Origin of the sequence: Roseovarius spongiae (genome assembly GCF_003651245.1) — a bacterium.
Lineage (GTDB): Bacteria > Pseudomonadota > Alphaproteobacteria > Rhodobacterales > Rhodobacteraceae > Roseovarius > Roseovarius spongiae.
In genome coordinates this window covers 221,248-276,779 of record NZ_RAPE01000002.1, presented here as the reverse complement: position 1 = coordinate 276,779, position 55,532 = coordinate 221,248, and the positions used below count along the sequence as shown (strand labels likewise).

At 68.7% G+C, this 55,532-nt stretch carries 54 protein-coding genes and 1 tRNA gene (2 of these 55 only partly in view); 15 read left to right on the top strand and 40 right to left on the bottom strand.

The window, feature by feature from the left end; genetic code table 11:
• From D6850_RS08095 to D6850_RS08030, 14 genes are all read right to left on the bottom strand, one after another.
• Window positions 1–1,231, bottom strand: partial view of a UDP-N-acetylmuramoyl-L-alanyl-D-glutamate--2,6-diaminopimelate ligase gene (locus D6850_RS08095; RefSeq protein WP_121165686.1) — the 5' portion only. 257 nt of this gene lie to the left of the window's left edge; 1,231 of the gene's 1,488 nt are visible here — the first part of the coding sequence; it begins with the start codon at window positions 1,229–1,231; its stop codon lies beyond the left edge, outside the window.
• Between the two features lie 116 nt (window positions 1,232–1,347).
• A complete protein-coding gene (locus tag D6850_RS08090; protein WP_121165684.1) occupies window positions 1,348–3,138 on the bottom strand; it encodes a peptidoglycan D,D-transpeptidase FtsI family protein in 1,791 nt (596 codons plus the stop codon).
• On the bottom strand, window positions 3,138–3,488 hold the full coding sequence (gene ftsL / locus D6850_RS08085; protein ID WP_206019230.1) for a cell division protein FtsL: 351 nt from the start codon (window positions 3,486–3,488) through the stop codon (window positions 3,138–3,140). Before ftsL ends, D6850_RS08090 begins: the two co-directional genes overlap by 1 nt.
• Complete coding sequence (gene rsmH / locus D6850_RS08080; protein WP_121165680.1) at window positions 3,488–4,477, bottom strand: 16S rRNA (cytosine(1402)-N(4))-methyltransferase RsmH; 990 nt, start codon at window positions 4,475–4,477, stop codon at window positions 3,488–3,490. The genes ftsL and rsmH overlap by 1 nt, the downstream gene beginning before the upstream one ends.
• 3 nt (window positions 4,478–4,480) lie before the next feature.
• Window positions 4,481–4,984 (bottom strand): division/cell wall cluster transcriptional repressor MraZ, encoded by a 504-nt coding sequence (gene mraZ, locus D6850_RS08075; protein ID WP_121165678.1) that lies wholly within the window; start codon window positions 4,982–4,984, stop codon window positions 4,481–4,483.
• A gap of 727 nt (window positions 4,985–5,711) precedes the next feature.
• On the bottom strand, window positions 5,712–6,701 hold the full coding sequence (gene acuI / locus D6850_RS08070) for an acryloyl-CoA reductase (RefSeq protein WP_121165676.1): 990 nt from the start codon (window positions 6,699–6,701) through the stop codon (window positions 5,712–5,714).
• A gap of 50 nt (window positions 6,702–6,751) precedes the next feature.
• The gene (locus D6850_RS08065; RefSeq protein WP_166434014.1) at window positions 6,752–7,858 is read right to left on the bottom strand and encodes a dimethylsulfoniopropionate demethylase; all 1,107 of its coding nucleotides are present in this window, start codon (window positions 7,856–7,858) and stop codon (window positions 6,752–6,754) included.
• A complete protein-coding gene (locus D6850_RS08060; protein ID WP_245964133.1) occupies window positions 7,855–8,370 on the bottom strand; it encodes a DinB family protein in 516 nt (171 codons plus the stop codon). The genes D6850_RS08065 and D6850_RS08060 overlap by 4 nt, the downstream gene beginning before the upstream one ends.
• On the bottom strand, window positions 8,367–9,002 hold the full coding sequence (locus tag D6850_RS08055; protein WP_121165672.1) for a DUF1326 domain-containing protein: 636 nt from the start codon (window positions 9,000–9,002) through the stop codon (window positions 8,367–8,369). Before D6850_RS08055 ends, D6850_RS08060 begins: the two co-directional genes overlap by 4 nt.
• 3 nt (window positions 9,003–9,005) lie before the next feature.
• On the bottom strand, window positions 9,006–9,806 hold the full coding sequence (locus tag D6850_RS08050; protein ID WP_121165670.1) for a DUF2182 domain-containing protein: 801 nt from the start codon (window positions 9,804–9,806) through the stop codon (window positions 9,006–9,008).
• A gap of 194 nt (window positions 9,807–10,000) precedes the next feature.
• The gene (locus D6850_RS08045) at window positions 10,001–10,249 is read right to left on the bottom strand and encodes a DUF2842 domain-containing protein (RefSeq protein ID WP_121165668.1); all 249 of its coding nucleotides are present in this window, start codon (window positions 10,247–10,249) and stop codon (window positions 10,001–10,003) included.
• Window positions 10,249–11,544, bottom strand: coding sequence for an adenylosuccinate synthase (locus D6850_RS08040; protein WP_121165666.1), 1,296 nt, complete (start codon window positions 11,542–11,544; stop codon window positions 10,249–10,251). The genes D6850_RS08045 and D6850_RS08040 overlap by 1 nt, the downstream gene beginning before the upstream one ends.
• Before the next feature lie 92 nt (window positions 11,545–11,636).
• Complete coding sequence (locus tag D6850_RS08035; RefSeq protein ID WP_121165664.1) at window positions 11,637–12,374, bottom strand: transporter substrate-binding domain-containing protein; 738 nt, start codon at window positions 12,372–12,374, stop codon at window positions 11,637–11,639.
• 29 nt (window positions 12,375–12,403) lie between these two features.
• The gene (locus D6850_RS08030) at window positions 12,404–13,351 is read right to left on the bottom strand and encodes an arginase family protein (RefSeq protein ID WP_166434021.1); all 948 of its coding nucleotides are present in this window, start codon (window positions 13,349–13,351) and stop codon (window positions 12,404–12,406) included.
• A gap of 217 nt (window positions 13,352–13,568) precedes the next feature.
• Here D6850_RS08030 and secG point away from each other — a divergent pair, with 217 nt between their 5' ends.
• Window positions 13,569–13,940, top strand: coding sequence for a preprotein translocase subunit SecG (gene secG / locus D6850_RS08025; RefSeq protein ID WP_121165660.1), 372 nt, complete (start codon window positions 13,569–13,571; stop codon window positions 13,938–13,940).
• A 171-nt stretch (window positions 13,941–14,111) separates the two neighbouring features.
• The gene (locus D6850_RS08020) at window positions 14,112–15,755 is read left to right on the top strand and encodes a CTP synthase (RefSeq protein ID WP_121165658.1); all 1,644 of its coding nucleotides are present in this window, start codon (window positions 14,112–14,114) and stop codon (window positions 15,753–15,755) included.
• A gap of 70 nt (window positions 15,756–15,825) precedes the next feature.
• Here D6850_RS08020 and recN read toward each other — a convergent pair whose 3' ends face one another.
• The 13 genes from recN to ftsW all read right to left on the bottom strand — a co-directional run bounded on the left by recN (window position 15,826) and on the right by ftsW (window position 29,956).
• The gene (gene recN / locus D6850_RS08015) at window positions 15,826–17,472 is read right to left on the bottom strand and encodes a DNA repair protein RecN (RefSeq protein ID WP_121165656.1); all 1,647 of its coding nucleotides are present in this window, start codon (window positions 17,470–17,472) and stop codon (window positions 15,826–15,828) included.
• A 41-nt stretch (window positions 17,473–17,513) separates the two neighbouring features.
• Window positions 17,514–18,377, bottom strand: coding sequence for an outer membrane protein assembly factor BamD (locus D6850_RS08010; protein ID WP_121165654.1), 864 nt, complete (start codon window positions 18,375–18,377; stop codon window positions 17,514–17,516).
• Window positions 18,378–18,522: 145 nt separating this feature from the next.
• Window positions 18,523–19,443: a UDP-3-O-acyl-N-acetylglucosamine deacetylase gene (gene lpxC / locus D6850_RS08005; protein WP_121166845.1), complete on the bottom strand. Its 921-nt coding sequence runs from the start codon at window positions 19,441–19,443 to the stop codon at window positions 18,523–18,525.
• A gap of 257 nt (window positions 19,444–19,700) precedes the next feature.
• Window positions 19,701–21,362 (bottom strand): cell division protein FtsZ, encoded by a 1,662-nt coding sequence (ftsZ, locus tag D6850_RS08000; protein WP_121165652.1) that lies wholly within the window; start codon window positions 21,360–21,362, stop codon window positions 19,701–19,703.
• Between the two features lie 173 nt (window positions 21,363–21,535).
• The gene (ftsA, locus tag D6850_RS07995) at window positions 21,536–22,870 is read right to left on the bottom strand and encodes a cell division protein FtsA (RefSeq protein ID WP_121165650.1); all 1,335 of its coding nucleotides are present in this window, start codon (window positions 22,868–22,870) and stop codon (window positions 21,536–21,538) included.
• A complete protein-coding gene (locus tag D6850_RS07990) occupies window positions 22,863–23,741 on the bottom strand; it encodes a cell division protein FtsQ/DivIB (protein ID WP_121165647.1) in 879 nt (292 codons plus the stop codon). The genes ftsA and D6850_RS07990 overlap by 8 nt, the downstream gene beginning before the upstream one ends.
• The gene (locus D6850_RS07985) at window positions 23,729–24,649 is read right to left on the bottom strand and encodes a D-alanine--D-alanine ligase (RefSeq protein WP_121165645.1); all 921 of its coding nucleotides are present in this window, start codon (window positions 24,647–24,649) and stop codon (window positions 23,729–23,731) included. Before D6850_RS07985 ends, D6850_RS07990 begins: the two co-directional genes overlap by 13 nt.
• A 58-nt stretch (window positions 24,650–24,707) precedes the next feature.
• Window positions 24,708–25,649 (bottom strand): UDP-N-acetylmuramate dehydrogenase, encoded by a 942-nt coding sequence (murB, locus tag D6850_RS07980; protein WP_121166843.1) that lies wholly within the window; start codon window positions 25,647–25,649, stop codon window positions 24,708–24,710.
• A 100-nt stretch (window positions 25,650–25,749) separates the two neighbouring features.
• On the bottom strand, window positions 25,750–26,034 hold the full coding sequence (locus D6850_RS07975; protein WP_121165643.1) for a hypothetical protein: 285 nt from the start codon (window positions 26,032–26,034) through the stop codon (window positions 25,750–25,752).
• Complete coding sequence (locus D6850_RS07970) at window positions 26,031–26,288, bottom strand: DUF2484 family protein (protein WP_121165641.1); 258 nt, start codon at window positions 26,286–26,288, stop codon at window positions 26,031–26,033. Before D6850_RS07970 ends, D6850_RS07975 begins: the two co-directional genes overlap by 4 nt.
• A 4-nt stretch (window positions 26,289–26,292) precedes the next feature.
• Entirely contained in the window at window positions 26,293–27,690 is a 1,398-nt protein-coding gene (gene murC / locus D6850_RS07965) for a UDP-N-acetylmuramate--L-alanine ligase (protein WP_121165639.1), read from the bottom strand.
• Complete coding sequence (gene murG, locus D6850_RS07960) at window positions 27,687–28,793, bottom strand: undecaprenyldiphospho-muramoylpentapeptide beta-N-acetylglucosaminyltransferase (protein ID WP_121165636.1); 1,107 nt, start codon at window positions 28,791–28,793, stop codon at window positions 27,687–27,689. The genes murC and murG overlap by 4 nt, the downstream gene beginning before the upstream one ends.
• Entirely contained in the window at window positions 28,790–29,956 is a 1,167-nt protein-coding gene (ftsW, locus tag D6850_RS07955; protein ID WP_121165634.1) for a putative lipid II flippase FtsW, read from the bottom strand. The genes murG and ftsW overlap by 4 nt, the downstream gene beginning before the upstream one ends.
• A 194-nt stretch (window positions 29,957–30,150) precedes the next feature.
• Here ftsW and D6850_RS07950 point away from each other — a divergent pair, with 194 nt between their 5' ends.
• Entirely contained in the window at window positions 30,151–31,338 is a 1,188-nt protein-coding gene (locus D6850_RS07950; protein WP_121165632.1) for a BaiN/RdsA family NAD(P)/FAD-dependent oxidoreductase, read from the top strand.
• 70 nt (window positions 31,339–31,408) lie between these two features.
• Here D6850_RS07950 and map read toward each other — a convergent pair whose 3' ends face one another.
• Complete coding sequence (gene map / locus D6850_RS07945; protein WP_121165630.1) at window positions 31,409–32,221, bottom strand: type I methionyl aminopeptidase; 813 nt, start codon at window positions 32,219–32,221, stop codon at window positions 31,409–31,411.
• A gap of 83 nt (window positions 32,222–32,304) precedes the next feature.
• Window positions 32,305–33,006, bottom strand: a complete 702-nt coding sequence (gene sfsA / locus D6850_RS07940; protein ID WP_121165628.1) for a DNA/RNA nuclease SfsA — start codon at window positions 33,004–33,006, stop codon at window positions 32,305–32,307.
• Between the two features lie 47 nt (window positions 33,007–33,053).
• On the opposite strand from sfsA, the gene D6850_RS07935 reads away from it, so the two are divergent.
• The 4 genes from D6850_RS07935 to D6850_RS07920 are packed head-to-tail and all read left to right on the top strand — an operon-like array spanning window position 33,054 to window position 36,061.
• On the top strand, window positions 33,054–33,773 hold the full coding sequence (locus D6850_RS07935; protein ID WP_121165626.1) for a competence/damage-inducible protein A: 720 nt from the start codon (window positions 33,054–33,056) through the stop codon (window positions 33,771–33,773).
• The gene (locus D6850_RS07930; protein WP_121165624.1) at window positions 33,770–34,507 is read left to right on the top strand and encodes a GNAT family N-acetyltransferase; all 738 of its coding nucleotides are present in this window, start codon (window positions 33,770–33,772) and stop codon (window positions 34,505–34,507) included. The genes D6850_RS07935 and D6850_RS07930 overlap by 4 nt, the downstream gene beginning before the upstream one ends.
• Window positions 34,504–35,079 (top strand): peroxidase-related enzyme, encoded by a 576-nt coding sequence (locus D6850_RS07925; protein WP_121165622.1) that lies wholly within the window; start codon window positions 34,504–34,506, stop codon window positions 35,077–35,079. Before D6850_RS07930 ends, D6850_RS07925 begins: the two co-directional genes overlap by 4 nt.
• Window positions 35,066–36,061 (top strand): OmpA family protein, encoded by a 996-nt coding sequence (locus D6850_RS07920; RefSeq protein ID WP_245964132.1) that lies wholly within the window; start codon window positions 35,066–35,068, stop codon window positions 36,059–36,061. The genes D6850_RS07925 and D6850_RS07920 overlap by 14 nt, the downstream gene beginning before the upstream one ends.
• An 18-nt stretch (window positions 36,062–36,079) precedes the next feature.
• Here D6850_RS07920 and D6850_RS07915 read toward each other — a convergent pair whose 3' ends face one another.
• Complete coding sequence (locus D6850_RS07915) at window positions 36,080–36,808, bottom strand: SH3 domain-containing protein (protein WP_147438876.1); 729 nt, start codon at window positions 36,806–36,808, stop codon at window positions 36,080–36,082.
• 174 nt (window positions 36,809–36,982) lie between these two features.
• Here D6850_RS07915 and D6850_RS07910 point away from each other — a divergent pair, with 174 nt between their 5' ends.
• The 8 genes from D6850_RS07910 to D6850_RS07875 all read left to right on the top strand — a co-directional run bounded on the left by D6850_RS07910 (window position 36,983) and on the right by D6850_RS07875 (window position 47,462).
• Window positions 36,983–38,524 carry a phospholipase D family protein gene (locus D6850_RS07910; RefSeq protein WP_121165615.1) on the top strand — a complete coding sequence of 514 codons (1,542 nt, stop codon included), beginning with the start codon at window positions 36,983–36,985 and terminating at the stop codon, window positions 38,522–38,524.
• Window positions 38,512–39,216, top strand: coding sequence for an endonuclease/exonuclease/phosphatase family protein (locus D6850_RS07905; RefSeq protein WP_121165613.1), 705 nt, complete (start codon window positions 38,512–38,514; stop codon window positions 39,214–39,216). The genes D6850_RS07910 and D6850_RS07905 overlap by 13 nt, the downstream gene beginning before the upstream one ends.
• 79 nt (window positions 39,217–39,295) lie before the next feature.
• A complete protein-coding gene (locus D6850_RS07900; RefSeq protein ID WP_121166841.1) occupies window positions 39,296–40,600 on the top strand; it encodes a phenylacetate--CoA ligase family protein in 1,305 nt (434 codons plus the stop codon).
• Complete coding sequence (locus D6850_RS07895) at window positions 40,597–41,361, top strand: enoyl-CoA hydratase/isomerase family protein (protein ID WP_121165611.1); 765 nt, start codon at window positions 40,597–40,599, stop codon at window positions 41,359–41,361. The genes D6850_RS07900 and D6850_RS07895 overlap by 4 nt, the downstream gene beginning before the upstream one ends.
• 91 nt (window positions 41,362–41,452) lie before the next feature.
• Window positions 41,453–42,130 carry an SOS response-associated peptidase gene (locus tag D6850_RS07890; protein ID WP_121165609.1) on the top strand — a complete coding sequence of 226 codons (678 nt, stop codon included), beginning with the start codon at window positions 41,453–41,455 and terminating at the stop codon, window positions 42,128–42,130.
• The gene (locus D6850_RS07885) at window positions 42,120–42,698 is read left to right on the top strand and encodes an ImuA family protein (RefSeq protein ID WP_121165607.1); all 579 of its coding nucleotides are present in this window, start codon (window positions 42,120–42,122) and stop codon (window positions 42,696–42,698) included. The genes D6850_RS07890 and D6850_RS07885 overlap by 11 nt, the downstream gene beginning before the upstream one ends.
• Window positions 42,625–44,124: a Y-family DNA polymerase gene (locus tag D6850_RS07880; protein ID WP_121165605.1), complete on the top strand. Its 1,500-nt coding sequence runs from the start codon at window positions 42,625–42,627 to the stop codon at window positions 44,122–44,124. The genes D6850_RS07885 and D6850_RS07880 overlap by 74 nt, the downstream gene beginning before the upstream one ends.
• On the top strand, window positions 44,121–47,462 hold the full coding sequence (locus D6850_RS07875) for an error-prone DNA polymerase (protein WP_121165602.1): 3,342 nt from the start codon (window positions 44,121–44,123) through the stop codon (window positions 47,460–47,462). The genes D6850_RS07880 and D6850_RS07875 overlap by 4 nt, the downstream gene beginning before the upstream one ends.
• A 153-nt stretch (window positions 47,463–47,615) precedes the next feature.
• On the opposite strand, the gene D6850_RS07870 is transcribed toward D6850_RS07875, so the two are convergent.
• The 10 genes from D6850_RS07870 to D6850_RS07825 all read right to left on the bottom strand — a co-directional run.
• Window positions 47,616–47,690: transfer RNA gene (locus D6850_RS07870), tRNA-Phe, on the bottom strand.
• Between the two features lie 79 nt (window positions 47,691–47,769).
• Window positions 47,770–47,964, bottom strand: coding sequence for a DNA gyrase inhibitor YacG (locus D6850_RS07865; RefSeq protein WP_121165600.1), 195 nt, complete (start codon window positions 47,962–47,964; stop codon window positions 47,770–47,772).
• Window positions 47,961–48,980 (bottom strand): ribonuclease E/G, encoded by a 1,020-nt coding sequence (locus tag D6850_RS07860; protein ID WP_121165598.1) that lies wholly within the window; start codon window positions 48,978–48,980, stop codon window positions 47,961–47,963. The genes D6850_RS07865 and D6850_RS07860 overlap by 4 nt, the downstream gene beginning before the upstream one ends.
• Window positions 48,977–49,579, bottom strand: coding sequence for a Maf family protein (locus D6850_RS07855; protein WP_121166839.1), 603 nt, complete (start codon window positions 49,577–49,579; stop codon window positions 48,977–48,979). Before D6850_RS07855 ends, D6850_RS07860 begins: the two co-directional genes overlap by 4 nt.
• 94 nt (window positions 49,580–49,673) lie before the next feature.
• A complete protein-coding gene (gene infA / locus D6850_RS07850; RefSeq protein ID WP_108691992.1) occupies window positions 49,674–49,892 on the bottom strand; it encodes a translation initiation factor IF-1 in 219 nt (72 codons plus the stop codon).
• 114 nt (window positions 49,893–50,006) lie between these two features.
• The gene (locus D6850_RS07845; protein WP_121165596.1) at window positions 50,007–50,891 is read right to left on the bottom strand and encodes a carbon-nitrogen hydrolase family protein; all 885 of its coding nucleotides are present in this window, start codon (window positions 50,889–50,891) and stop codon (window positions 50,007–50,009) included.
• Window positions 50,892–50,954: 63 nt separating this feature from the next.
• The gene (locus D6850_RS07840) at window positions 50,955–52,751 is read right to left on the bottom strand and encodes an ABC transporter transmembrane domain-containing protein (RefSeq protein ID WP_121166837.1); all 1,797 of its coding nucleotides are present in this window, start codon (window positions 52,749–52,751) and stop codon (window positions 50,955–50,957) included.
• A gap of 98 nt (window positions 52,752–52,849) precedes the next feature.
• Window positions 52,850–54,007: an endolytic transglycosylase MltG gene (mltG, locus tag D6850_RS07835; RefSeq protein ID WP_121165594.1), complete on the bottom strand. Its 1,158-nt coding sequence runs from the start codon at window positions 54,005–54,007 to the stop codon at window positions 52,850–52,852.
• Window positions 54,007–55,266 (bottom strand): beta-ketoacyl-ACP synthase II, encoded by a 1,260-nt coding sequence (gene fabF, locus D6850_RS07830; protein ID WP_121165593.1) that lies wholly within the window; start codon window positions 55,264–55,266, stop codon window positions 54,007–54,009. Before fabF ends, mltG begins: the two co-directional genes overlap by 1 nt.
• A 117-nt stretch (window positions 55,267–55,383) precedes the next feature.
• On the bottom strand, window positions 55,384–55,532 hold the 3' portion of the coding sequence (locus D6850_RS07825) for a 1-(5-phosphoribosyl)-5-[(5-phosphoribosylamino)methylideneamino] imidazole-4-carboxamide isomerase (RefSeq protein WP_121165591.1). It continues 595 nt past the right edge of the window; only the last 149 of its 744 coding nucleotides appear in the window; the start codon falls outside the window, past its right edge; it ends in the stop codon at window positions 55,384–55,386.

The following is a 55,532-nucleotide window of genomic DNA, read 5'->3' as shown; positions in this document are numbered from 1 at the left end:
TGACGATGACGAGGTCGGCGTTCTCCGCCGCCGCGCGCCCCATCAAGGGACGCTTGGCCGTGTCGCGATCCCCGCCCGCGCCGACGATGGCGATGAGCCGGCCCATGACATGCGGGCGCAGCGCGCGAATCGCGGTTTCGACCGCGCCCGGCGTGTGGGCGTAGTCGACGAACACCGCCGCCCCGTTGCCGCGCGTCGCCGCAAGCTCCATGCGCCCGCGCACCGTGCGCATCTGCGGCAGCGCCTCGAACACGCGCTCGGGCGCCGCGCCCGCGCCGATCGCCAGCCCGGCGGCGAGCAGCACGTTCTCGCCCTGGAAGCCGCCGATAAGCGGCAGCGCCACCTGGTGATGCTGCCCGGTCCAGCTAAATCGCATGGTCTGGCCCGTCGCCTCGAAGCGCTGCGCGGACAGGTGCAGATCGGCGTTCTCGTCGCGGCCCGCGGTGATCACGTCCTGGCCGCGGTCATGGGCGATCGCCGCCATTTCGACGCCGCGCGGATCGTCGATGTTGATGACCGCCACGCCGTCCTCGGGCAGCACCCGGTCGAACAGGCCGGCCTTGGCGTCGAAATACTCCTGGAACGTCTCGTGGTAGTCGAGGTGATCCTGCGTGAAGTTGCTGAACGCCGCCGCCGCGAGGCGCACCCCGTCCAGCCGCCGCTGCGCCAGCCCGTGCGAGGACGCCTCCATCGCCGCATGGGTGACGCCGGCCTGCGCCGCTTCGGCCAGCACGCGGTGCAGCGTGATCGGCTCGGGCGTGGTGTGGGCCAGCGGAGCGGTGAAGTCGCCCTCCACCCCGGTCGTGCCGAGGTTGATCGCCGGATGGCCGAGTTCGGCCCAGATCTGGCGGGTGAAGCTCGCCACCGAGGTCTTGCCGTTGGTCCCGGTCACGGCGACCATCACCTCGGGCTGCGCGCCGAACCAGAGCGCGGCGGCGTAGGCGAGCGTCTGGCGCGGATCCTGCGCCACGATCAGCGCCGCGTCGGCATGGGCCAGTTCCTCGGCCGCGATGCGCGCGCCGCGCGTGTCGGTCAGGATCGCCGCCGCGCCCATGCGCAGCGCATACTGGATGTATTCCCCGCCATGCACGCGCGTGCCGGGAAGCGCGGCGAACAGCGCGCCCTCGCGCACCTCGCGGCTGTCCACGGCAAGGCCGGTGACGCGCGCCTGCGCGCCTCCCTGCGCCGTCAGGCCCAGTTCTCCCAGTGTCTTGACCTGCTCAGCCGTCATGCCCGGCCATCCCGCCCGTTGTCATCTGTCGCGCCTGTCCGCGCCGTGAGCCGTCCCGGCCCGCGCACGCGCCGGATGCGGGCGCTTTTGCGCGGAATCGCCGGCGCGCGCAACGCTCAATCGTCCTGGTTCGATGTCAGCGTTATATCAGCCAGCGCAGCGGGTTCAATCTCGGGGCGCAGCCCGAGAAGGGGGGCGACGCGGGTGATGATCTCGGCGGCCACGGGAACGGCCGTCCAGCCGGCGGTGCGGCGCGGCTTGTCGCCCGAGGTCTCGACCGGCTCATCCAACGTGACGACGAGGACATATGCCGGGTCGTGCGCCGGGAACATCGACGCGAAGGTCGCGATCACCTTGTCCTCGTAATAGCCGCCGCGCGGTTTCGGCTTGTCCGCCGTGCCGGTCTTGCCGCCGACGTCGTAGCCCGGCACCTCGCCGAGGCTGGCGGTGCCGCTGGACACCACGCGGCGCAGCATGCGGCGCGCGGCGGCGGCGGTCTGCTCGGACATCACGCGCGGGCCGGCCTGCGCGCCCCGGCGCAGCAGGGTCGGCTCGACCAGGCGCCCGCCATTGGCGATGGCGGCATAGCCCGCGGCGAGGTGCAGCGGGCTCGTGGACAGCCCGTGACCATAGGAAATCGTCACCGTCGAGAGATCGGTCCAGCGTTTCGGCAACAGCGGCTGGCCGCCCGCCGCCTCGATGATCTCGAGCGGGGTCGGCTCGAAAAAGCCGAGCGATTTCAGGAATTCCTGCTGCCGCTTCGGCCCGATCTGAAGCGCGATCCGCCCGGTGCCGCGGTTCGAGCTCTTGACGATGATGTCCGACGTGGTGAGGGGGCCGTAATTCTTGTTGCGGAATTCGCCGATCGGAAAGCCGCCGACCTTCATCGGGCCCGAAGTGTCGATGATCGTGTTCTCGCTCACGAGTCCCAGTTCCATCGCCTGCGTGATGGCGAATATCTTGAAGACCGAGCCGAGCTCGTAAACCCCCTGCACCGCGCGGTTGAACAGCGGGCTGTCGGCGGCGTCGCCGCTGGTCAGTGGGCGGGGCCGGTCGTTGGGGTCGAAATCCGGCAGCGAGGCGATCGAGATCACCTCGCCCGTATGCACGTCCATCAGCACTGCGGCCGCGCCCTTGGCGTTCATGATCGTCATGCCGCCATAAAGCACCCGCTCGATCGCCGCCTGGATGGTCAGGTCGAGCGACAGCACCAGCGGTTTCGCCCCCTGCGCGGGGTCGCGCAGGCGCTCGTCGTAGAATTTCTCGATTCCCGCGACGCCGATTACCTCGGCGGCGTGCACGCCTTCGCGTCCGAAACCGGCGCCGCCCAGCACATGCGCGGCGAGACTGCCATTGGGGTAAAGCCGCATCTCGCGCGGCCCGAACAGCAAGCCCGGTTCGCCGATGTCATGCACGGCCTGTTTCTGCTCGGGGCTGATTTTCTTCTTCACCCACAGGAACTTGCGCTTGCCGGTGAAATCGCGCAGCAGGCGCGCCTCATCGAGATCGGGAAAGATCTTCTTGATCTCGCGGGCCGCCTTTTCCGGCTCGATCATCTGCTGGGGCTGGGCGTAAAGGCTGTGGGTGTCGAAATTCGTCGCCAGAACGCGTCCGTGCCGGTCCACGATATCGGCCCGCTGCGCAAGAATGTCGGCGCCGGCGGCGCTGGTGCGCGGCTCGGCCGGTTCGGATTGCGCGAGCACGCCCATGCGCCCGCCGATCACGGCGAAGGCGCAGAAGAAAAGCGCGCCCAGCACGAGCAGCCGCCCCTCGGCGCGGCGGCGCGCGCGGTCGCGCATTTCCTCGTGACGCAGGCGGATGTTCTCACGCTCGATGGCGTCGGGGTTCTCGCCCTTGTCGCGGGCCGACAGGATACGCGCCAGCGGGCGCAGCGGGGTGCGGATCATCAGGGCTGCTCCTCCGGCTGTTCCGAGACCTCGACGGGATTGTTGAACACCATCGGCGTCTCGACCGGGGGATAGGCGACCTGGTCGATCCGCCCGAACTGGTAGGGCTGAAGCGGCATCAGCCGGAGACGGCCGAAGTTGATCTCGGCCAGCTCGCGCAGCCGGTCCGGGCGGTTGAGATAGGCCCATTCCGCGTTCAGCACCCGCAACCGCTGCCGCGCCAGCGCGATCCGGTTCTCGAGCGCCTCGGCCTTGGCCTGCGCGTGCTGGGTGCGGTAATTCTCGTGGTAGGCCCAGTAGGCCAGCGCGATCACCGCGAGCGCGCTCATGACATAAAGGAAACCGCGCATCAGCGCCCTCCCCCCGGTTGCGGCATTCCCAATGCCTTGCGATCCGTGACGCCGGGGGCCGCATCCGTGCGCGTGCCCACCCGCAGGCGCGCGGAACGGGCGCGCGGGTTGCGCGCCAGCTCATCCGCGTCCGGGCGGATCGCCTTGCGGTTTTCCTGCGTGACCTGCGCCGGGCCGGCTTCGATTTCCGGGGCGTGGCGGCTGCCGCCGCCGCCGCCCGAACGCGACTGGAAGAACCTCTTGACCATGCGGTCCTCGATCGAATGGAAGGTGACCACCGCGAGGCGCCCGCCGGGTTTCAGCGCGCGCTCCGCCGCCTCTAGCCCGCCGATCAGCTCACCGTATTCGTCGTTCACCGCTATGCGGATCGCCTGGAAGCTGCGGGTCGCGGGATGCGCCTGTCCGGGCTTGGCGCGCGGCAGGCAGCCCTCGACGATCTCGGCCAGTTGCAGGGTGCTGACGATGGGAACCTGGGCGCGCTTGCGCGCGATGGCGCGCGCGATGCGGCGGCTCGCGCGCTCCTCGCCGTAAAGATAGAGGATATCGGCCAACTCGCCCTCCTCCGCGGAATTGACGAGCTCGGCGGCGGTCGGGCCTTCCTGGCTCATCCGCATGTCGAGGGGGCCGTCGCGCAGGAAGGAGAATCCCCGCCGCGCCTGGTCGAGCTGCATCGAGCTCACCCCGAGGTCGAGCACGACGCCGTCAAGGTCGGTCGCAACCGAATCCATGCTGGAAAACACGCCCTGCGCCAGTTCGATCCGCTCGCCATATGCCTGCGCCCAGTCCTCGGCCATCTCGATCGCGAGCGGGTCGCGATCCATGCCGATGACCTTCTCCGCCCCCGCTTCGAGCAGGGCGCGCGCATAGCCCCCCGCCCCGAGCGTGCCGTCAAGCCACCTGCCCCTCACCGGCGCGACGGCGGCGATCAGGGCGTCGATCAGAACGGGGACATGCGGATCATCGGGTGGGGTCGGGGCAGCGGCGGCCATCACTCACTCCCCCCTGGCGTTGTCCAGGAAGATGAGCGGATCGAAATCCTCGGGCAACTCCTCGAGCCACTCCTCGGTGCGCGCCGCCTCGGTCGTTTCGTAGGTCTCGGGCTTCCAGATCTGGAACGTGTCGCCCGCGGCGATGAAGAACGCCTCGCCCTCGAGCCCGATCTTGGCGCGCAGCTTGGCCGGCAGCACGAGACGGCCGGTTTCGTCCACGTTGGTCGGAAATGACTGCCCGTGAAACAGCCGCTGGAGCATCTTGCGTTCCATCGAGCCGCGCGGCAGGGCGTCGATCTTCTCGTCGACCTCCTCGATGGCTTCGATCGTGTAGCATTCAAGGTAGTTGCGACGATGATCGCCGTAGACGATGACCAGTTCGGGGTTCAGCCCATCGGTCCAGTTCGGATCGGACGCCTCCAGCACGCGGCGAAACGAGGCCGGGATGGACACCCTGCCCTTGCCATCCACCTTGTGATGGCTTTCGCCTCTGAACCTGCGTGCCACGTCTTGCGGCCCCTCGTCCTGCCCCCTCGCGAAAGTCGCGGGCCCGCAGAATCGGACCCTTTAGACACGAAACGGCGAGTTGATCTGCTGCCACCGATCAACCCGCCGCCCTCGTCCCGCGTGTCGCGGGGTGTCCGACTGCGCGCGCCACCTGGGGGGATGTCTGCTCGCCCGCGCGCCGGATCTCTTCGTGTCGGATGAAGGTGGGTGCCTGTATGAACCTGCCTAAGGTTTTTTTGTTTTCGGGGTCGTTTAGCGCCCCTCGCTCCCGTCTTCATCTGTAGGTAAAGGGATGACATGGGAATTCATGGCACGCAACAAAAATCTATCCGCCAACCTACAGGATGTTGTTCTTGGAGTGGCCAAAAAACAACATAGTGGGGGTGTGAGAGAGAGGGAAAACGCACAACTTAGCGGAGCACGGCGTCAACCACACCATATATGGTGCTCACTTAGGAGCAGAAATTCTTCCCATGATTTCCCGAATATTTCCGGAACGCCCCTCTTATGATCCGCCTGGCGCCGGATTCTCCCCCGCCGATGCAGAAACCAGGGCGCGAATCCCGACTCACGGCCGCGTGATTCGTCCGTGATTCCCCGTGACGGCCCCGAATCCCGCTGCTTCGGCCCGGCGCGCGACTCGGTCGTCCCACGATTTCCCGCGCCGCGCATGAAAAAACCCCGGCACCGCGCGCCGGGGTCCGCCCTTGTCGCCCTGAAGCGTCCGTCAGGCGTTCACATCGACCACCACGCGGCCCTTGACCCGACCCTTGAGGATATCCGCCCCGAGCTGCGGCAGGTCCGACAGCGTCGCGGGCTGCACCATCGTCTCGAGCTTCTCCATCGGCAGGTCCTCGGCGATCCGGCCCCACGCGCGCACACGGCTGTCATAGGGCTGCATGACCGAATCGATGCCCAGCAGGTTGACCCCACGCAGGATGAAGGGCGTGATCAGCGCGCCCTCGATCGCCGGCCCGCCGGCCAGCCCGATGGCGGCCACGGATGCGCCGTATTCCATCTGCTTGAGCACCCGGCCCAGCATCGCCCCCGCAACCGCGTCGACGCAGCCGCCCCAACGTTCGCTTTCCAGCGGCTTCCTCGTCACCTCGGTCAGCTCTTCGCGCGCCACGATCTCGCTTGCGCCGAGGCCGCGCAGGTAGTTCTCCTGTTCGGGGCGGCCGGTCACCGCGGCCACCTCGTGGCCGAGACCGGCGAGGATCGCCGTCGCGACGGATCCGACGCCGCCGGCCGCTCCGGTGACCAGGACCGGCCCCGATTTCAACCCGTGATCCTCGAGCGCCATAACCGCCAGCATCGCGGTGAACCCGGCGGTTCCCACCGCCATCGCCTGGCGCGTATCGAGCCCATCGGGCAGCGGCACCAGCCAGTCGGCCTTGACCCGCGCCTTCTGCGCGTAGCCGCCCCAATGGGCCTCGCCCACGCGCCAGCCGGTCAGCACCACCTTGTCGCCGGGTTTGTAGCGATCGTCATCCGACGCCTCCACCGTGCCGGCGAAATCGATTCCCGGCACATGCGGGTATTTGCGCACCAGTCCGCCTCCGGGTCCGATGCAAAGCCCGTCCTTGTAGTTCACCGTCGAGTATTCCACCGCGACCGTCACCTCGCCCTCGGGTAGCCGGTCCTCGCCGATCTGCTGCACGGATGCGGATGTCTTGCCGCTTTCCTCGTCCTTCTCGACCACAAGTGCGTTGAACATGTCGTGCTCCCTTGTCTTTCAGTGTTTCATGGATATCCGAATTCCGACCGTCAGGCCCAGAACCCGTCCCGGATCACGGCGCGATACCGCCCGGCTTGCGTTTCGACCTCGAATTCAGCGCCTGCGTCCCAGTGACCGCGCGACACCATGCCGATGGCGACGCCGCCGCCGAAATCGGGCGATATCGCCGCCGATGTGATCTGTCCCACATGCGCCGCCCCCACGTAGAGCGGCCAGGCGCGGTCGCAGGGCGGCAGGCTGTCGGCCTCGATCGCGATGGGCCGGATGCGCCGCGCGGGGCCGGTCTCGCGTTGGGCCGCAAGCGCGGCGCCGCCGATGCAGTGATCCAGCCGGCCTGCGTCCACATACCGGTCGAGCCCGCATTCCAGCGGCGAGTTCGCGGTCGTCATGTCGTTGCCGTAGCTGAGCAACCCGCCCTCGATCCTCTCGATCAGGTTCGGGCAGCCCGCGCGCACCTCGAGGTCCGCGCCCGCCTCCATCAGCGCCTCCCAGAGCGGCATCCCGCGCGCGTGACCCTCGACATAGATCTCGAAGCCGCCCTGCTTGGAATAGCCCGACCGCGTCACGACGAAATCGTGGTCGCGGAACCTGAACCGTCCCGCGCCGAAGAACCGAAGGTCGCAGACCGCGTCGCCAAAGACCCGGGCCATCAGCGCCTCGGCCTTCGGACCCTGCACCGCGAGCGGCGACACGTCGGGTTCGCTCACCGTCAGGTCGAATCCGTGCGCGATCGCCAGCCCCTTGATCCACAGCAAAAGGTCGCTGTCGGCGATCGAGACCCAGAACGCATCCGCATCGACCTGCAACAGCACCGGATCGTTGAGCATCCCGCCATCCGCATCCACCACCGGGATATAAAGCCCGCGGTTTAGCCGAAGCTTCGACAGGTCGCGCGGCGTCAGGACCTTGAGCAGCTGCACCGCCCCCGGCCCGCGCAGTTCGACCTGCCGCTCCGCGGACACGTCCCAAAGCTGCACGTGATCCTTCAGGTGACGGTAATCGGCCTCGACGCTTTCGAAGGCGGCAGGCAGCAGCATCCGGTTGTAGACGGTATAGGCGCTCACGCCCGCCGCCTCGACCCCGTCCGAGAACGGCGTGCGCCGCAGACGGCGCGATGGCGCGAGACGCGCGCTCACAGTCCGACATCCTCGGGCATGAACACGAGGTCGGTGTCGCCCGGCCGCGCCCCCGCCGCCGTCAGCATCGCGTGGATCTGCCCGCGGTGGTGGGTCTGGTGGTTGAAGAAATGCGCGACGCATTGCCACGTCGGCAGGCTTACCTCCCGCCCGGCGGCGCGCGAATGCCAGGTCAGCTCGCCGCTCAGCGCCTCAATGTCGAGCCGCCCGGCCCAGCCGAGGATGCGCCGGTCGGCCGCGTCGCGCGCGTCCTCGAACGCCGCCCAGTCCGTGCAGAGCGCCGCGCTCTCCGCGATGCCGCCCTCGGGCGCGTCCCAGCCGTCCACCCGCGACATCCACAGCCGGTCGGCCCAGAGGAGATGGCTGAACGTGCCCATGATCCCGCCGAAGAACGCGCCGCGATCCGCCAAGCGCGCCGCGTCGTCCAGCGTGTCCGCCGCCGCCATCAGCGACGCGTTCTGCCACATGTTGTACCGCGCCATCATCGCGCAATAGGAGGGCGAGACGATCATCGCGCCGGCCTGCTGCCCCAGTCGATGGGGCAGATCTCGGCCGATTTGCCGCCGAAATCCCAAACCCGGCCATAATCGCGCACCCGGCTCTTGAGCCCGCGGGCCGCGATCACGTCCGGCCCCATCCAGTAGCGCGTGTTGGTCATGGTCACGGGCTCATCGGGGTTGGCGCCCTCGAGCATCTCGATCTCGCCCTGGATGCGGCGGCCGATCCGGATGCTGCGCCGCCTGCCCTCGCGCTCGATCACGACCGGCTGACGCTCGACCCCGATGATCTCGGAGACGAGCATGGTGAAGAGGCCCGTGGTTCCGCCCGCCTTGCCCGAAAAAATCTGGCAGATGCCGTCATGGGCGGCGTCGTTCGCGCCCTCGTCGACATAGAGCGCGACCTTCCAGCCGCCCTCGCCCATGCGTCCGGGAATATCGGCGAGGATGCCGACGTTGAGCCCGCCCAGATCCTCGCCCTCGTAATGGCCCTCGTCGATCGCGATCGCCATCCAGGCGTGGCAGTGCCCTTCGGTCGGGGGATGCGCGCCGAGGCTCACCACGCAGGGGCAGAACACCTCGCATGAACAGTTGAGGAACAGCTCCCCCTTGAGCGCCCACTCGGGGCCCGTTTCCGCATCCGCCATGTCTTATCCTCCGCTCATCAGCGACGCGGCCAGGACGGCCCCCCCGCCCAAAATCAATAGCACACCCATCGGCCGCGTCACCCGCCGCCCGATCTGCGGCAGCTTTTCGAGCACCATGAACAGCGTCGCAAGCCCCATCCAGGCCAGGTTCATCACCCCGCCGACGAATCCCAGCGCCATGAACCCCCAGCAGCAGCCGACGCAGAACGCGCCAAGGCCAAGCCCCATGCTCAACCCGCCCGCGGCGCCGCTGCGCCAGTGGCCGAGGAAATAGGTCATCGGGCTGTGGCAGACGCCGTGGCAGGCCTCCTTCACGCGGCTGAACTGGAACGCGCCCACGACGATCAGCAGCCCGCCCGCCACGAGGGACGAGCGCGCGATGCCCAGCATATCCACCACGCCGCCGTAAAGCAGCGCCAGTTGCGCCAGCGTGATGAGCGCGGCGAACCCGACCCAGACGATGGAATAGCCCGCCAGCACCCCCAGCCATCCGGCGCGCGTGCCGTCGGCGGAAGCCATGAGGTCTTCGTAGCTGCGCAGCGTCGGCACCAGCGTCGGCAGCATCATCGCCGCCATCATGATCGCCCACATCGCGAAAAGCGGCGCGAAGCGCGCCATTGGCATGTCCATCGGCATCCGCGGATCCATCGCCGCCATGCGCGCGCCTTCGGCGCCGGGACGGCCCAGCAGGTCGAGATCCATGTCCATCGCCATGACATACATCACCCACCACGCGGCCAGTATCGCGGCGAAGAAGCCGAGCCACGCCAGGCTGCGGACGGGCGCGGCGAGAAGCGTGCGCATGAAACGTCATCCCCCGGTCGGGTTGCGGATCCGATCTTGCGAGGATGTCAGATGCGCCGCCGGCTGACAAACGCAAAACACGCGCGCCACTCCGGCGGCGCCCCACGGAACAGGCTTTTCATACCTCCGGCAGGGATATTCCAGGCAAGAAGAAGCAGCGGAGCTGCGCTTTCTCTCGGGTGAAATACCCGAAATCAGCCCTCTCGTCCGGGACCGTCCTCGGGGGGTGTCGCATCCGGGTCGGCCTTGCCCACGCCGAGAAAGACGAAGCGGAATGGCAGCATCCACAGGAACCCGAGAGTCACGTAGATCAGCAGTTCCACCCAGAAGGACGGCCGGTCGAGCCAGTCCACGACCGTGACCGCGATCACGACATAGGCTGGCAACCCGATCAGCAGGATCACCAGCGACCAGCGGCGCCGCGCTTTGTAGCTCAGCGCCATCAGTCGGCGAACGGGTCGGTGACGAGGATGGTGTCCTCGCGTTCGGGCGAAGTGGACAGCATCGCGACCGGGCAGTCGATCAGCTCCTCCACGCGGCGGACATACTTGATCGCGTTGGCCGGCAGGTCGACCCAGCGGCGCGCGCCTTCGGTCGATTCGCTCCAGCCGGGCATGTCCTCGTAGACGGGGGTGCAGCGCGCCTGTTGTTCGGCGGCCGTCGGCAGGTAGTCGAGCCGCTCGCCGTCAAGCTCGTAGCCGGTGCAGATGCGCAGCGTCTCGAACCCGTCGAGCACGTCGAGCTTGGTCAGCGCGATGCCCTTGACGCCGCTCGTCGCGCAGGTCTGGCGCACGAGGGCCGCGTCGAACCAGCCGCAGCGCCGCTGCCGCCCGGTGACGGTGCCGAATTCGCGCCCCCGCTCGCCGAGGCGCTGGCCGTTCTCATCGTCGAGCTCGGTCGGAAACGGACCTTCGCCAACGCGGGTGGTGTAGGCCTTCACGATGCCGAGCACGTAGTTGATCGCGCCGGGGCCGACGCCCACGCCCGTCGCCGCCTGCCCCGCGATCACGTTCGAGGACGTGACAAAGGGATAGGTGCCGAAATCGATGTCCAGAAGCGCGCCCTGCGCGCCCTCAAACAGGATGCGCTTGCCCGCCTTGCGCTTGTCGCCTAGCACCTTCCAGACGGGGGCGGCGTATTGCAGGATCTCCGGCGCGATCTCCTGCAACTGCGCGATCAGCGCGTCGCGGTCGATGGGCTCGATCCCCAGACCCTTGCGCAGCGGATCATGGTGCTGAAGCGCGCGATCGACCCGCGCCTCGAGCGTGGCCGCGTCGCCGAGATCGGCCACCCGGACCGAGCGCCGCCCGACCTTGTCCTCGTAGGCCGGGCCGATCCCGCGCCCGGTGGTGCCGATCTTCGTGCCCTTGCTCGCCGCTTCCTCGCGGGCGCGGTCAAGCTCACCGTGGATGGGCAGGATGAGCGGCGTGTTCTCCGCGATCATCAGGGTCTCAGGGCTGATATCGACCCCCTGTTCGCGGATCTTGGCGATCTCCTCGACCAGGTGCCACGGATCGAGCACGACGCCATTGCCGATCACGCTGAGCTTGCCGCCGCGCACCACGCCCGAGGGCAGCGCGTTCAGCTTGTAGACCTTGCCGTCGATGACCAGCGTGTGCCCCGCATTGTGCCCGCCCTGGAAGCGCGCGATCACGTCCGAGCGTTCGCTCAGCCAGTCGACGATCTTGCCCTTACCCTCGTCGCCCCACTGGGCGCCCACGACTACCACGTTGGCCATGACGATCCTCTTGCACTCTGGTCAAACCCGCGCCGGTATAACGGCGCGGGCCGCGGGGTGAAACCGCTAAATCGCCGCAGCCGCGCGAGGGATCAGTAGAGGTCGGCCTCTCCCTTGAACCACTTGGTCAGCAATTCGTTGAGCGAGCCGTCCTCCTTCATCTCGCCGATGGCCGAGTCGAACGTGGCGAGGAGTTCGGGGTCGCTTTCGCGGATGCCGATGCCGATGCCGCGCCCGAGCTGCACGTCCTCGCCGATCCAGACCAGTTCGCCGCCCGAGTCCTCGACGATGGGTTCGAGGTATTTTTTGTCCGCGAAGACCGCGTCCGCCTCACCGCTGCGCAGCGCCGAGAGCATCTCGTCCGGGGTGGCGTATTCGATGAGCGTCGAATCGGTTTCGGCGACATAGGCCGATTCCGTGGTGTTGGCCTGCGCCGTGACGACCGCGCCCGACAGGTCGAGGTCCGGGTCCGTGGCGACATAGGCCGAGGTCACAGGCGGGATGTAGTTCTGGGTGAAGTCGATGACCGCGTCGCGTTCATCGGTGATCGACATGCCGGCCATGATCGTGTCGTAATTGCCCGAAACGAGGTTGGGAATGATCGAATCCCAGTCGTTCGTCACCCAGACACAGCTCAGTTCCGCCCGCTTGCACAGCTCGTCGCCCAGTTCGCGCTCGAACCCGTCGACCTCCCCGGCGTCGTTGATGAAGTTGAAGGGCGGATAGGCGCCCTCGGTACCCAGCCGGATTGTGTCCTGCGCTTGGGCAAGGGGGGCTGCGCCCAACGCCAGTGTCGCGGTGATGGCGATCGTATAGATGCCGTTTGTCATCCGAAGTCTCCCTTTGTCTTCGCTTGTCGTCATTGTCCGTGGCGCGCCAGCGCGCCGATGGCGTTGCAGGTGATGCGCGCCGCGGCGATGGCGGAAATCATGTTGCGATCCTCTCCGGGGACCAGCTCCACGATGGAATATCCCGCGAGGCCGCGCGCCTCTATGACCGTGCGCACGAGCGCCGCCAGTTCCTCGAACATGAAGCCGCCGGGCGTGGGCGCGTTGACCGCCGGGCAGACCGAGGTGTCGAAAGCGTCGCAATCGATCTGGATCACGAGGTTCCCACCCTCGGGGATGAGTGCGGCGATCCCCCGCGGCCCGAGTTCCCGCGTCTCGCCCACGGTGACAAGCCGCGCGCCCCAGTCCCGCGCGGCGTCGACCTCGGCCGCGCGGGCGCTGCCGACGCCGCGCATGCCGACCTGCGTGATAGAGCGCACGAAATCATGCTCGGACGCGCGCCGGATGGTGCTGGAATAGCCCATCCGCTCGCCGCCGATGCTGTCACGCCAGTCGATATGCGCGTCGATCTGCAGAATATCGACCGGTCTCCGGTCGCGGAACGCCGCCAGGAAGGGAATCGGCACACTGTCGTCTCCGCCAAGCAGGAAGGGCGTGCCGCCGCGCCCCAGAATGGCGTCCGTCGCCTCTTGGATCGCCGCGCGGTTGGCCGGGCCGTCCTGCGGCGTCAGCGCCAGATCGCCGCAATCGACGAGCCGCCGCCCGCTGTCGGCCAGCAGCGTTCCGCCAAGATCGAAATCGTAGTGGTCGATATTCGATGAGCATTCATTCGCCGCGTCGCGGATCGCCTGCGGCGCGCCCGCGCTCAGCGTCTCCACGGCATAGCTCACTTCGTTGCGGTCGGGATAGGGCGTGCCATGCGGCGCGCCGATCAGGACGAGGTCGGACGCCCCGACCGCGTCCGGCGCGATCCGGGGCTGGTCGAGAAAGCTGCGGAAAAGGGTGGTGGAATCTTGCATGACGATACGCCTGAGCAGTCGGTCGGCCATCGTTTCACCGGACGTCCGTGACGGTATCGCGGCGCAGCATGGGTCAGCCGCCCGGTGCTGTCAAGAAGACGCTCCGCAGCGGTCGGCGGCCGACGCGGCGCTTGCGCCGCTGTTCAACTTGCCGGGTTGCGGGGGCGGGTGGAATTGCATAGATAGCGCGTCAACATCTCGCATCGCAGGCCGCTTCATGGAAAACGTCGTCCTCATCATCCACCTTCTCCTGGCGCTGTCGCTGATCGGCGTCGTGCTGCTGCAACGCTCCGAGGGGGGCGGGCTCGGCATGGGCGGCGGCGGCGGCGGCGCGATGACCGGGCGTTCGGCCGGCACCGCGATGGGCAAGCTCACATGGATCCTGGCCGTCGCCTTCATCTGCACGTCGCTCGCGCTGACGATCATCGCGGCGCAGAACGCCTCGGGCAGTTCCGTGCTCGACCGGATCATGGACGACCCCGGCCCCGCGGCTGCCGAACAGGAGGCGCCCGCCCTGCCCGATGGCGGCGGTTCGCTCCTGCCGCCGGCGGCGGGCGACGATGCGCCGCTGGCGCCGACCGCAGACTGACACCAGCCTTTGCGTGATGCATCCGGCCAACAACAGCATGTTGCGGGCCGGTTGCACAGGCAGGGCGAATCCTGATAGGCTTAAATCCCGTGGGGCGCGGCTTGACGCAGACCGCCCACAGTGCTTTTGGGCTTGCTGAAAACGCCAGTGACACGGGGGGACGCCTAAGACATGGCCCGATATATCTTCATTACCGGCGGCGTCGTTTCCTCCCTCGGCAAGGGGCTCGCCTCCGCCGCGCTCGGCGCGCTGTTGCAGGCGCGCGGCTTCTCGGTCCGCCTGCGCAAGCTCGACCCCTATCTCAACGTCGATCCCGGCACGATGAGCCCGTTCGAACACGGCGAGGTCTTCGTCACCGACGACGGCGCGGAAACCGATCTCGACCTCGGACATTACGAACGCTTCACCGGCGTGCCCGCGCGGATGACCGACTCGGTCAGTTCGGGGCGCATCTATTCCAACGTGCTGGAAAAGGAACGCCGCGGCGACTACCTCGGCAAGACGATCCAGGTGGTCCCGCACGTCACCAACGAGATCAAGGATTTCCTGAAGATCGGCGACGACGAGGTCGACTTCATGCTTTGCGAGATCGGCGGCACCGTCGGCGACATCGAGGGGCTGCCCTTCTTCGAGGCGATCCGCCAGTTCAGCCACGACCTGCCGCAGGGCCAGTGCATCTTCATGCACCTGACGCTGCTGCCCTATCTCGCGGCCAGCGGTGAGTTGAAGACCAAGCCGACCCAGCACTCGGTCAAGGAGTTGCAGTCGATCGGCATCGCGCCCGACATCCTCGTTTGCCGTTCCGAACAGCCGATCCCGGACAAGGAACGCGAGAAGATCGCGCTCTTCTGCAACGTGCGCAAGGAGGCGGTGGTCGCCGCCTACGACCTGAAATCGATCTACGAGGCGCCGCTCGCCTACCATCACGAGGGGCTGGACCAGGCGGTGCTCGACGCGTTCCGGATCTCTCCGGCCCCGCGCCCCGACCTCGCGACCTGGCGGGACGTGGCCGACCGAATCCACAACACCGAAGGCAGCGTCAACGTCGCAATCGTCGGCAAATACGTCCAGCTCGAGGACGCCTACAAGTCCATCAAGGAGGCGCTGACCCATGGCGGCATGGCCAACCGCGTCAAGGTCAACGTCGAATGGGTCGACGCCGAGGTGTTCGACACCGAGGACCCCGCGCCGCTTCTCGAAGGGTTCCACGCCATCCTCGTGCCCGGCGGCTTCGGCGAGCGCGGCACCGAAGGCAAGATCAAGGCCGCGCAATTCGCGCGCGAGCGCCAAATCCCCTATCTCGGCATCTGCCTTGGCATGCAACTGGCCGTGATCGAGGCCGCGCGCAACGTCGCCGGGATCGCGACCGCCGGGTCGGAGGAGTTCGATCACGAACATGGCCGCAAACGCTTTGAGCCGGTCGTCTATCACCTCAAGGAATGGGTGCAGGGCAACGCCAAGGTCCGCCGCAAGGTCGATGACGCGAAGGGCGGGACCATGCGCCTCGGCGCCTATGACGCGACGCTCGCGGAAGGCTCGAGGGTCGCCGAGATCTACGGGGCGACCTCGATCGAGGAACGCCACCGCCACCGCTACGAGGTCGATGTAAAATACATGAAGCAGCTCCAGGAGCACGGCCTGCGTTTTGCCGGCATGTCCCCGGACGGGCGCCTGCCCGAGATCGTCGAATGGAAGGACCATCCCTGGTTCATCGGCGTGCAGTTCCACCCCGAGCTCAAATCGAAACCCTTCGCGCCCCACCCGCTTTTCGCCGATTTCGTGCGCGCCGCGGTCGAAACTTCGCGCCTCGTCTGACGCCGAGCAACGGCCCAGCGCGTTCTTCTTGCTTGAAATATCCCCGCCGGAGGCTCCGCAACGGGCGCGCTCAGCCCATCAGCGCCTCGGCCGCCGCGCGCGCCTCGTCTGTCACGCGGTCGCCCGACAGCATGCGCGCGATCTCGTCCACGCGCGCGCTCGGATCGAGCGGCGTCACCGTCGACAGGGTGCGCCCCTCGGTCACCCGTTTCTCCACGCGCCAATGATGCGCCCCGAGCGCCGCGACCTGCGGTGAATGCGTTACCACGAGAACCTGTCCCCCCTCGGCCAGTTGCGCCAACCGCCGCCCCACCGCGTCCGCCGTGGCGCCGCCGACGCCGCGATCGATCTCGTCGAAGATCAGCGTGAGACCGCTCTGCCCGCCCGTCAGACACACCTTGAGCGCCAACAGAAACCGGCTCAGCTCGCCGCCCGAGGCGATCCGTGCGAGCGGCCCCGACGGCGCGCCGGGGTTGGTGGCGACGGTGAAGGCCACCTCATCGGCGCCATCCGGGCCGGGGTCGGCTGGGGTCATGCGCGTCTCGAACACCGCGCGCTCCATCCTGAGCGGGGCAAGCTCGGCCATCACGGCGGCGTCGAGCCGCGCCGCGGCCTCCTGGCGGGCGCGCCGCAGGGCGTCGGCGGCCGCGTCATAGCGCCCTTGAGCCTCGCGCGCCGCCCCTTGCAGCGCCTCGATCTGCGCATCGCCCGCGTCGAGCGCGGCGAGGCGCGTGCGTAGTTCCTCGGCAAATTCGCCAAGCTCGTCCGGGGCGACCCCGTGCTTGCGCGCAAGGCCGCGGATCGCGAAGAGCCGCTCTTCCGCCGCTTCCAATTCCAGCGGATCGAAGCTCAGCGCCTCGAGGCAGTCCTCGATGCCGCGCCCGGCCTCGTCCAGTTCCACCAGCGCGCGGGCGAGCGCGGCCAGCGGCGCCTCAAGCCGCTCGCCCACCTCGCCCGCCGCCCCTTCGAGCCAGCGAAGTGCGTCCGCCGCGGCGCCCTCCGCCCCGTCCGGCCCCACGGCCTGTCGGGCGCGATCCACGTCGCCGCGCATCTTCTCGGCCCCCTGCATCAGCCGGCGGCGGCTGTCGAGCGCGGCCTCCTCGCCGGGCTGCGGATCGAGCGCGTCGAGCTCCCCGACCGCATGGCGCAGGAAATCCTCCTCCTCGCGCACGGCGGCAAGCGCGGCCTCGGCCTCGGCCAGCGCCTTGCGCGCGGCCGCGCGCGCCTTCCACGCCTGCCGCACCTCGGCGCGGGGTTCGTCGAGACGCCCGAACGCATCCAGAAGCGCGCGGTGCCCGCGCGCGTTCAGCAGCCCGCGGTCGTCATGCTGCCCATGCAGTTCCACCAGCGTCTCGGACAGCTGGCGCAGCACCTCGCCAGAGCAGCGCCGATCGTTGACCCAGGCGGTCTTGCGCCCCTCGGCGGTGTTTACCCGCCGCAGGATGAGTTCATCCCCCCCAGGCAGGCCCGCATCCGCCAGCACGTCCTGCGCCGCATGCCCCGGCGGCAGGTCGAAAACGGCCGTGACCTCGCCCTGCTCGGCCCCGCTGCGCACCAGGTCAGCCCGCCCGCGCCAGCCCAGAACGAATCCGAGACTGTCGAGCAGGATCGACTTGCCCGCGCCGGTTTCCCCGGTCAGCACGTTCAGCCCCGGCTCAAAACGCAGTTCGAGCCGGTCGATGATCAGCATGTCGCGGATATCAAGCGTGCGCAGCATCGGTTGAACCCGTAGGGTGGGGTTTCACCCCACCGCCCCCGTTACAGCCACTCGCCCTTGATCATCTGGCGATAGACCTGGCGCAGCCAGTTGTCGCCGCGCGCCTCGAGCGACAGACCGTTGCGGGTCAGCAGGTCATAGCTGTCCTCGTACCATTCGGTCGCGCGGAAGTTGTGGCCAAGGATCGCGCCCGCGGTCTGCGCCTCGTCGGTGAGCCCGAGCGAGAGATAAGCCTCGACCAGCCGGTGCAGCGCCTCGGGGGTGTGCGAAGTGGTCTGGAAATCCTCGACCACGACGCGGAAGCGGTTGATCGCGGCGGTGAAATGATCGCGGCGCAGGTAGTAGCGGCCGACCTCCATCTCCTTGCCGGCGAGATGGTCGAAGGCGAGGTCGAATTTCAGGATGGCCGAGCGGGCGTATTCGCTGTCGGGATAGATCTCGATCACCTTGCGCAGCGCCTGGAGCGCCTGGAAGGTCAGTCCCTGGTCGCGCCCGACCTCATCGATCTGGTCGTAATAGCTCAGCGCCAGAAGATACTGGGCGTAGGCCGCGTCCTCGTCCGTCGGGTAGAAGTCGATATAGCGCTGCGCGGCGGAGCGGCTCGCCTCGTAATCCTCGTCGAGGTGATGCGCATAGGCCTGCATGATGACCGCGCGCTTGGTGAGGTCGGAATAGGGATAAAGCCGCTCGACCTCGGCAAAGCTCTGGGCGGCGAGTTCGGGGTTGTTCCGGCTGAGATCGTATTCGCCACGCTCGAAGATGGTCTTGGCCGAATAATTCTCGTAATCCAGATCGCCGCGCTCCACGCGCGAGTTGAGGCCCGAGCAGGCGCTTACGGCGGCGGCGATCAGGATCGCCCCGGCCAGCCGCTTCGCAGTGTTCGAGAAGATGTTGCCGAACGTCATGCCGGACCGGTCCCTTTAGCCAAGTAGGGGTTTTGTAGCCCAATCGTCCGGCTGGTGCCAGTCCCGAAATCCGTTGTTTGCGATAGGGTTGCCGCATCATCGCAGGCCGTGCGCAACGGATCGCCGGATGGCGCGCGCGTCCGCGTCACGCGACCTTCGGCAATTCCCCGCGATGCACCCCCGCGCCGGGAAGGCGCGCCGCCTGCACCGCGTCGCAGATCGTCCACTCAAAGGCGTCGGGCCGCGCAAACAGGTTGCGCAGCAACGTGTTGGTCACCGCGTGGCCGGCCCGCGACCCGTGGTAGCGGCCCAGGATCGGCGCCCCGGCCAGCGCGAGATCGCCCAGCGCGTCCAGCATCTTGTGACGCACCGCCTCGTCGTGGTGGCGCAGCCCACCGGGGCTGAGCACCTCGGCGCCGTCGACCACGACCGCGTTCTCGAGCGTCCCGCCAAGCGCGAGCCCGCCGGCGCGCATCGCGTCCACGTCCGCCTTGCGGCAGAAGGTGCGGCTGCTGGCCAGTTCGCGCACGAAGCTGCCATTGGCCATGTTGAGCGATTTCCGCTGCACTCCGATCGCCGCATCGGCGAAATCGATGTCGAAATCGATGGTCAGCGTATCATGCGGCGTGAGGCGCGCCATCGCGTCTCCGGCCCGCGCTTCGACGGGTTTGAGAACGCGCAGCGCGCGCACCGGCGCGTCAAGGCGGCGCAGCCCGCACGCCAGTATGCCGCGCACGAACTCTACGGAGCTGCCGTCGAGAATGGGCGCCTCGGGGCCGTCGATCGTGATCAGCGCGTTATGCACGCCGCAGCCCATCAGCGCCGCCATGACATGCTCTACGGTCGAGACCTGTACGCCCGCGCGGTTCTCCAGCCGCGTGCAGAGCGGCGTCTGCAACACGTTGCTCCAGAGCGCGGGAATGTCGCCCCGCCCGGCCGCGCAATCGGTGCGGCGGAAGGTGACGCCATGGTTCGCCGCGGCGGGCCGAATCGTCAGGCGCGACGCCGCGCCCGAATGCAGGCCGACGCCGTCGAACGAAATAGGAGCGTTTACCGTTGTCTGCACCACATCCTCATGCATCCATGCCACATTTCTTGTCGGGCGGTTAACGCAGGACCTACTGAACGGGCGCCGCGCGCTCAACTCAATCTTTGCAACGGTTTGAAACATGCCCGCCGATGCGGTAGGCGGGTTCCCGCCGAACCAGGCAAGTTCGTTTCAAATCAAAGCGTTGAAGCGGGAAATTCCGAGCGCGGAAATGACGAACGGGCCGCCAGGGGCGGCCCGTTTATTTCATCCCTGTTACAATCAGGCAATGCGCGTCAGTTGGCCTGCCTGCGCAGGAACGCCGGGATTTCGATCTGCTCGTCGCCGTCATCCTCGGGTTCCGGGCGCGAGGGCTGCGCCTGCATGGTGGGCTGCTGGCGGGCCGGGCGCGGCGCTTCCTGTTCGCCGCCATGGCCGGTCATCCGGTTCAGCAGGGAATTGATGCCAAAGCGCGGGCGCTCGGCGCTCTGCTGGTGCTCGGCGCGGGCGGTCTCGGCGGCCTGCTCCTGCTGCTGCGGACGCTGGCGCGATCCGGTCTTGCCGACGGCGGCCTGAAGGCGGGCCATCGCCTCGGGCGAGGGCGTTCCGGCGGCCGGAGCGCGCGGGGCGACGAAATCGTCAAGCCCGTCGTCCTCGGCCTCGTGATGCTGGGGCGCCTCGGCGGCGGGCGGCGTGTAGGCCGGGGGCGGCATGTCGTCCTCTTCGCGCGCGGCGGGAGCGAAGCGCGCGGGTGCCTCGCGCTCGCGTCCGGCGGTCTGCGGCTCGAAGATGTCCTCCATCTGCTCCTCGGCGGCGACGCGCTCGGCGTCGGCCTGCGGGAAGAGCGAGGGCTCCGCCTCGGGCTCCTCGATGCGGGCCGCGGCGGGTTGCTCCTGCGCGGCCGCGGGCTCTTCGGTTTCCTCCGCGCTCACGTGCTGGCGCAACGGCTGCGCGAGCGAGCGGCGCGGCACGGGGATGTCCGAGGTCTTCTCGGTCGCGTCGATCCCGGTGGCGACGACGCTGACGCGCATCATGCCTTCCATCTCCGGGTTCAGCGTGGAGCCGACGATGATATGCGCCTCGGCGTCCACTTCCTCGCGGATGCGGTTGGCGGCCTCGTCGAGTTCGAACAGCGTAAGGTCGTGCCCGCCGGTGATGTTGATGAGAACGCCCTTGGCGCCCTTGAGGCTGATCTCGTCCAGCAGCGGGTTGGCGATCGCCTTCTCGGCGGCCTGGACCGCGCGATCCTCGCCGTCGGATTCGCCGGTGCCCATCATCGCCTTGCCCATCTCGTCCATCACGGCGCGCACGTCCGCGAAGTCGAGGTTGATGAGACCCGGGCGCACCATCAGATCGGTCACGCCCTTCACGCCCTGGTAGAGCACGTCGTCAGCCATCGAGAACGCCTCGGTGAAGGTCGTCTTCTCGTTGGCGAGGCGGAACAGGTTCTGGTTGGGGATGATGATCAGCGTGTCGACCACCTTCTGCAGGCTGTCGACGCCGTCCTCGGCCTGCTTCATCCGCTTGCCGCCCTCGAACTGGAACGGCTTGGTCACGACGCCGACGGTGAGCACGCCCAGCTCGCGCGCGGCCTGCGCGATGATCGGCGCGGCGCCGGTCCCGGTGCCCCCGCCCATGCCGGCGGTGATGAAGCACATGTGCGCGCCCGCGAGGTGATCGACGATCTGTTCGATGCTCTCCTCGGCGGCGGCGGCGCCGATGCTGGCCTTGGCCCCCGCGCCGAGCCCCTCGGTCACCTTGACGCCCAGTTGCACGCGGTTGTCGGCCTTGCTCTGTTGCAGAGCCTGCGCGTCCGTGTTGGCGACGACGAAATCGACACCGTCCAGTTCCTTGTCGATCATGTTGTTGACCGCGTTGCCGCCTGCCCCGCCGACGCCGAACACGGTAATCCGGGGCCTCAGCTCTTCACGACCTGGCACTGTAAGGTTCAATGTCATTGCTCTGTCCGCCTGATGTTACGCCCGGATTCCCGAGCCGTTTTCTGCCTATTCACTCATTATTAGCCATGAAGGGCCGGATCGTCACCTAAAAAAAAGCGCAAAACCCACCAAATATGGCTGTTTTTTTGACAAATTCCGCGAAATTTCGCCGACTCCACCTCATATTGCGGTTACCAGTTGTCCTTGAACCACTTGACCGCCCGCCGGAGCGAGCGCGCCGGGTAGCGGTCGACCGGCAGCTCGAAGTCCCACCATTCGTCCTGCGGGCTCGCCGCAAAGAGGCACATGCCCACCGCGCTGGCGAAGCCCGCCCCGGTCGCCGCCTGCGGCAGGCCGTGCACGCGCAGGGGCCGGCCCAAGCGCACCTGCTGCCCGAGGATGCGGCTCGCCAGCCCGTCGAGGCCGGGGATCTGGCTGCCCCCGCCAGTGAGCACGATCTGCTGGCTGGGCAGCGCGTCGAACCCGGCCGCGTCGAGCCGCGCCCGCACCTCCTCGAGGATCTCCTCGACGCGCGGGCGCATGATGCCGATCAGTTCCGCGCGGCTCACGGTGCGGCGGTCATGGTCCCAATCACCGGTGTCGCCGCCGATCTCGATCATCTCGCGGTCGTCCATACCGGTGGCCACCACGCCGCCGTAGAATGTCTTGATCCGCTCGGCCACGGCGGCGGGCACCTGGAGCCCCATGGAAATGTCGCCCGTCACGTGATCGCCGCCCATGCGCACGCTGTCGGCGTAGATCATGTGCCGCTTGATGAAGATCGACAGGCTCGACGTGCCGCCGCCAAGGTCGATGCAGGCCGCGCCCAGCTCCTGTTCGTCCTCCACCAGGCTGGAAATCCCGCTGACATAGGCCGAGGAGGCCACGCCGGCGAGCTCGAGATCGCAGCGCTTCACGCAATGGGCGAGGTTCTGGATCGCGACGCCGTCCACGGTCAGCATGTGCATGTCGGTCGAGAGCACGTTGCCCATCTGCCCGCGCGGATCGATCAGCCCCGAGCGATGATCGAGCGCGAAGTTGACCGGCTGCGCGTGCAGCACCTCGCGCCCGTCGCCGATATCCGGCACGTCGCAGGCCGAGAGCACGCGGCTCACGTCCTGTTCGGTGACGACGTGCTCCTGCAGCTCCACCTGCCCGGCAAGGCCGTAGCTGCGCGGCTCTGCCCCCGCGAAACAGGCGATCACGTGATCGACCCGCAGGTTGGCCATCTTCTGCGCCGCCTGCACGGCGGTGCGGATGGCGCGCTCGGTCTCGGCCATCGCCTCGATCTCGCCAAAGCGCACCCCGCGCGAGCGGGTGGTCGCGGCGCCGATCACGCGGAACCCCGCCTGCCCGGCCATCGCGCCGATCCCGTCGCTCTCGATCAGACCGTCGGTGCCGTCGAAACGCAGCACGAGGCAGGCGATCTTGGACGTGCCGACGTCCAGCACCGCCACCACCCCGCGCTGCATCGCGGCGCGCCGCATGTTGCGCATCGCGCGTTGGGATTCGTATAGTTCAATCATTGCTCACCTGCCCTGACCCCATGTTGCGCACGCGCCACCAGCTTTCGACGGCGCGTTCCTTCATCCTCAATGTCGGCCGTTGGGCCAGCCGCATGTCGATCGCGGCGATGTCGCGTTCCAGCATGTCCTGGGACTCGTTCAGCACGATCACCCGCTCGAGCGCGCGCACCGGCGTGTCCTCGGGCAGCATGATCCGCTGATCCCGGTCGAGCACCACGTCCCAGCGCCGCTCGCCCATCCGCACGAGGCCGCGCATCCGCGCCCGTAGCGGACCCGCCGCCTGCTGGATCTCGATCGCCTCGGCCACGTGGTCCCGCGCGCCCTCGCCGGTCAGGACCGGCAGGTTCGGGCGGGCGGCGCGCGATTGCGCGGTGGCGATGGTGATCCCCTCGACATCGAGCACCATCAGCCCCTGCGACGTGCGCAGCAGCGCCGCGGGCTGGCGTTCGCGCACCGTCACGGCAAGCACCCCGCCTTGGCGCAGGCGCACCGTGGCGTCGGCGACCGCCGGGAACTCCTCGACCGCAAGGCGCACGGCGTCGAGGTCCATGTCGAACGAACTGGCGGGCAGCGCGTAGGGGAAACTGTCGTGGATATACTCGGCGATGCCGTCGCTCGCGCCCTCGACCGAGAGCAGCTTGACCATGAATTCCGGGCGCGTCTCGATCTGTTCGCGGACGCTGGCGATGGTCGACCACAGGCTCTGCTGCACCTTCGGATCGGACAGGTAGCTGGCGGCGATGGCGAAGCTGAGCGCGAAGGGGATGCCGAACCGCAGCAATCGCCGGTAAAGCGGCGTCAGCAGGATGCGGTGCACCCGGTAGGACCAGCGCGACGGCGCGGGATCGGCGCGGCGGGTCACCGGAGACATGACGCGTCCTCCACCATCCAGCGGCACATCTCGCCGAACGACATGCCCGTCGCGCGCGCCTGCTCGGGCGAAAGCGAGGTGGGCGTCATGCCGGGCTGGGTGTTGGTCTCGAGCAGGATCAGGCCCTCCGTCCCCCGCGCCTCGTCCCAGCGGAAATCGGTGCGGCTCACGCCGCGGCAGCCAAGCGCGCGGTGGGCCCGCAGCGCGTAGTCCATGCAGAGATCGAAAATGTCGGCGGGAATGTCGGCGGGAACCACATGGCGCGACCCTCCGGGCTCGTATTTCGCCGAGTAGTCATACCAGCCGTCGGTGACGATGTCGGTCACGGTCAGCGCGCGGTCGTCCATCACCGTGGTGGTGAGCTCGCGCCCCGGCGCGTAGCTCTCGACCATCACCGCGTCGGGCATGTCCTGCGCAAGCTGCGGCGGGGCGTTGGCGGCCTCGTGGACGATATAGACGCCGACCGAGGAACCTTCGTTGTTGGGCTTGACCACGTAGGGCGGGGCCATGACGTGGCGCGCGCGGACCTCGTCGCGCGGCGCGATAACGCTTTCGACGACGGGCAGACCGGCGGCGCGGTAGGCGGCCTTGCTCGCCTGCTTGTCCATGGCGAGCGCGGAGGCCAGCACGCCGGAATGGGTATAGGGGATCTGCAGCCATTCGAGCAGGCCCTGCACGCAGCCGTCCTCGCCCCAGCGGCCATGCAGGGCGTTGAAGACCACGTCCGGGGCGACGTCGTTCAGACGCATGGCGAGGTCGCGCTCCGCCGGGAGTTCAACCACGTCGAAGCCTTCATCCCTCAGTGCGGCGGCGCATTCATGCCCGGACGACATCGACACGGCATGTTCCGCCGACGGGCCGCCCATTATCACCGCAACTTTCGGGGCTGTTCTGCTCGAACCAACCACCTTATTGCCTCAAAGTCCGGGCCGTTCGCGGCCCTGTTTTATTTGCTCGTCTGCTGGCTCAGGGTTTGTCGCCCGTCGCCGGGGCCGGTTCGCCGACCCTCATGATTTCCCACTCTAGCCGGATTGCGCTGTTTTGAAAAACCTTTTTTCGCACCTCTTCGCCAAGCCCTTCGAGATCCGCCGCCGTCGCGCCCCCGGTGTTGACGAGGAAGTTCGAATGTTTCGGACTCATCTGCGCGCCGCCGCGCCGCGCGCCGCGCATGCCGGCGTCGTCGATCACCTTCCACGCCTTCATCTCGTGGCTGTCGTCGGCGCGCCCGGTGCTGCTGAACCCGGCCGGGTTGCGGAAGGTCGAGCCCGCCGTGCGCTCCTTCGTCGGCTGGGTCTCGTCGCGCCGGTGCAATTGCGCGCTCATCTTCGCGTCGAGCGTGTCGGGATCGCCTTCGGACCCGCTCAGCGTGGCTTGCGTGATGACCGCGCCCGCGGGCAGATCGGTCTGGCGATAGCGAAAATTGAGGTCGTCCGCGGTGAGCGTCACGACCTCACCCGTTCGCGTCACCGCGCGCGCCGACACGAACGCGTCCGCCGTGTATGTTCCGTAACAGCCCGCGTTCATCCGCACCGCGCCCCCGATGGCGCCGGGAATGGTGCGCAGGAAGGTAAGGTCGATCCCCGCCTCTGCGGCCCTGCGCGCCACATGCGCGTCGAGCGCGGCGGCGCCCGCGGTGACGCGGTTGCCCTCCGTCTCGATCCCGTTGAAACCGCGCCCCAGCCGGATCACCACGCCGCGCAAGCCCCCGTCGCGCACGATGAGGTTGCTGCCCACCCCCATCGGAAAGACCGGGATGGCCGGGTCCAGATCGCGCAGGAACGCGGCGAGATCGTCCTCGTCCGCGGGCTGGAACAGCCACTCGGCCGGGCCGCCGGCGCGCAGCCAGGTGAGGTCCGACAGCGGGCGCTCTGGCGTCAATCTGCCGCGCGGGGTGGGAAGTTCGGTCATGGCGCTGTCTTCGGGCAACGGGGGCGGGAATGCAACCGTGTCATGAAACCGGGCCGCCGGATTCGAGTATCTTGAGAACAGTGAAAGGGTATGGACGCTATCAGAACCGGCGATACCATGCGAGGCCAAGCATGGCGCCCAGCAGGCCGCCGAGGAGCCAGACCGGAAGGATCAGCCCAGTGAAGAGCGCCGCGCGCCCGCCTGCGCCCCACGCATGGACAAGCGCGGCGCCGCCAAGGACGAGGACGGCGCCAAGCACCCAGCCGATCGCGACGCGGCGCCATGGGTGTCGGGCGCATTGGCGAAAGAAGATGCCGACGCCGGTGCAGAACACTGCAAGGAGCAACGCGAAGAAGATATATGGATCGACGACGATCCCGTTCACCCCTGCCGCTGCGAATCCTGCCCGCGCAGACGGCGCAGCAGGTGAACCAGCGGCCAGCGCAGCATCGACATCGCCCCCAGCAGGCAGGCGAGCCCGATCCAGGGGCCGGTCTGCCAGGTGACGTAACCCAGCAGCGGGATACCGAGCGCGATCAGCAGGTAGGCCAGCCGCCAGTGATTGTCGCGGCTCGGCCGCATCGCAAGCACGTTGGCGACAATCGCCCAGAGACACACGAGGATGAGAGAGGTTGGCATCGCGCTATCCTTTCAGCCGCCCGGGCAGGGCGTTGGCCCAACCGCTGATCGTCCCGGCCCCGAGGCAGACCACCATGTCGCCCGGGCGCGCCTCATTGCGGACAAGGCGTTCGAGGTCGTCCTCGTCCTCGATGGCGCGCGCATCGCGGTGGCCGTGCCGGATGAGCCCGGCGACGAGGTCGTCGCGGCTCGCCCCTTCGATGGGGTCTTCGCCGGCGGCGTAGACCGGGGTGATGGCGACCATGTCGGCCTCGTTGAAGCAGGCGCAGAAATCCTCGAAATGGTGGCTGAGGCGCGTGTAGCGGTGCGGCTGGTGCACGGCGATCACGCGCCCCTCTGTGGCGTGGCGCGCAGCCTTGAGAACGGCCATGATCTCGGTCGGGTGGTGGCCGTAATCGTCGATGACGGTCACGCCGTTCACGACGCCGACGCGGGTGAAGCGGCGATTGACGCCGCCGAACGCGGCGAGCGCCGCGCGGATCTCATCCGCCTTCATGCCGAGATGGTGCGCCACCGCCACCGCGCTCAGCGCGTTGGAGACGTTGTGATCGCCCGGCATGGGCAGCGCGCAGTTCTCGATCACCGCGCCCTCGGCCTGCAACGCCACGTCGAAATGCGCGACGCCGCCCTCGTAGCGCAGGTTCACCGCGCGCACGTCCGCCTGCTTGTTGAAACCGTAGGTGACGACGCGCCGGTCGGTCAGCCGCCCGACCAATGTCTGCACGTCCGCGTCGTCGGTGCAGCAAATGGCGAGGCCGTAGAACGGGATGTTGCTGACGAAATCGTAGAAGCCCTGGTGCAGCGCCGCCTCGGTGCCCCAGTGCTCCATGTGCTCGGGGTCGATGTTGGTGACGATGGCGATGGTGGCGGGCAGGCGGTTGAAGGTGCCGTCGCTTTCATCCGCTTCGACCACCATCCATTCGCCCTGCCCCACCCGCGCGTTGCTGCCATAGGCGTGGATGACGCCGCCATTGATGACGGTGGGATCGAATTTCCCATGGTCGAGAAGCGCGGCCACCATCGTGGTGGTCGTCGTCTTGCCATGCGTGCCCGCCACGGCGATGTTCGACTTGAGCCGCATCAACTCGGCCAGCATCTCGGCCCGGCGCACGATCGGCAGACCGCGCGCGCGCGCGGCGTCGAGCTCGGGATTGCCGGGCTTGATCGCCGAGGAGATGACGACGACCTCCGCGTCATCGATGTTCCCGGCGCGCTGACCCTCGAAGATATGCGCGCCCTTCTTCTCCAGCCGCTCGGTGATCGGCGTGCTCTTCAGGTCGCTGCCCTGCACGACGTAGCCGTGGTTGAGCAGCACCTCGGCGATGCCCGACATGCCGATGCCGCCGATACCGACGAAATGGATGGGGCCGACGTCGCCGGGAAGCTTGGTCGCTGCGTTCATGTGGACTCGCCTTTGCCTGCCAGTGTTTCGACCAGATCCGCCAGTCGCTCGGCGGCGTCGGGGACGGCGCAACTCAGCGCCGCGCGCGCCATCTGCGCCGCGCCCTCGGGATTGACCAGCACGGTCTCGATCTGCTCGCCCAGCGCCTCTGGGGTGAGCCGCTTCTCGGGGATGATGATCGCGCCGCCCGCCTCCCGAAGCGCGCGGGCGTTCGCGTTCTGGTGATCGTTCGTCGCGATGGCCAGCGGAATCAGGATCGAGGGACGTCCGATGGCGCTGATGTCGGCGACCGAGGAGGCGCCGGCGCGGCTGATGACAAGCTGCGCCTCGCTCATCCGGCGGGGAACGTCGCGGAAGAACGGCTCGACCTCGGCGGTGACGCCGTGTTCGGCGTAATAGGTCGCCACGCGCTCGCGGTCCTCGTCGCGGGCCTGGTGGCTGACGCGGATGTTGCGCAGGATTTCCATCGGCAGCCCGGCGATGGCGGGCGGCGCGAGGTCGCTCAGGATGCGCGCGCCCTGGCTGCCGCCGATCACCAGGATCGACATCGGGTAATCGCCGGGCGGGATATAGCCGGCGCCCGCCCGCTCGGCGATGGCGGCGCGGACCGGGTTGCCGACATGGCGCGCCTCGCCGCCCTCGGGGATCTCCGTGGGCCATGTGCCGCAGGCCACGACGTCCACGCGCCGCGCGAAGGCGCGGTTGACCCGGCCCAGCACGCCGTTCTGTTCATGCACCATGCGCGGGCGGCGCAGCAGCGTCGCGGCGCTCAGCGCCGGGATGGTGGGATACCCGCCGAACCCGATCACCGCGTCGGGCCGGTCGCGCAGCATGCGCGCGCTCGCGCCGATCACGCCCGAAGCGATGCGGAAGGGCGCGACCAGCTTCGAGCCCATGCCGCCGCGCGCGAAGGTGGCGCTGCTGATCTGCTCGATCTCGACCGTGTGGGGAAAACCGCCCGTGTAGCGCGCGCCGCGCGCATCGGTGCTGAGCTTCACCCGCCAGCCGCGACGCAGCATGACCTCGGCCAGCGCCTGCGCCGGAAACATGTGCCCCCCGGTGCCGCCCGCGGCCATCAGCAACAGGGGCTCGCGCCCGCTCATCGTCCGCGCGCTCGCAGGATGTCGCCGATCTCACCCTGGGGGCGCGTGCGGGTAAAGGCGAACAGCATGCCAAGCGCGATTCCCCCCGCGATAAGCGAGGAGCCGCCATAGCTCACGAAGGGCAGCGTCATGCCCTTTGCCGGCAGCAGGCGCACCGCGACGCCCATGTTGATCATCGCCTGAACGCCGAAACTCGCCGCGAGCCCGGCGCCCGCCAGCCGGATGAAGGGATCGCGTTCGCGCATCAGGCGCGAAAGCGCGCGCACCACGACGATCGCGTATAGCGCGATGATGGCGAGGACGAGGACCAGCCCGTATTCCTCGGCCGCCACCGCGATGATGAAATCGGTATGCGCGTCGGGCAGCGACCACTTGACCGTGCCCTCGCCCACCCCGACGCCAAAGAACCCGCCCTCGCGGATCGCGTCGGTCGCGAAGCCGAGCTGCGTCGTGGGATCGAGGTCGGGGTTGAGGAACCCGTCGATGCGGCGCGCGAAATGTTCGGAATTGGCGTAGGCGAAACTGCCGACCATGATCACGCAGCCGGCCATGCCCAGCAGCAGCAGGATCGGCGCCCCGGCCACGAAATACATCACCCCCCATGAGAAAAGCAGCAGAGACGCCTGCCCGAAATCCGGCTGCATCGCGAGCAACGCGACGAGGACTATCGCCAGCAGGAAGGACCAGGTCATCCCCGGCGGCCCGCCGATCTCGCGGCTGGCGGCCATCAGCCACGCGGCGACGACGACGAAGCCGGGCTTGAGGAATTCCGAGGGCTGCACGCTCGCGAAGCCGAGCGAATACCAGCGCACCGCGCCCTTGCCGAAATCGGTCCCGAGCACCGGCAGCATCACCAGCGCGGCGAACGCGGCCAGAAACCCGATCACCGCAAGGCGGCGCACCAGTTGCGGGCTCATCATCGAGGTGAACAGCATCACCAGCATCGCCAGCCCGCCAAAGAAGGTCTGGCGCTGAACGTAGTGGAACGGGGCGAATCCGTTCTTCTCGGCCAGCGGCGGCGATGCGGCGAACCCAAGCAGGATGCCGATCCCGAACAGGATGAGCACGCAGGAAACCGACCACTTGTCGATCGTGCGCCACCACTTGGGCAGGACCGGTTCGACATCGCGAACGGGAATCGCCCCATAGACCATTTCTGTCATGCCAACCGCCGAATACTGCCTCAGATGCGCCCCTTTGCGGGGTCTGTTCGGGAAAGTAACAGGTTGAAAGGCGCGTGGGAAGGGAAGAGATTGCGCCGCGCCGGCCTTCTCCCGCGTGAAACCGGGGCGCGCGCGCACGCCATCGTCGGCGCGCGGCCCTTGACGCGCGACACGCCATCGGGCAGGCGCGCTTCATGCAGATCGATACGCTGATCCTCGGTGCGGGCGCCGCCGGCATGATGTGCGCGGCCCACGCGGGCGGGCGCACGCTGGTGATCGACCACGCGAAGGCGCCGGGCGAAAAGATCCGCATCTCGGGCGGCGGGCGCTGCAACTTCACCAATCTGCATTGCGGCCCCGAGAACTTTCTCTCGGCCAACCCGCATTTCTGCAAATCCGCGCTCGCCCGCTATACCCAGTGGGATTTCATCGACCTGGTGGACCGCCACGGCATCGCCTGGCGCGAAAAGACGCTGGGCCAGCTTTTCTGCGACGGCTCCGCGCGCGAGATCATCGCGATGCTGCGCGCCGAAATGGAACGCGCCGGCGCAGATCTCTGGCTGCGCACCTCGCTGGCGGACCTGAGCCATGACGGCGCGCGCTTCATCGCCACGCTCGAACGCGAAGGCGCGCGCCACCGCGTAACCGCGCGCAACCTCGTGCTGGCCACCGGGGGCAAGTCGATCCCGAAAATGGGCGCGACCGGCATTGCCTACGACATCGCGCGCCAATTCGGTCTTCCCGTCACCGAAACCCGCGCCGGCCTCGTGCCGTTCACCTTCGCGCAGGGCCGCTTTGCCGCGCTGGCCGGCGTCTCGCTCCCGGTGCGCGCCAGTTGCGGCGCGGGCCGCTTCGACGAGGCGCTGCTCTTCACGCATCGCGGCCTCTCGGGCCCGGCGATGCTGCAACTGTCGTCCTACTGGCGCGAAAGCGAGGAGATCGCCATCGACCTCGACCCCGACGGCGCGCTGCTCGAACGTCTGCGCGCCCAGCGCGGCGCTTCGGGCGGCCATCGGCTCACCACGGAACTCGCCCGCCACCTGCCCGCGCGCCTCGCCGCGGCGCTGCCCGACCTGCTGGGCCTGTCACTCGCCGGCAACCTCGCCGATCAGGGCGACGCGGCGCTCACCGCGCTCTGCGCGCGCCTGCGCGACTGGCGCCTCACGCCCGCGGGCACCGAGGGCTACCGCACCGCCGAGGTCACGCTGGGCGGGATCGACACCGGCGCGCTTGACGCCCGCAGCCTGCGCGCGCGCGCCGTGCCCGGCCTTTACGCCATCGGCGAAGCGGTGGACGTCACCGGCTGGCTCGGCGGCTACAACTTCCAATGGGCCTGGGCCTCGGGCATGGCCGCTGCCCGCGCGATCAAAGCGCCCGCCTGACCGACCCCCGGTCTTTTCAATGTTCCAGAAATACTCAAACCGGCGGCGCGCGCAGCGCAGCGCAGCCCCTTCAGCCCCAGGTGGGGTGAAACAGCCCCTTGGGCGAGGGCGTGAAGATCTCCGCCCCCGTCGCGGTCACGCCGATCGAATGCTCGAACTGCGCCGAAAGCGACTTGTCCCGCGTCACCGCCGTCCAGTCATCGGCCAGCACCTTGGTGTCGGGCCGCCCGAGATTGACCATCGGCTCGATGGTGAAGAACATCCCCTCCTCGAGCACCGCCCCGGCGCCCGAGCGCCCGTAATGCAACACGTTGGGCGGCGCGTGGAACACCCGGCCAAGCCCGTGCCCGCAGAAATCGCGCACCACCGACATGCGATGCGCCTCAACGAAGGCCTGGATCGCGTGGCCGATATCGCCAAAGGTGGCGCCGGGGCGCACCGCCTCGATCCCCTTCATCAGCGCGTCATGGGTCACCTGCAACAGCCGCTCGGCCTTGCGGCTGAGCTTGCCGGCGACATACATCCGGGAGGTGTCGCCGTACCAGCCGTCGACGATCACCGTCACGTCGATATTGAGGATATCGCCGTCCTTCAGCACCTTGTCGCTCGGGATGCCGTGGCAGACCACGTGGTTCACGCTGATGCAGCTCGCGTGCTGGTAGCCCTTGTAGCCAATGGTCGCGGATTTTGCGCCGGCCTCGTCGATCATCCCCTCGATCAGCGCGTCGAGCGCGCCGGTCGTCTGCCCCGGCGCGACATGCGGCGCGATCTCGTCCAGTATCCGCGCGGCGAGCGCGCCGGCCTTGCGCATCCCGGCGAAATCCGCGTCCTCATGGATGCGTATCCCGTCCTTCGTCACCCGTCCGCGATGCTGATCGTACACGTCTCACCTATCTTCGTTTCCTTTGCGCGCCCCGTTCTAGGCCTGTTGCGCCGGAAGGGAAAGTGCAGAAGCGGCGCAGGCGATCACGCGATCTCGACCCGCGGGCCCATCGTGACGCCGTCGCGGGTGATCCGGGCGGCGTGGGCGATGATCTCGACCCCCGCTTCGCGCGCCGCTTCAAACGCCGCCGCGTAGGCCGGATCGATATCCGCGGCGACGGCGACGCGCGTGCAGTCGCTGCGCTGCACGAGGTAGAACAGCACCGCGCGCGCCCCCGCCGCCGCGACGCCCGCGAGGTCCGCCAGATGGCGCGCGCCGCGCGCGGTCACGGCGTCGGGGAATTCGGCCAGGCCGGGGCGGCGCGACAGGGTGACGGATTTCACCTCGACATAGGCGTCGGCCCGCCCGGCCCCGCGCAGCAGGAAATCGATGCGGCTCTTCTCGCCGTAGCGTTGCTCGGGCAGGATCGCGTCATAACCCGAAAGCGCATCGATGCCCCCCGCGTCGAGCGCCGCGCGCACCACCCGGTTGGCCGCGCCGGTATCCACGCAGGCCAGCCCCCCGCCCCCAAGTTCGGTAAGCCGCCAGCCGTATTTCAGCTTCTTCTTCGCATCGTCGTTGGGCTCCACCCAGATCCGCGCGCCCGGCTCCGCGAGCCCGGTCATCGCGCCGGGATTGGCGCAATGCGCCACGGCCTCGCGCCCGCTATCGAGGCGGATATCGGCGAGGAACCGCTTGTAGCGCCGCAGCAGCACGGCCGGCTCGAGAGGGGTTTGAAACCGCATGACCGCGCCCTATACCCGGAGCATGCGCTATGCAAGGAGGCCCGGAGATGCCCAACCCCACCGCCGCGATGCTCGTGATCGGGGACGAGATCCTGTCGGGACGCACGCGCGATGCGAACATGCATTTCCTCGCCGGCGCGCTGACCGAAGCGGGGATAGACCTGCGCGAGGTGCGGGTGATCGGCGACACGCCGCAGGCCATCCAGGACGCGGTGCGCGCGCTTGGCGCCGCGCATGACCACCTCTTCACCTCCGGCGGCATCGGCCCCACGCATGACGACATCACCGCCGATAACGTCGCCGCCGCGTTCGGCCGCGCGATCGGCGTGCGAGAGGATGCCCGCGCGGTGCTTCAGGCCCATTACGACCGCGCGGGGATCGAACTGAACGAGGCCCGCCTGCGCATGGCCCGCATCCCCGAGGGCGCAGAGCTGATCGACAACCCGGTGAGCGCCGCGCCGGGTTTCCGTCTCGAAAACGTCTACGTCATGGCCGGCGTGCCGCAGATATTCGAGGCGATGGTCGCCTCGGTCCTGCCGACGCTGACGGGCGGCGCGCCGCTCATCTCGCGCAGCCTGACGGTGGAGCGCGGCGAGGGCGACATCGCCGCGCCGCTGGCCGACCTGGCCGCGCGCCATCCCGCGCTCTCCATCGGCTCCTACCCGTTCCAGCGCCACGGCGCGTTCGGGGTGAACGTGGTGATCCGCGGCCAGGACGCGGCGGAGGTCGACGCCGCGATGGGCGAACTGGCCGGGATGGTCGGATGACGCAGGCGTCCGGGGCGCATCTCTTTGACGTGCTCGAACATACCTGGCCCGCCGCCGGGATGCGCCCGCTCGGCCCCTGGCTGATCCGCGATGGGCGCGGCGGCGGCAAGCGGGTGAGCGCGGCCACCGCGAGGACGCCCGCGAGGGCGGAGGAGCTGCCCGCCGCCGAAGCGGCCATGCGCGCGTTGGGCGAGCTTCCCCGCTTCATGATCCGCCCCGGCGAGGAGACGCTCGATTCGATGCTCGAGGCCGCCGGCTACCGGGTGATCGATCCGGTCGTGATCTACAACGCGCCGATTGCTACGCTCACCCAAGAGCGCCCGCCGCGCATCGCCACCTTCGACATATGGGAGCCGATGGCGATCCAGCGCGACATCTGGGCCGCCGGCGGGATCGGTCCTGCGCGCCTTGCCGTGATGCAGCGCGTTCAGGGCCCCAAGACGGCGCTGTTCGGACGCGACGCCTCCCGCCCCGCCGCGACCGGATTCGTCGCGGCGCACGCTGGCGCGGCGATGGTGCACGCGCTCGAGGTGCTGCCCGCGCATCGCCGCCACGGGCTTGGCCGCCGCCTGATGACGCATGCGGCCTTCTGGGCGGCGGCGCGGGGAGCCGCGCAGCTGGCGGTGGCGTGCACCACGGCCAACGCGGCGGCCTGCGCGCTCTACGCGGGGCTGGGCATGACGCCCGCCGCGCATTACCATTACCGCGAACACCCCGAAGGAGCCGCGCCATGACCCGACAAGAGGACAGCCCCACCGCGCTCGACCTGCCGCCGGTCGACCCGCTGCCCGAGGCCACGCAAAAGTATTTCGACATCTGCCGGGAAAAGCTCGGCATGGTGCCCAACGTGCTGCGCGCGCACGCCTTCGACATCGACAAGCTCAACGCCTTCACCGGCCTCTACAACGATCTGATGCTCGCCCCTTCGGGCCTGAGCAAGCTCGAGCGCGAGATGATCGCCGTCGTCGTCAGCTCGATCAACCGCTGCTGGTATTGCCAGGTCGCCCACGGCGCGGCGGTGCGTCAACTGTCGGGCGATCCCGCGCTCGGCGAGGCGATGGTGATGAACTGGCGGGTGGCCGATCTCGACGCGCGCCAGGCCGCGATGCTGCGCTTCGCCGAGAAGGTCACGACCGAGAGCGCCCGCGTCGAGGAGGCCGACCGCGAGGCGCTGCGCGCCGTCGGGTTCAGCGACCGCGACATCTGGGACATCGCCAATGTCACCGGCTTCTTCAACATGTCCAACCGCGTCGCGAGCGCCACGGGCATGCAGCCCAACCCGGACTACCACGGTGCCGCGCGCTAGGGTCCGGCGGCTCTTTCCCATCGCATTCGCCGTGTCGGCCGCGCTGGCGCCGCCCGCGGACGCGTTCGAACTGAAGCTGCCCGGCAACGGCGCGCTGGCGCGCGAGGTGGTGCGCGATCCCGACACCTACCTCGTGCCGGTCGGACCGTGGTCGGACGGAGGGCTGCCCACGCTCGACGTGTCCGGGCGGGTCGTGCAGCAGGCGTGGCGGATCGTGATCGACGGAATCACCACGCTCCAGATCATGCGCCCGCTGGCCGCGCAGCTGACGGAGGACGGATTCGAAATCCTGTTTCAATGCGCCGGGCAGGAATGCGGCGGCTTCGATTTCCGCTTCGGCACGGACGTGCTGCCCGCGCCCGACATGTTCGTCGATCTCTTCGATTACCGATTCCTGTCGGCGCGCGGGCCGGGGCCGCAATACGTGACCGTCCTGGTCAGCTACACGTCGGGGACCGCCTATGTGCAGATCATCCATGTCGGCGCCGACGACGCGGCGCCGCCGCGCATCGAACCCGACGCCGGATCGCGCCCCGTGGCGCCGCCGGAGCCCGGCCAGACCACTGAAACCGAAGCGCCGCCGGACGACGGCGCGGCGGCGCCTTCCACGCTCGGCGCCCGGCTTGAACAGAAGGGGCATGCGATCCTGTCCGATCTGGAATTCGACACCGGCTCGGCCGCGCTCGGGAAGGGGCCGTTCGCCTCGCTCGACGCGCTTGCGACCTATCTCAAGGCCAACGCGGCGCGGCGCGTGGCGCTCGTGGGGCATACCGACACGGTCGGCGGGCTTGACGTGAACGTCGCGCTGTCGCGGCGGCGCGCCGCCTCTGTGCTCGAACGGCTGGCGACGAAGCACGGCGTGCCGCGCGCGCAGCTCGAAGCCGACGGCATGGGCTATCTCGCCCCCATCGCGCCGAACCTCACCCCCGAAGGCCGCGAGGCCAACCGCCGGGTCGAGGCGGTGCTGCTCGCCAGGGAATGACGCGACAGCGGCGCCCGCTCACTCGTCAAACGGGCCCCCGATCTCGATGATGGCGAAGCGGTCCGACCCCGGCACGCGGGCCATCCCGAACTCGAGCCGCTGCGCCTGCCCGAAATTGCGGTAGTGCGCCACCAGGTTCGCCCGCCCGCGCAGGATCGGCGGCTCGCCCCAGGTCACGTCGAGGTCGCGAATGTCGTGATCCTGCCCGTCCAGCAGATTGTCGGCGCCGGTATCCGCCAGCAGATGGTCGGCGATGTCGGGCGTGACATACCTGCGCAACGCGCCGCGGTCCCGGTAGAAATCGCCATTGATCCAGCGGGTCATGAAATCGTGGACAACACCGGGCAAGGCGGCCTCGGGTCCGTCCGTCGGGATGCCGGCATCCAATGCGGCGGGCCCGCCGGCGTCCTCGGCCAGATACGCCGCATTCGCCCAGCCCAGCCGCTCGCCGAGGCGAACGAGGCACCAGCGCGCCGCGAACTTGTGGCCCGCAGCCTCGAGCGCCCGATACTGCTGATAGGTCAGCGTCGGCACGCAGACCACCATGTCGATGCCGCGCGCGTTCGGGGCAAGCTTTGCGATCCGCGGATAGCGCGTCCCGGGCCCTGCGCGCAGGTTCAGCGTATCGTCGGCGGCCACGCCGGTCACCGCCCACGCGTCGGGCCCGTGCCCGTCCAGCGGGCTTTGCGCCGCGGCGCTCATTGCGCTTGCGCCCAGCAGGGCCGCAGCCAGGATCACACCTTTCATCTCACACACTCCCATTCACGCGATCGGGTTCCGCGCGGCACCATGACAGGTCCGCCCCGGCTGTTCCAGCGGGCCGGCATTTTCTGGCGTCCGCGCGGCGCACCCCCTATATGATGCGCAGATCGACCGGCGGAACTGGCGCAAGGCGCGCACGAATGGAAAATATAGGACGCAATGGTGACAGCGCTAAAAATCCTCGTGGCGGCGATCGCGGTCCTTGCCCTCGTCATCATCGCGGCGCGCCAGATCTTCGCGATCCCGCCGCATGACGGGCGCGTCGACAGCAAGGCCCTGCCGCCGCCGGACAATTCGCCGCTGGTGCGCTCGGCCGCGCGCCAGCATGCGCGGCACGCGGGCAAGACCGGCGTGGCCACGCTCGGCAGCGGAACGGACGCCTTCGCCGCGCGGATGATCCTGGCGGACGCGGCCGTGTCTTCGATCGACGCGCAATACTACATCTGGCACGGCGACCTGACCGGCGCGCTTCTGCTCGACGCGCTGAGGCGGGCCGCGGAGCGCGGCGTGCGGGTGCGGCTGCTGCTCGACGACAACGGCACCTCGGGGCTCGACGCGGAACTGGCGGCGCTTGACGCGCATGAAAACGCCGAGGTGCGGCTTTACAACCCGTTCAACCTGCGCCGCCCGAAACTGCTGTCCTACTGGTTCGACTTCTTTCGCCTCAACCGGCGGATGCACAACAAGTCCTTCACCGTCGACGGCGCGGTTTCGATCCTTGGCGGGCGCAATATCGGGGACGAGTATTTTGAGACCGGCCCGACCGCGCTCTACGTCGATCTCGACGTGCTCGCCGTGGGCAACGTGGTGCCCCGCATCGCCGCGGATTTCGACCGCTATTGGGCCGCGCAGGCGGTGCATCCGGTCGGCCCCATCCTCGGCCCGCCCCCTGTGGGCGACCCCATCGGCGACGCGGTGGCGCGCCATCGTGACACGCCGCAACTGGCCGAGTATCGCGAAGGCATCATCGCGTCCGACATCGTCCAGGCGCTGCGCCAGGCGACGCTCGACCTGGAGTGGAGCGACGTGCTGCTGGTCAGCGACGACCCGGTCAAAGGCCAGGGCGCGGTCCCGCGCGAGAAGCTGCTGCTGACCCGGCTGGTGCAGGCCGTGGGCCGGATCGAGACCCGCTTTGATGGCGTGACGCCCTATTTCGTGCCGGGCGCCGGCGGGGTCCGGGCATTCGCCGGGCTTGAAGAACAGGGCATCGACGTGCGGATCCTGACCAATTCTCTCGAGGCGACCGACGTGCTGCCGGTCCATGCCGGCTATGCCAAGCGGCGGCGCGACCTGCTCCGCGCCGGGGTCGAGATGTTTGAATTGCAAAGCCGCGCGGCCATCGGCACGCCCAAGGAAAAGATCGGCCCCTTCGGGTCCTCCGGCGCCAGCCTGCACGCCAAGACCTTCGCGGTGGACGGCAAGCGCATCTTCATCGGGTCGTTCAATTTCGATCCCCGCTCGGCGACGATCAACACGGAGATGGGGCTGCTGATCGACAGCGCGAACATGGCCGACCAGATGCACGACGCCTTCGATCGGCAACTCGACGGGCTGGCGTGGCAGGTGCTCGAGCAGGACGGCCGCCTGGTCTGGCGCGACGGCGCGGCGGGCGTCACCACCGATCGGGAACCCGGGACCACCGCGCTCAAGCGCGCGGCGCTGACGGTGATCGGCTGGCTGCCGCTCGAATGGCTGCTGTGAGGATCGCGAGCTACAACATCCGCAAGGCGGTGGGCCTCGACTGGCGGCGCGACGGCGACCGGATCGTCGACGTGCTGAAGGAAATCGACGCCGACGTCGTGGCGCTCCAGGAATCGGACAAACGCATCGGCCTGCGCGCGGGCGTGCTGCCCATCGACCGGCTCGAGCAGGAGCTTGGCTATCGCTTCGCCGATCTCTCGGTGCGCCCGCACAGCCACGGCTGGCACGGCAACGCGGTGCTCTACCGCCCGCAGAAGGGGCTGATCCTCGACGACGCGCAACGCATCGAACTGCCCGCGTTCGAGCCGCGCGGCGCCGTCGCGGCGCGGTTCCGCGCACCGGATTTCGAGGTGATCGGCGTCCATCTCGGCCTGACTGCGGGCATACGCCGCAAGCAGCTCGCCGCGCTACGCGAACACCTTCAGACGCTGAGGCATCCCGGTCTGCTCGCCGGGGATTTCAACATCTGGAAGGGCAGCCGGGAATTGCGCGACACCCTCGGAGACAGCTGCCGGATCATCATCCCCGGCAAGAGCTTCCACACCTCGCGCCCGACCGCCGCGCTCGACCGTTTCGTGCTGACCGGGGCGGCCACGCCGCTCGCAAGCCACGTCCACCGCTCCGAGAAGGCCGCGCGCGCCTCGGACCATCTGCCGATCGTGATCGACCTCGACCTGCCCGCGAAAGCGTAAAGCCCCCGCCTATTGAAGATCGCCTCGCGCCCGGTAGTCTGACGCCTGTGAGGATAGCTTGCAGGACGAGGGGGGCGCCATGACCGGGCTTGACCGCGCCGAGACGCTGGAACGCGACGCGCTGGCGCAAGAGGCGCAGGCGGCATGGGAGCGTCAGCGCGCGCATGTGACGGACAATTCCGCGTTCTACGCCGATTTGTGGGACGGACGCGCCGCGCCGGCCGACCTGCGCGACCTGCCCGAACTGCCGCTGTCGGACAAGGCGCAGCTGCGCGCCGCGCAGGCCGAACACCCGCCCTTCGGCAATTACCTCGCCACCGACCGCGCGGCGGTGACCCGGCTGCACCGGACCTCGGGGACCACCGGGCAGGCGATGAATCTCGCGCTGTCGGCGCGCGATTGCCGCATCACCGAGGCGGTGGGCGGGCGCAGCCACCGCGCCGCCGGGCTCACGCCGGCGCATACGGTCGTGCATTGCCTCAACTACCGGATGTGGATGGGCGGGCTCACCGATCACATGACGCTCGAGGCGACCGGCGCGCTCGTCGTGCCGTTCGGCGTGGGCGAAACCGAAACGCTGATCCGCACCATCCGCGAGGTCGGCATCGACGCGATCTCCTGCACGCCCTCCTACCCGGCGGTGCTGAAGCGGGTGCTGGAGGAGAAGTTTCCCGATCTGAAACCTGCCGACCTGGGGCTGAAGCTCGGCCTTTTCGGGGGCGAACCGGGGCTTGACGACCCGGCCTTGCGCACGCGGCTGCGCGACACCTGGGGGCTTGAGCCGCGCAACGCGAATTACGGCGTCTCGGACGTGTTCTCGAACTTCGCGGCGCAATGCGTTCTCGATGCGCGGCTGCATTTCCTCGCTGGCGATGTCCTTCACCCCGAACTGGTCGACCCCGAAGGCGACGCGCCCCACCCCATCGCGCCGGGCGCGCGGGGGGAACTGGTGCTGACCCATCTCGACCGGGAATGCCAGCCGCTGGTGCGGTTCCGCACCGGCGACGTGATCGCGGTCGAGGACACCGAGCCCTGCCGCTGCGGGCGCACGGGGTTCCGCTTTCGCGTGGTGGGGCGCTGCGACGACATGGTGGTGGTGCGCGGGCTCAACCTCTTTCCGACGATGGTGGGGGCGGTCCTGGCCGCGCAGGCGGAACTATCGGGCGATTATCGCATCATACTGGACGCGCCCCCGCCCCATGACGTGCTGCCGGTCACGGCCGAGCTTGCCCGCGGCGCGCAGGGCGGCCCGGCGCTGGTCGAACGGATCGAAGCGGCGCTCAAGCGCGAGCTGGGCGCGACGGCGCGGGTGACGCTGGCGCCGCACGGCGCCTTCCCGGTGACCGAGGGCAAGACGAAGCGTGTGAGGAGAGAGTACGAATGAGCGATTTCACCTATGACACCGTGCTGAGCGAACTGGACGAGACCGGCGTGCGCAAGCTCACGCTCAACCGTCCCGCAAGCCTCAACGCGATGAACCGCGCGCTGATCGACGACGTGGCGCGCGCCTTCGCCGACGCCAACGCCTGCCCGCAAACCCGCGTCATCCTCCTCACCGGCGCGGGGCGCGCCTTTTGCGCGGGCGACGACCGCAAGGAGCACACCCATCCCGAGACCGAGGCCGAGGCGCGCGATCTGGTCGAGTCGATCCAGGCCGCGACCCGCGCCATCACCTTTGGCGAAAAGCCGGTCGTCGGCGCGATCAACGGCTGGGCCGTGGGCGGCGGGTTCGAGTGGGCGATCAACTGCGACTTCCCCGTCTGGGGCGAAAGCGCGAAGGGGTTCTTCCCCGAGATGAGCCTCGGCCTTTTCGTCACCGGCGCGGTGACGGCGCTGCTGCCCGCGCTCGCCGGGTTGCAGATGGCGCGCGAGATGCTGTTCCTCGGGCGCACCTACACCGCGCCCGAACTGCTGGCGGCCGGGGTGGCGTGGCGCGTGGCCCCGGACGCCGCGCTGATGGACGAGGCGCGGCAGGTGGCGCGCGAGGTCGCCGCGCTGCCGCCAAACGCGGTGCGGCTGATGAAACGCGCGCTGGGCGCGACGGCGCAATCGGATATCGAGAACGCCTTGCGGATCGAGACCGAGGCGACCGTCGCCGGCTTTCTCGACCCCGAAACCACCGAACGTCTGCTTGCCTTCAGGTAAGGCCAGCCGCCCACATCCGGTCTTTTCAGAGACGCCGCGTTCTGCCATTGTTCCTGATCGAATCCCGTGCCGATTCCAGCGAGCGTCCTGCATGTGCAATCTCTATTCCCAGACCAAGAGCCAGGACGCGATGCGGCATGTCTTCGACGACATGCTGGAGGATGGCGAAGGGTTCATCGACGAGACCGGCAACCTGCCCGCGCTTCCGGGTATCTGGCCGGACTATTCCGCGCCCGTCATCCGGAGCGGCGCCGAGGGTTGGCGGCTGAGCATGGCGCGCTGGGGGATGCCGACGCCGCCGAAATACCTCGAGGGCAAGAGAGTGGACAAGGGCGTGACCAACATCCGCAACGTGGCCTCGCCGCATTGGCGGCGCTGGCTGGGGGTGGAGCATCGCTGCCTTGTGCCGTTCACCAGCTTTTCGGAACTTGACCAGCGCCGGGACGCTGCGCGCAATTCGCCGGTCTGGTTCGCCTTGGACGAGGATCGGCCGCTCGGCTTTTTCGCCGGGCTGCGCACGGAATGGACCTCGGTGCGCAAGCTGAAGGAGGGCGAGGTGACGGCCGAGCTGTTCGGCTTCCTGACCTGCCCGGCCAATGCCGAGGTGGCCCCGGTGCATCCCAAGGCGATGCCGGTGATCCTGACCAGGCCCGAGGACTGGCGCACATGGCTGACCGCGCCTCCGGAGATCGCGCTGACCCTGCAACGCCCGTTGCCGGACGGGATGCTGAAGATCGTGGCCGAAGGGGTGCGCGAAGATGGCGGATGAGACAGCACCCCCCGCCCTCGCCCCGGCGCGAGTGCATGAGGCCGAAGGCCCCGGGAGGCGCGCCTTTGCGCTCTGGCAGGCGGCGCGGCACGATGGACCGCTGATCTGGGTGCTGCCGACCCATGCGGCGCATCTGCCGATGCTGCGCGGCCTGCCCGAAGGCGTGGGCGCGCGGCTGCACATCCTCCGCCCGGCCAATGAGCTTGACCTGCTCTGGAGCGTCGAAGAATGCCTGCGCTCGCCTGGCGTCGCGCTGGTCATCGCCGAGCCGGAGAAACCCCTGTCGCTGATCGCCGGGAGACGCCTGCAACTGGCGGCGGAGGCGGGGCGGACCAGCGGCCTGATGCTGATCCGCGAAGACCAGGGCAGCAACGCGGCCGAGACGCGCTGGCGCTGCGCGCCGATTGCGGGCGATGGCGGGGACTCGACTCTGCATCGGTGGGAACTTAAAAAGAACAAAAAGGGAACACTGGGAACCTGGACCACGAATTGGAATGGTAAGACGACTGCTCTGCATCTGGTTTGCGCGACTGGCGAGCGAAACCAGCCTGCGCAGGCGCCCCGTTGAAGGGGCCTTCGCCCTGATCCTTCGGTCGGGGAACGCCGATCATCTGCATTGCCTGAACGCAGAGGCCGAATCGCGGGGGTTGCACCGTGGCATGGCGCTGGCCGACGCGCGCGCGATCTGCCCCGGCCTCATCACCCGGCCCGCCGACCTGAGGCGCGAGGCGGCGGCGCTGGCCGCCCTGCGGCGGTGGGCGGGGCGCTATGCGCCGATGGTGGCGCGCGACGGGACCGACGGGCTGGTGGCCGACATCACCGGCGTGCCTCATCTCTTCGGCGGCGAGGCGGAACTGCGCGCCGATCTGCACGCGCGCCTCGCCCGCGCCGGCCTCAGTGCGGCCAGTGCGATTGCCGAAACCCGCGGCGCGGCCCATGCGCTGGCCCGTCACGGCGGCGGCATCATACCGGAAGGCGCGCTGGCGGATGGCGTCGGCGCCCTGCCCGTTTCCGCTCTGCGGATCGACGCGGCGACGGCGCTGGCGCTCGGACGCATGGGGCTGGCGCGCATTGCCGATCTGATCAGTCAACCTCGGGCCCCGCTTGCGCGCCGCTTCGGCTCCGGTCTGATGCTGCGGCTCGACCAGGCTCTCGGGCACCAGCCCGAGCCGATATCGCCTGAGGCCGAGCTGCCGCGTTTCAGCATACGCATGACCCTGCCGGAGCCGATCGGCCTGCACGCGGACGTGACGGCAGGTCTGACCCGGCTGCTGGAACGGCTCTGCGCTATGCTCACCCAGCACGAACGCGGCGCGCGACGGTTGCGGTTGGAGCTGCATCGGGTGGATCACGAAAAGGCCGAGGTCGAGATCGGCCTGGCGCGCGCGATGCGCGATGCGAACCGTATTGCCGCGCTCTTTGCGAAAGGCATCGACGAGGTTGACGCCGGGTTCGGGATCGAGGCGATGCGCCTGACGGCCCATGTGACCGAACCTCTGGCGCCCGAGCAGATCGGCGGGTCGCGAACGATAGCCCGCGAGGACGCGCTGGCTGATCTCTTCTCCTCGCTCGGCAACCGGCTCGGGTTCGACCGGGTGCTGCGACTGCTGCCGGCCGAGAGCGACATCCCCGAGCGCAGCTTCATCATCGCCCCCGCCGCCCACAGCGCGCCCGAGACGCCGCCGCCCCATCGCGGCCCGGAGCGTCCGATCATCATCTTCCCGCCCGAGCCGGTGACGCCACGGGGCGGCAACCGGCGCGGCCATCCGCCCTCCGCCTTTCGCTGGCGGCGCATGGGTTTCACCACGCTGCGCGCCACCGGACCGGAGCGAATCGCGCCGGAATGGTGGTTTGACGATCCCGCCTGGCGCACGGGCCTGCGCGATTACTGGCGGGTGGAGACGCGCGAGGGGCCGCGCTTGTGGCTCTTCCACACGCCGCAGGCCACCGCCTGGGCCGCACAGCACTGGTTCGCGCAAGGGGAATTCGCATGAGTCCCTATGCCGAGCTGTGCGTGACCAGCAATTTCACCTTCCTGCGCGGCGCCTCGCACCCCGAGGAACTGGTGACGCGCGCGACCGAGCTGGGTCTTGCCGCGATCGCCATCACCGACCGCAATTCGGTCGCGGGCGTAGTGCGCGCCTTCTCCGCGCTGAAGGAACTGGAGCGGCTGCGCGAGGAAGCGCAGGCCGGCGGGACGGCGCGCGAAGGCCCGGCCGTTCGGTCGCGGCAGGTCACCGATCCTTCCAGCCGCCAGACCCTGCGCCTGCGCGAGGACGGCCCGCTGATCCCCGCCGACCGCGCCTTGCCAAAGCTGATCGCGGGCGCGCGGCTGGTGCTGGCAGACAGCGCGGTGGACTGGCTGGCCCTGCCCACCGATGTCGCCGCCTGGGCGCGGCTGACCCGCCTGCTCTCGCTCGGCAAGCGGCGCGCCGAGAAGGGCGAGTGCCGCCTGACGCGCGCCGACCTGCTGGACTGGGGCAAGGACATGGTGCTGATCGCGCTGCCGCCAGACCCGCTGGAGACGGTCGAAGACGCGGCGGACGATCTGCGCCAGGTGCTGCGCGCCTTCCCGGGGCGCTGCTTTCTGGGCGCCGCCCCGCGCTATGACGGGCGCGATCCGGCGCGGCTCGACCGGCTCGCACAGGTTTCGCAGGCCACCGGGCAGCCCATGGTGGCCGTGGGCGATGTGCTGATGCATCGCGCCGCGCGCCGCCCCTTGGCCGATGTGCTGACCTGCATCCGCGAGGGGTGCACCATCGACACTATCGGCACCCAGCGGCTGACCAATGGCGAACGCCGGCTGAAAGCGCCGGAAGAGATGGCCCGGATGTTTCACCGTCATCCCGCCGCGCTCCGCCGCACCCTGGAAATTGCCGATGCCTGCGCCTTTCGCCTTGATGACCTGCGCTATCACTATCCCGACGAGGCTGTGGAGGGCGAGCCCGCGCAGGCCCGGCTGGAACGGCTGGCCCGCGAAGGGCTGCACTGGCGCTATCCCGAAGGGCCGCCCGCCAAGATCACCGGACGCGTGGAAAAGGAACTGCGGCTGATCGGCGAAATGGGCTATGCCCCCTATTTCCTGACTGTGCATGACATCGTGGCTTTCGCACGCTCGCGCGGAATCCTCTGCCAGGGGCGGGGATCGGCGGCCAATTCGGTAATCTGCTACCTGCTGGGCATGACCGAGGTGCCGCCCGAGTCGATCACCCTCATCTTCGAGCGGTTCATCAGCAAGGAGCGCGGCGAGCCGCCCGATATCGACGTCGATTTCGAACATGAGCGCCGCGAGGAGGTGATCCAATGGATCTACGAACGCTATGGCCGTCACCGCGCCGGCCTGACCGCGACCGTGATCCATTTCCGCTCGCGCGCCGCCATCCGCGAGGTGGGCAAGGTGATGGGCCTCAGCCAGGACGTGATCGCCCGGCTTTCCGGGCAGATCTGGGGCTGGTCGTCCAGCGCGCCGGGCGAGGAGCGGATGCGCGACGCCGGCATCGATCCCGCCGACGCCCGCGTGGCGCTGGCCGCAAGACTGATCCGCGAGATCATCGGCTTTCCCCGCCATCTCAGCCAGCATGTCGGCGGCTTCGTCATCACCCATGGTCGGCTCGATGAGCTCTGCCCGATCGAGAACGCGGCGATGGAGAATCGCACGATCATCGAATGGGACAAGGACGACATCGACGCGCTCGGGCTGTTGAAGGTCGATATCCTGGCGCTCGGCATGCTGACCTGCATCCGCAAGGCCTTTGGTCTTCTCGCCGACCATCGCCAGCAGCACCTGACGCTCGCCAATATCCCGTCCGAGGACGACGCGGTTTACGACATGCTGTGCCGCGCCGACGCCATCGGCGTTTTCCAGGTCGAAAGCCGCGCGCAGCTCAATTTCCTGCCCCGGATGCAGCCGCGCAAGTTCTACGACCTGGTCTGCGAGGTCGCCATCGTGCGCCCCGGCCCGATCCAGGGCGGCATGGTGCACCCCTTCATCAACCGCCGCGAGGGCCGCGAGAAGGTCGAAGACCTCGGCCCCGCGCTGATGGAGGTGCTGGGGCGCACCTATGGCGTGCCGCTGTTTCAGGAACAGGCGATGCAGATCGCCGTGGTCGCCGCCGGCTTCACGGCGGCCGAGGCCGACCGCCTGCGCCGCTCGCTCGCCACGTTCAAGCGCATGGGCACTATCGGCGCCTTCCGCGAGCGGTTCGTGTCGGGCATGCTGGCGCGCGGCCACAAGGCGGATTTCGCCGAACGTTGTTTCGCGCAGATCGAGGGGTTTGGATCTTACGGCTTTCCCGAAAGCCACGCGGCCAGCTTTGCGAGGCTGGTCTATGTCTCAGCCTGGCTCAAATGCCATCATCCGGCGGTCTTCACCTGCGCGTTGCTGAACAGCCAGCCGATGGGCTTCTACGCCCCGGCGCAACTGGTGCGGGACGCCCGCGATCATGGCGTCGAGCTGCGCCCCGTTTCGGTCAACCACTCGGTCTGGGATTGCACGCTGGAGCCGCGCCCCGACGGCGAGCTGGCATTGCGGCTCGGGTTCCGGCAGATCAAGGGGATGCGCGAGGAGGATGCGGACTGGATCGAGGCGGCGCGCGGCAATGGCTACCCGGATGTCGAGGCCATCTGGCGCCGGGCCGGGGTGCCGCCCAAGGCGCTGGAGCGGCTGGCCGAGGCTGACGCCTTCGCATCGATCGGCCAGAGCCGCCGCGCCGCGCTCTGGGCCGCCCGCGCCCTGCGCGCGCCAAAGCCCCTGCCGCTTTTCGGCGCGGATGGCGAGGGCGCGGCAGAGCCCGAGGCCGCGTTGCCCGACATGACGCTGGGCCAGGAGGTGATCGAGGATTACCTCTCGCTGCGCCTCAGCTTGCGCGCCCATCCGCTGGAGCTGCTCCGCCCCCGTCTGCCGAAAAGCCTGCCCCATGAGCGCCTCGCGCAGACCAAGGGCCGCATCACCGTCACCGGCCTCGTCATCACCCGCCAGCGCCCCGGCACCGCCTCGGGGGTGGTCTTCCTGACGCTGGAGGACGAAACCGGCGCCGCCAACATCGTGGTCTGGCGCAAGATCTACGAAAGGTTCCGCAAGGCGGTCATTGCCGGGCGGCTCCTGTGCGTCACTGGCAGGATCGAACGCAAGGGTCAGGTTGTCCATCTGATCGCCGAGAATATCGAAGACGTCTCACCCCTGCTCGGGACCCTCGGCCACGGCGCGCCGGCCGGGACCGATGGCGGTCGCACCGACGATGCGCGCCGCCTGCCCCGCGGCAGCCCTCGCGCAAATTCGCGCCATCCACGCGAGCAGGCGAAGAAACTCTTCCCAAGTCGGGATTTCCACTGATCCCGCAGCCTACAACCTCAGTCTTAATGTGTTGACCGTTCGAGATCGCCCCGTCTCGCCGAAGGTAAACATGCGTGAAACGGTCGCCGGCATGGTTTTGGCTCCAAGCACTTGCGAGAATCTGAAATAACACCAATGCGTTAACTGAAGGAATGGTGCCCGGGGGCGGAATCGAACCACCGACACGAGGATTTTCAATCCACTGCTCTACCCCTGAGCTACCCGGGCACGGGTGAACGCGGCGGCGTTCGGGTGAGCGCGTTCTAGGCGAGGGGTGGGCGGCTGTCCAGAGGGATCGGCAATTATTTCAGCGAGGCTTGGCAATGGACCCCTCGCGCTCCTGCGCGGCGGCTTCCGCCGCCTCCTCCATGTCTTCCGGGTCGCGCGAGGGGACGGCATATTCGCCGCCCAGCCACTTGCCGAGGTCGACATCCGCGCAGCGCCCGGAGCAGAACGGGCGGAACCTCGCGACCGTGGGCCGCTTGCAGATCGGGCAGGTCATGGCAGGCGCTCCTCCAGCGGCAGGCGGTCGCGTTTGCGCTGCAGCTCGTAATGGCCCAGCGGCGTCCAGCCGACAAGCACGGTGTCGACCGGATCGGCGCGGAACGCGGCCCGCAGCGCGTTCTCGAACTGGCGGCGGTCCTTCTTCGCCATCGGGGCGAGGTCGAGCGTGATCTGCCCGCCGAGGCCGCGCAGCCGCAACTGGCGGGGCAGCGCGCGCGCGCAGCCCATGTTCGCCTTTAGCGCGGCCGCCGGGCTGGCGTCGCCACCGGTGTTCACGTCGACCGCCACCAATGCGCGCGTCGGCTCCACGTAGAACGCGCCGCCGCCGGCAAGCGGCGCGCGCGCGCTGCGCAGGCTCTCAACCTGGTCGAGCACGTCCAGCGCCTCGAACCCGCCGGGCGCGCGATACACCATGTCCACCTCCCAGTCGCGCCAGGCCAGCGCGTGCGGCGCGTCGCCTTCGGTCAGCACCTCGGCGCCGGCGCCCTCGTCCGTCAGGACGGTATGGGCGAGGTCGACCATCGCGCGGATGTCCTCGGCGATCTCGCCGGCCTCCGCCGTCGCGCTGGCCGAGCGCAGGATAAGCCCGAAATCCGCCCCCTCCATCGCCTCGTGCGCGAGCTCGAGCAGCGCGTCGCGGCGCGCCTCGTCCCTGATGCCGCGCGCCACGTTGAGGCCAGGCGCGCCGGGCGTGACGATAGCGTAGCGGCTCTTGAACAGCAGCTTCTGCGTGACCGGAATCGCCTTGCCGGGCTCCGCGTGGCCCGTGACCTGCACCAGCAGCGACTGGCCGGGGGACACGCCCCGGACCTGGCGCAGGAAGGCGGAGCCGTCGGGCGTGCGCAGAAAGATCCCGCCCTGCCCCTTGACCGGGCGGTCGGCGATGGCGCGGTAAATGGTCCCGGGGCGCGGGCCGTCGCCGTCGATCAGCAGATCGTCGAGTACGCCGTCGACCAGCAGCGCCGCGGCCTCGGCCCCACCCATATGATCCAGCACGGCCATTCGCCCCTTCATGTCGCGCCTCTCCAAAGCGGATAGCCCGCCGCCTGCAACAGCCCCGCGGTCTCGGCCAGCGGCAGGCCGACGACGCCGGTGAAGGATCCGCTCAGCCACGGGATGAAGGCGCCCGCGGGCCCCTGGATGCCGTAGCCGCCCGCCTTGCCCCGCCAGTCGCCGGTGGCGAGATAGCCCGTCAGTTCCTCCTCCGACAGCCGCTTCATGCGCACATAACTCAGCACGTCGCGTCGCCAGACACGTCCGCCACGCCGCAGCGCCACGGCGGTGATGACGCGGTGACGCCGCCCCGAGAGCGCGCGCAGGAATTGCGCGGCCTCCCCGGCGTCCGCGGGTTTGCCGAGGATACGCCGCCCGAGCGCCACAGTCGTGTCGGCGGCGAGAACGATGTCGTCCGCATCCGCATTCACCGCCTGCGCCTTTTCCAGCGCCATGCGCGCGCAATAGGGGCGCGGCAGTTCCGATTTTCCGGGGGTCTCGTCGATCTCGGGCGGGCGGATGTCGTTCGCCGCCACGCCAAGCTGCGCCAGCAGGTCGCGCCGCCGCGGACTGGCGGAGCCCAGGATGAGGCGGGGCGCGGCGGCAGGGGAAACTGACATCATTGCACCCTGTTGGCAGGCGGGGCGCGGCCGCTTTTCGCCGGCGGCGAAAAGCTTTCCCGCACGAATGAAACGGCGCTACGCGCCATTCGCCCTATTTGAAGCGATAGTTGATCCGACCCTTGGTCAGATCGTACGGGGTCATCTCGACCTGCACCTTGTCGCCGGCAAGGACGCGGATGCGGTTCTTGCGCATCTTGCCTGCCGTGTGCGCGATGATCTCATGGCCGTTCTCAAGCTCGACCTTGAATGTCGCGTTCGGCAGGAGTTCCTTGACGACACCGGGAAATTCGAGCGTATCTTCCTTGGCCATGTGTTCTCCTACGTGAAACACTCCGCAGGGGCGGAGTAATTGCGCATTAAATGGCCCCATCGGCGGGAATTTTCAAGCCACAATCGTGCGACATGATGCGCCGGGCGACCCCGCCTAGCCCAGCCGCACCGGCGCGGGCGGCGCGTCGCGCCCGTCCTGCTCGCTCCAGTGGCTGCGGTTCAACACCCCGCCATCGGCGCGCACATGGGCGATGGCGCGGGGGTCGACCTCGGCAAAGGTCCAGCCGGGCGCGTCCATCACCCCTTCGGCCAGCACGCCGGTCTGCGGGAACCCGGCGTCGGGCGGGCCGAACACGCCGCCGCGCCCGGTGTTCACGTCCACCGCGGGCGACCACGGCGCCTCGCCTGTGAGCGAGGCCATTACGCTCACGCATTGCTGTTCCAGCGCGCGGGCCATCGAGCCGATGCGCACCCGCGAATAGCCCGAAAGCGCCTCGGTGCAGGACGGCGCGAGGATCAGGTCGGCCCCGGACACGGCGCGGCCCAGCAGGGGGAATTCGCAGTCATAACAGATCAGGATCGCGATCTTGCCGAGGCTCGTGTCAAACACCCGCAGCGGCCCGCCCGGGGCGATATCCCAGGGAGCGCGCTCGAACCGGGTCATGATCTGCTTGTCCTGCGCGCCGCGCCCGCCCGTGGGCGAGAAAAGCCGCGCGCGGTTCACCGGACGCGCGCTGATCGCGTCATCGAATACCGGCGCGGAACCGGCGAGGATATGCACCTTATGCCGCGCGGCGAGATCGGCGTGCAGATCGTCCGCGTCTGCGATCCGTTCGGACACCGCGTGCAGGCAGCCTTCGAGATCGCCGGCGGCGGCCTCGCCCGCCAGCGTCGAGAGCTCCATCGCGCCGTATTCGGGAAAGACCAGCAGTTCGGCCCCTTGCCCGGCGGCGCGGCTGACCCAGTCCTCCAGCTTGGCGGCGTAGTCGGCCCAGGAATCGAGCCAGTCGAGCGGATAGGCGGCGGTCGCGAGTTTCATGCGCCCCATCCTAGCCGCAGCGCGCGCGCCGTCCAGCCCGAAAGCGGATCGTCTCGGACGCCCTCACGCCGCCGCATCGCCGGTGAATTGCAGCCGCGCGAGGCGCGCATAGAGCCCGTCCTCGGCAACGAGGCTGTCATGCGTGCCGGTCGCGGCGATCCGTCCCTCGTCCAGAACGATGATCCGGTCCGCCTTCTTCACGGTGGCGAGACGGTGCGCCACGATGATCGTGGTGCGTCCCTTCGCCAGCTCCTCGACCGCGCCCTGCACCGCGCGTTCGCTTTCGGCGTCAAGCGACGAGGTCGCCTCGTCCAGCAGCAGCACCGGCGCGTCGCGCAGGATCGCGCGCGCGATGGCGATGCGCTGTTTCTGCCCGCCTGAGAGCATCACGCCGCGTTCGCCGACCTCACTGTCATAGCCCTGGGGCAGCGCGGTGATGAACTCGTGCGCGGCCGACGCGCGCGCGGCGGCCTCGACCTCGGCGTCGCTGGCGTCGCGGCGGCCAAAGCGGATGTTCTCGCGCGCGGTGGCGGCGAAGATCACCGGGTCCTGCGGCACCAGCGCCAGCACCTTGCGAAAGGCGTCGCGGCGCATGTCGCGCAGGTCGACCCCGTCCAGCAGGATGCGCCCCGATTGCGGATCGTAGAACCGCTGGATGAGCTGGATCACCGTCGTCTTGCCCGCGCCCGAAGGGCCGACCAGCGCGACCGTCTCGCCGGGGACGATGCGCAGGTTCAACCCGTCAAGCGCGGACACGCCGGGGCGTGTGGGATAGGCGAACTGCACGTCCTCGAACACGATCTCTCCCTTCGCGGGCGCGGGCGGCGGGAGCGGCGTCGCCGGATCGGTGACCGGATCGGTCGCGTTCAGAAGCTCGATCAATCGCTCGGTCGCGCCCGCCGCGCGCTGCAACTCGCCCCAGATTTCCGACAGCGCGGCCACCGAGCCCGCGACCATCACCGAGTAGATCACGAACTGCACCAGCAGCCCCGGCGTCATGTCGCCGGTGCGCACCGCGTTGGCGCCGAACCACAGCACGCCCACCACGCCGCCGAAGACCAGGAAGATCACGATCACCGTCATCCAGGCGCGGGTGCGGATGCGCTCGATCGCCGCGTCGTAGCTGCGTTCGGTCACATCGGAGAACTTGAGCCGGGTCGCATCCTCGTGGGTGAAGGCCTGAACCGTCTGCACGCTCAGCAGCGCCTCGGAGGCCGAGCCCGAGCTTTGCGCGATCCAGTCCTGGTTCTCGCGGCTGAGCTTGCGCAGGCGCCGCCCCAGCACGAGGATCGGCACGATCACCACCGGCACGAGCAAAAGCACCATGCCCGTCATCTTGGTCGCGGTGATCAGCATGAGGATCAGCCCGCCGACGAAAATCAGCAGGTTGCGCAGCGCGATCGAGATGGACGAACCGATCACGCTCAGGATCAGGGTGGTGTCGGTGGTCAGGCGGCTCAGCACCTCGCCGGTCATGATACGCTCGTAGAAGGCCGGGCTCATCCCGATCACCCGGTCGAACACCGCCTTGCGCACGTCCGCGACGACCCGTTCGCCCAGCTTCGAAACCAGCGCGTAGCGCAGCCCCGTGCCCACCGCCAGCAGCCCCGCGATGCCGAGCGCGGCGAGGAAATACTGATCGAGGATTGCGCCGTCGCCGGCGCCGAAATTGTCCACCACCCGGCGCACCGCCAGCGGCAGGACGAGCGACACGCCCGCCGTCAGGATCAGCGCCAGCCCGGCGGCCATCGCCAGCAGCTTGTAAGGCGCGAGGAACGGCCCCAGGGCGCGCAGCGCGCCGATGCGTTTCGATTTCTCGCGATTCAGAAGATCCGCGCCGTTCTCGGCCCTGCGTACCATGTTGCGTCCCTCGGTCCACTGCGGGCGCGTCTTGGCCTCCGCGCCCGGCAAGGTCAATGCGCCGCGCTGCCGCAGTCGCGCGGTCGCGTGGCCCCGCCCTATTCCCCCTGCGTACGCTGCGCCTCGATCTCGCGCCAGCGGGCGACGTTGGCGTTATGCTCCTCCAGCGTCTCGGCGAAGGCGTGCCCGCCGCTGCCGTCGGCGACGAAGAACACGAACTCCGTTTCGGCCGGATGCACCGCCGCCTCGATGCTGGCGCGGCCGGGGTTGGCGATGGGGGTCGCGGGCAGACCGTCGATCACGTAGGTGTTCCACGGCGTCTCGCTGCGCAACTCGCTCTGGCGCAGACCGCGGCCCAGCGTGCCCTTGCCCTCGGTGACGCCGTAGATCACCGTCGGGTCGGTTTGCAGGCGCATGCCGCGGTTCAGCCGGTTGACGAAGACCGACGCGACCTGCCCGCGTTCCTCGGGCACGCCGGTTTCCTTCTCGATGATCGAAGCGAGGGTCAGCATCTCTTCGGGGCTCGCCAGGGGCAGGTCGGGGTCGCGGTCCTGCCATGCGTCCGCGACGATGGCCTCCTGCGCCTCCTGCATGCGCTTGATGAGCGACGCGCGCGTGTCGCCGACCCGCACCTCGTAGCTGTCGGGCGCAAGGCTGCCTTCGGGCGGCAGGGACTCGACCTCGCCCTCGAGCACGTCGACCGCCTTTAGCGCATCGACAATCTGCCAGCTGGTCGCGCCCTCGGCGACGGCCACGCGATAACGGGTATCGGCCTGCGCGCGCACCTTGGTGAACTCGGCCGGCGGTTCATCTGCGACCGGATCGAACTCGGCCTTCTCCACGTAGCGGTTGGTCGCGGGGTCAAGCTCGCGCACGTCGATCTCGCTCTTGGTGACCCCGATCCGGTAGAGCACCTCGGTGCCGCAGGTGCTGGCGCCGCCGCGGGTGATGATGTCGGTGATCTCGGCCATGCTGGCCTGCGGAGGGATCAGCCAGCTGCCCGCCTTCAGATCGCTGTTGCGGTCATGGTATTCCGACCCGATGCGAAAGATCGCGGCGCTGGTGACGGCCCCCTGCTCGGCAAGATCGGTCGACACCTTGCGCATGGAGCTCCCGCTCGGCACCCGCAGGCAGATCTGCTCATCCAGCGGCCCGACGGCGTTGTAGGAATTTTGCCCCCACAGGATCACCCCGCCCAGCAGGAAGATGATCACCACGAGGAACGTCAACGCGTTCGACGCGATATTCCGCCACATCAGCGCAGCTTCCCGAGGCACAGGCTCGCGTTGGTGCCGCCGAAACCAAAGCTGTTGGACATGGCGATATCGACCTTGCGTTCGCGCTTCGCGTTGGGCGCGAGGTCAAGCGGCGTCTCGACCGCCGGGTTGTCGAGGTTGATCGTCGGCGGCGCGACCTGGTCGCGGATCGCGAGGATGGCGAAGATGCCCTCGATCGCGCCCGCCGCGCCCAGAAGGTGGCCGGTCGCGGACTTCGTGGAGCTCATCGTCGCCTTGCCCGCCGCCTCGCCCAGCAGACGTTCGACCGCCCTGAGCTCGATCGTGTCAGCCATCGTCGAAGTGCCGTGCGCGTTGATGTAATCGACCTGCGCGGGATCGACGCCGGCGTGCTTCAGCGCCGCCGCCATCGCGCGGTAGCCGCCGTCGCCATCCTCGCTCGGGGCGGTGATGTGGTAGGCGTCGCCCGACAGGCCATAGCCCAGCACCTCGGCGTAGATCTTCGCGCCGCGCGCGCGGGCGTGTTCCAGTTCCTCGAGCACGACGATGCCCGCGCCCTCGCCCATGACGAATCCGTCCCGGTCCTCGTCATAGGGGCGGCTCGCGCCCTTGGGATCGTCCGCGCGCTTGGTGCTCAGCGCCTTGCAGGCGTTGAACCCGGCGATGCCGATCTCGCAGATCGCCGCCTCGGCGCCGCCGGCGACCATCACGTCCGCATCCCCGAACATGATGAGCCGCGCGGCGTCCCCGATCGCGTGCGCGCCGGTCGAGCACGCGGTCACGACCGCATGGTTCGGCCCCTTGAACCCGTAACGGATGCTGACCTGCCCCGAGATCAGGTTGATGAGCGCGCCGGGAATGAAGAACGGCGACACCCGCCGCGGCCCCTTCTCCCGCATGAGCAGCGTCGTCTGCTCGATGCTCTGCAACCCGCCGATGCCCGAACCGATCATCACGCCGGTGCGCAGGCGGTCCTCCTCGTTCTCGGGGGTCCAGCCGGCGTCCTCGACCGCCTGCTGCGCGGCAGCGATGCCGTAGAGGATGAAATCGTCGACCTTGCGGCGCTCCTTGGGCTCCATGTAGATGTCGGGGTCAAAACTGCCGTCGCTCCCGTCGCCGTAAGGCACTTCGCAGGCGTATTTGGTGACCACGCGCTCGGGGTCGAAGCGGGTGATCGGCCCCGCGCCGGATTCCCCCGCGAGGATACGGCTCCAGCTTTCCTCGACTCCCGAGGCCAAAGGTGTGACCAATCCAAGGCCCGTGACGACAACGCGGCGCATATGCGGCCCCCTAAAACTGCTTCTCAAGGCGTGCATACATCGCATTACGCCCGTTGGGCAAGGGTTAGCGGCCCCGCCGCGCGGCGGGGCGCGGCAGGCCGCGCAACGGGCGTCGCGCTACTGGAATTCCGCCACCGGTTCGGTCGGAGCGCTCGCGATGGCGAGCGCCTCGCTCAGGTCCACGTCGCGCGCGAGAAGCGCCCGACCGATCAGCGTGCCGGCGACGTTCTTGACGTATTTCAGCCGCGCCACATCGTCGATCCCGT

Excerpts from the sequence above, each read along its gene's own strand:
- murC (WP_121165639.1), bottom strand. The coding sequence starts at position 27,690 with ATGAACGCAGCGACCAAGCTTCCCGGCGACGTCGGCCCCATCCATTTC.
- D6850_RS08010 (WP_121165654.1), bottom strand. The coding sequence starts at position 18,377 with ATGACGTTCGGCAACATCTTCTCGAACACTGCGAAGCGGCTGGCCGGG.
- D6850_RS07930 (WP_121165624.1), top strand. The coding sequence starts at position 33,770 with ATGACGCAGGCGTCCGGGGCGCATCTCTTTGACGTGCTCGAACATACC.
- D6850_RS07970 (WP_121165641.1), bottom strand. The coding sequence starts at position 26,288 with ATGCCAACCTCTCTCATCCTCGTGTGTCTCTGGGCGATTGTCGCCAAC.
- D6850_RS08050 (WP_121165670.1), bottom strand. The coding sequence starts at position 9,806 with ATGCGCACGCTTCTCGCCGCGCCCGTCCGCAGCCTGGCGTGGCTCGGC.
- D6850_RS07910 (WP_121165615.1), top strand. The coding sequence starts at position 36,983 with ATGGTGACAGCGCTAAAAATCCTCGTGGCGGCGATCGCGGTCCTTGCC.
- D6850_RS08060 (WP_245964133.1), bottom strand. The coding sequence starts at position 8,370 with ATGATCGTCTCGCCCTCCTATTGCGCGATGATGGCGCGGTACAACATG.
- D6850_RS08090 (WP_121165684.1), bottom strand. The coding sequence starts at position 3,138 with ATGATCCGCACCCCGCTGCGCCCGCTGGCGCGTATCCTGTCGGCCCGC.
- ftsZ (WP_121165652.1), bottom strand. The coding sequence starts at position 21,362 with ATGACATTGAACCTTACAGTGCCAGGTCGTGAAGAGCTGAGGCCCCGG.
- D6850_RS07875 (WP_121165602.1), top strand. The coding sequence starts at position 44,121 with ATGAGTCCCTATGCCGAGCTGTGCGTGACCAGCAATTTCACCTTCCTG.
- D6850_RS08020 (WP_121165658.1), top strand. The coding sequence starts at position 14,112 with ATGGCCCGATATATCTTCATTACCGGCGGCGTCGTTTCCTCCCTCGGC.
- D6850_RS07900 (WP_121166841.1), top strand. The coding sequence starts at position 39,296 with ATGACCGGGCTTGACCGCGCCGAGACGCTGGAACGCGACGCGCTGGCG.
- D6850_RS08040 (WP_121165666.1), bottom strand. The coding sequence starts at position 11,544 with ATGGCCAACGTGGTAGTCGTGGGCGCCCAGTGGGGCGACGAGGGTAAG.
- infA (WP_108691992.1), bottom strand. The coding sequence starts at position 49,892 with ATGGCCAAGGAAGATACGCTCGAATTTCCCGGTGTCGTCAAGGAACTC.
- murB (WP_121166843.1), bottom strand. The coding sequence starts at position 25,649 with ATGACCGAACTTCCCACCCCGCGCGGCAGATTGACGCCAGAGCGCCCG.
- D6850_RS07865 (WP_121165600.1), bottom strand. The coding sequence starts at position 47,964 with ATGACCTGCCCGATCTGCAAGCGGCCCACGGTCGCGAGGTTCCGCCCG.
- acuI (WP_121165676.1), bottom strand. The coding sequence starts at position 6,701 with ATGTTCAACGCACTTGTGGTCGAGAAGGACGAGGAAAGCGGCAAGACA.
- rsmH (WP_121165680.1), bottom strand. The coding sequence starts at position 4,477 with ATGGCCGCCGCTGCCCCGACCCCACCCGATGATCCGCATGTCCCCGTT.
- ftsW (WP_121165634.1), bottom strand. The coding sequence starts at position 29,956 with ATGACAGAAATGGTCTATGGGGCGATTCCCGTTCGCGATGTCGAACCG.
- D6850_RS07935 (WP_121165626.1), top strand. The coding sequence starts at position 33,054 with ATGCCCAACCCCACCGCCGCGATGCTCGTGATCGGGGACGAGATCCTG.
- D6850_RS07845 (WP_121165596.1), bottom strand. The coding sequence starts at position 50,891 with ATGAAACTCGCGACCGCCGCCTATCCGCTCGACTGGCTCGATTCCTGG.
- D6850_RS08035 (WP_121165664.1), bottom strand. The coding sequence starts at position 12,374 with ATGACAAACGGCATCTATACGATCGCCATCACCGCGACACTGGCGTTG.
- D6850_RS07855 (WP_121166839.1), bottom strand. The coding sequence starts at position 49,579 with ATGTCAGTTTCCCCTGCCGCCGCGCCCCGCCTCATCCTGGGCTCCGCC.
- D6850_RS07925 (WP_121165622.1), top strand. The coding sequence starts at position 34,504 with ATGACCCGACAAGAGGACAGCCCCACCGCGCTCGACCTGCCGCCGGTC.
- D6850_RS07880 (WP_121165605.1), top strand. The coding sequence starts at position 42,625 with ATGGTAAGACGACTGCTCTGCATCTGGTTTGCGCGACTGGCGAGCGAA.
- D6850_RS08030 (WP_166434021.1), bottom strand. The coding sequence starts at position 13,351 with ATGCAAGATTCCACCACCCTTTTCCGCAGCTTTCTCGACCAGCCCCGG.
- D6850_RS08055 (WP_121165672.1), bottom strand. The coding sequence starts at position 9,002 with ATGGCGGATGCGGAAACGGGCCCCGAGTGGGCGCTCAAGGGGGAGCTG.
- ftsL (WP_206019230.1), bottom strand. The coding sequence starts at position 3,488 with ATGCGCGGTTTCCTTTATGTCATGAGCGCGCTCGCGGTGATCGCGCTG.
- D6850_RS07950 (WP_121165632.1), top strand. The coding sequence starts at position 30,151 with ATGCAGATCGATACGCTGATCCTCGGTGCGGGCGCCGCCGGCATGATG.
- D6850_RS07890 (WP_121165609.1), top strand. The coding sequence starts at position 41,453 with ATGTGCAATCTCTATTCCCAGACCAAGAGCCAGGACGCGATGCGGCAT.
- fabF (WP_121165593.1), bottom strand. The coding sequence starts at position 55,266 with ATGCGCCGCGTTGTCGTCACGGGCCTTGGATTGGTCACACCTTTGGCC.
- murG (WP_121165636.1), bottom strand. The coding sequence starts at position 28,793 with ATGAGCGGGCGCGAGCCCCTGTTGCTGATGGCCGCGGGCGGCACCGGG.
- D6850_RS07860 (WP_121165598.1), bottom strand. The coding sequence starts at position 48,980 with ATGAAGGGGCGAATGGCCGTGCTGGATCATATGGGTGGGGCCGAGGCC.
- sfsA (WP_121165628.1), bottom strand. The coding sequence starts at position 33,006 with ATGCGGTTTCAAACCCCTCTCGAGCCGGCCGTGCTGCTGCGGCGCTAC.
- ftsA (WP_121165650.1), bottom strand. The coding sequence starts at position 22,870 with ATGATTGAACTATACGAATCCCAACGCGCGATGCGCAACATGCGGCGC.
- D6850_RS07905 (WP_121165613.1), top strand. The coding sequence starts at position 38,512 with ATGGCTGCTGTGAGGATCGCGAGCTACAACATCCGCAAGGCGGTGGGC.
- secG (WP_121165660.1), top strand. The coding sequence starts at position 13,569 with ATGGAAAACGTCGTCCTCATCATCCACCTTCTCCTGGCGCTGTCGCTG.
- D6850_RS07895 (WP_121165611.1), top strand. The coding sequence starts at position 40,597 with ATGAGCGATTTCACCTATGACACCGTGCTGAGCGAACTGGACGAGACC.
- mltG (WP_121165594.1), bottom strand. The coding sequence starts at position 54,007 with ATGTGGCGGAATATCGCGTCGAACGCGTTGACGTTCCTCGTGGTGATC.
- D6850_RS07990 (WP_121165647.1), bottom strand. The coding sequence starts at position 23,741 with ATGTCTCCGGTGACCCGCCGCGCCGATCCCGCGCCGTCGCGCTGGTCC.
- D6850_RS07840 (WP_121166837.1), bottom strand. The coding sequence starts at position 52,751 with ATGGTACGCAGGGCCGAGAACGGCGCGGATCTTCTGAATCGCGAGAAA.
- recN (WP_121165656.1), bottom strand. The coding sequence starts at position 17,472 with ATGCTGCGCACGCTTGATATCCGCGACATGCTGATCATCGACCGGCTC.
- D6850_RS07885 (WP_121165607.1), top strand. The coding sequence starts at position 42,120 with ATGGCGGATGAGACAGCACCCCCCGCCCTCGCCCCGGCGCGAGTGCAT.
- D6850_RS08045 (WP_121165668.1), bottom strand. The coding sequence starts at position 10,249 with ATGGCGCTGAGCTACAAAGCGCGGCGCCGCTGGTCGCTGGTGATCCTG.
- D6850_RS07915 (WP_147438876.1), bottom strand. The coding sequence starts at position 36,808 with ATGAAAGGTGTGATCCTGGCTGCGGCCCTGCTGGGCGCAAGCGCAATG.